This window comes from Streptomyces sp. NBC_00523, assembly GCF_036346615.1.
Classification (GTDB): Bacteria; Actinomycetota; Actinomycetes; order Streptomycetales; family Streptomycetaceae; genus Streptomyces.
This window is the reverse complement of the sequence record NZ_CP107836.1, coordinates 3528045-3585116: the sequence shown is the minus strand read 5'-3', so window position 1 is coordinate 3585116 and position 57072 is coordinate 3528045. Positions and strand designations below refer to the sequence as shown.

The 57072-nt window shown below is 73.2% G+C and carries 47 protein-coding genes (2 of these 47 running past the window's edge); 18 read left to right on the top strand and 29 right to left on the bottom strand.

Annotation, left to right across the window (positions count from 1 at the left end):
- A protein-coding gene (locus OHS17_RS16170) for an NHL domain-containing thioredoxin family protein (RefSeq protein WP_330312749.1) crosses the window boundary here: on the top strand, positions 1 to 1521 show its 3' portion. 285 nt of this gene lie to the left of the window's left edge; 1521 of the gene's 1806 nt are visible here — the last part of the coding sequence; the start codon falls outside the window, past its left edge; it ends in the stop codon at positions 1519 to 1521.
- 44 nt (positions 1522 to 1565) lie between these two features.
- On the opposite strand, the gene OHS17_RS16165 is transcribed toward OHS17_RS16170, so the two are convergent.
- The 4 genes from OHS17_RS16165 to OHS17_RS16150 all read right to left on the bottom strand — a co-directional run bounded on the left by OHS17_RS16165 (position 1566) and on the right by OHS17_RS16150 (position 8120).
- Entirely contained in the window at positions 1566 to 4412 is a 2847-nt protein-coding gene (locus OHS17_RS16165) for an AfsR/SARP family transcriptional regulator (RefSeq protein WP_330312748.1), read from the bottom strand.
- A gap of 111 nt (positions 4413 to 4523) precedes the next feature.
- Positions 4524 to 4742: a DUF6458 family protein gene (locus OHS17_RS16160; protein ID WP_018101993.1), complete on the bottom strand. Its 219-nt coding sequence runs from the start codon at positions 4740 to 4742 to the stop codon at positions 4524 to 4526.
- A gap of 123 nt (positions 4743 to 4865) precedes the next feature.
- The gene (locus OHS17_RS16155) at positions 4866 to 6164 is read right to left on the bottom strand and encodes a M18 family aminopeptidase (RefSeq protein ID WP_330312747.1); all 1299 of its coding nucleotides are present in this window, start codon (positions 6162 to 6164) and stop codon (positions 4866 to 4868) included.
- 129 nt (positions 6165 to 6293) lie between these two features.
- Positions 6294 to 8120: an acyl-CoA dehydrogenase gene (locus tag OHS17_RS16150; protein ID WP_330312746.1), complete on the bottom strand. Its 1827-nt coding sequence runs from the start codon at positions 8118 to 8120 to the stop codon at positions 6294 to 6296.
- Between the two features lie 148 nt (positions 8121 to 8268).
- Here OHS17_RS16150 and OHS17_RS16145 point away from each other — a divergent pair, with 148 nt between their 5' ends.
- The 3 genes from OHS17_RS16145 to OHS17_RS16135 all read left to right on the top strand — a co-directional run bounded on the left by OHS17_RS16145 (position 8269) and on the right by OHS17_RS16135 (position 10976).
- Entirely contained in the window at positions 8269 to 8709 is a 441-nt protein-coding gene (locus tag OHS17_RS16145) for an SseB family protein (RefSeq protein WP_018101996.1), read from the top strand.
- A 152-nt stretch (positions 8710 to 8861) separates the two neighbouring features.
- Positions 8862 to 9818 carry a pirin family protein gene (locus OHS17_RS16140; RefSeq protein ID WP_330312745.1) on the top strand — a complete coding sequence of 319 codons (957 nt, stop codon included), beginning with the start codon at positions 8862 to 8864 and terminating at the stop codon, positions 9816 to 9818.
- A gap of 96 nt (positions 9819 to 9914) precedes the next feature.
- Entirely contained in the window at positions 9915 to 10976 is a 1062-nt protein-coding gene (locus tag OHS17_RS16135; RefSeq protein ID WP_330312744.1) for an AI-2E family transporter, read from the top strand.
- Between the two features lie 13 nt (positions 10977 to 10989).
- Here OHS17_RS16135 and OHS17_RS16130 read toward each other — a convergent pair whose 3' ends face one another.
- Positions 10990 to 13104, bottom strand: a complete 2115-nt coding sequence (locus OHS17_RS16130; RefSeq protein ID WP_330312743.1) for an ATP-binding SpoIIE family protein phosphatase — start codon at positions 13102 to 13104, stop codon at positions 10990 to 10992.
- A gap of 151 nt (positions 13105 to 13255) precedes the next feature.
- Between OHS17_RS16130 and aspS the strand changes: the two genes are divergently transcribed.
- The 4 genes from aspS (at position 13256) to OHS17_RS16110 (ending at position 18064) form a co-directional block, all read left to right on the top strand.
- Positions 13256 to 15037, top strand: a complete 1782-nt coding sequence (gene aspS / locus OHS17_RS16125; RefSeq protein WP_330312742.1) for an aspartate--tRNA ligase — start codon at positions 13256 to 13258, stop codon at positions 15035 to 15037.
- A 202-nt stretch (positions 15038 to 15239) separates the two neighbouring features.
- Complete coding sequence (locus OHS17_RS16120; protein ID WP_330312741.1) at positions 15240 to 16118, top strand: L,D-transpeptidase family protein; 879 nt, start codon at positions 15240 to 15242, stop codon at positions 16116 to 16118.
- A gap of 99 nt (positions 16119 to 16217) precedes the next feature.
- The gene (locus tag OHS17_RS16115; protein WP_037785831.1) at positions 16218 to 16871 is read left to right on the top strand and encodes a response regulator transcription factor; all 654 of its coding nucleotides are present in this window, start codon (positions 16218 to 16220) and stop codon (positions 16869 to 16871) included.
- Complete coding sequence (locus tag OHS17_RS16110) at positions 16868 to 18064, top strand: sensor histidine kinase (protein WP_330312740.1); 1197 nt, start codon at positions 16868 to 16870, stop codon at positions 18062 to 18064. Before OHS17_RS16115 ends, OHS17_RS16110 begins: the two co-directional genes overlap by 4 nt.
- On the opposite strand, the gene OHS17_RS16105 is transcribed toward OHS17_RS16110, so the two are convergent.
- Positions 18013 to 19455, bottom strand: coding sequence for a VWA domain-containing protein (locus OHS17_RS16105; protein WP_330312739.1), 1443 nt, complete (start codon positions 19453 to 19455; stop codon positions 18013 to 18015). The genes OHS17_RS16110 and OHS17_RS16105 overlap by 52 nt on opposite strands.
- Before the next feature lie 267 nt (positions 19456 to 19722).
- Between OHS17_RS16105 and OHS17_RS16100 the strand changes: the two genes are divergently transcribed.
- Complete coding sequence (locus OHS17_RS16100) at positions 19723 to 20130, top strand: RNA-binding S4 domain-containing protein (RefSeq protein ID WP_330312738.1); 408 nt, start codon at positions 19723 to 19725, stop codon at positions 20128 to 20130.
- A 16-nt stretch (positions 20131 to 20146) separates the two neighbouring features.
- On the opposite strand, the gene OHS17_RS16095 is transcribed toward OHS17_RS16100, so the two are convergent.
- Both OHS17_RS16095 and OHS17_RS16090 read right to left on the bottom strand, forming a co-directional pair.
- Positions 20147 to 21112: an NADP-dependent oxidoreductase gene (locus tag OHS17_RS16095; RefSeq protein ID WP_330312737.1), complete on the bottom strand. Its 966-nt coding sequence runs from the start codon at positions 21110 to 21112 to the stop codon at positions 20147 to 20149.
- Positions 21113 to 21155: 43 nt separating this feature from the next.
- A complete protein-coding gene (locus OHS17_RS16090; RefSeq protein WP_330312736.1) occupies positions 21156 to 22046 on the bottom strand; it encodes a hypothetical protein in 891 nt (296 codons plus the stop codon).
- Positions 22047 to 22167: 121 nt separating this feature from the next.
- Between OHS17_RS16090 and OHS17_RS16085 the strand changes: the two genes are divergently transcribed.
- Positions 22168 to 22566 (top strand): hypothetical protein, encoded by a 399-nt coding sequence (locus OHS17_RS16085; RefSeq protein WP_026171379.1) that lies wholly within the window; start codon positions 22168 to 22170, stop codon positions 22564 to 22566.
- 92 nt (positions 22567 to 22658) lie between these two features.
- Positions 22659 to 23780 carry a MerR family transcriptional regulator gene (locus tag OHS17_RS16080; RefSeq protein WP_330312735.1) on the top strand — a complete coding sequence of 374 codons (1122 nt, stop codon included), beginning with the start codon at positions 22659 to 22661 and terminating at the stop codon, positions 23778 to 23780.
- A gap of 58 nt (positions 23781 to 23838) precedes the next feature.
- On the opposite strand, the gene OHS17_RS16075 is transcribed toward OHS17_RS16080, so the two are convergent.
- From OHS17_RS16075 to OHS17_RS16065, 3 genes are all read right to left on the bottom strand, one after another.
- A complete protein-coding gene (locus OHS17_RS16075) occupies positions 23839 to 24261 on the bottom strand; it encodes a universal stress protein (RefSeq protein WP_330312734.1) in 423 nt (140 codons plus the stop codon).
- Positions 24262 to 24357: 96 nt separating this feature from the next.
- Positions 24358 to 25011 carry an FMN reductase gene (locus OHS17_RS16070; RefSeq protein ID WP_330312733.1) on the bottom strand — a complete coding sequence of 218 codons (654 nt, stop codon included), beginning with the start codon at positions 25009 to 25011 and terminating at the stop codon, positions 24358 to 24360.
- A 2-nt stretch (positions 25012 to 25013) separates the two neighbouring features.
- Positions 25014 to 26093 (bottom strand): LLM class flavin-dependent oxidoreductase, encoded by a 1080-nt coding sequence (locus OHS17_RS16065; protein WP_330312732.1) that lies wholly within the window; start codon positions 26091 to 26093, stop codon positions 25014 to 25016.
- Between the two features lie 185 nt (positions 26094 to 26278).
- Between OHS17_RS16065 and OHS17_RS16060 the strand changes: the two genes are divergently transcribed.
- The gene (locus OHS17_RS16060) at positions 26279 to 26677 is read left to right on the top strand and encodes a VOC family protein (RefSeq protein WP_330312731.1); all 399 of its coding nucleotides are present in this window, start codon (positions 26279 to 26281) and stop codon (positions 26675 to 26677) included.
- A 30-nt stretch (positions 26678 to 26707) separates the two neighbouring features.
- Here the strand turns inward: OHS17_RS16060 and OHS17_RS16055 are convergent, their stop codons facing one another.
- The 4 genes from OHS17_RS16055 to OHS17_RS16040 all read right to left on the bottom strand — a co-directional run bounded on the left by OHS17_RS16055 (position 26708) and on the right by OHS17_RS16040 (position 36702).
- Entirely contained in the window at positions 26708 to 28645 is a 1938-nt protein-coding gene (locus tag OHS17_RS16055; RefSeq protein WP_330312730.1) for an NAD-binding protein, read from the bottom strand.
- 30 nt (positions 28646 to 28675) lie between these two features.
- Entirely contained in the window at positions 28676 to 33553 is a 4878-nt protein-coding gene (locus tag OHS17_RS16050) for a DNA repair ATPase (RefSeq protein ID WP_330312729.1), read from the bottom strand.
- A 272-nt stretch (positions 33554 to 33825) separates the two neighbouring features.
- Positions 33826 to 35940, bottom strand: coding sequence for a flotillin family protein (locus OHS17_RS16045; protein WP_330312728.1), 2115 nt, complete (start codon positions 35938 to 35940; stop codon positions 33826 to 33828).
- 117 nt (positions 35941 to 36057) lie between these two features.
- On the bottom strand, positions 36058 to 36702 hold the full coding sequence (locus OHS17_RS16040) for a hypothetical protein (RefSeq protein WP_161206942.1): 645 nt from the start codon (positions 36700 to 36702) through the stop codon (positions 36058 to 36060).
- Positions 36703 to 37008: 306 nt separating this feature from the next.
- Between OHS17_RS16040 and OHS17_RS16035 the strand changes: the two genes are divergently transcribed.
- Positions 37009 to 38094, top strand: a complete 1086-nt coding sequence (locus OHS17_RS16035; RefSeq protein WP_330312727.1) for a PucR family transcriptional regulator — start codon at positions 37009 to 37011, stop codon at positions 38092 to 38094.
- Between the two features lie 62 nt (positions 38095 to 38156).
- Here OHS17_RS16035 and OHS17_RS16030 read toward each other — a convergent pair whose 3' ends face one another.
- On the bottom strand, positions 38157 to 40376 hold the full coding sequence (locus OHS17_RS16030) for a DUF7507 domain-containing protein (protein WP_330312726.1): 2220 nt from the start codon (positions 40374 to 40376) through the stop codon (positions 38157 to 38159).
- A gap of 181 nt (positions 40377 to 40557) precedes the next feature.
- On the opposite strand from OHS17_RS16030, the gene OHS17_RS16025 reads away from it, so the two are divergent.
- Positions 40558 to 42054, top strand: a complete 1497-nt coding sequence (locus tag OHS17_RS16025; protein WP_330312725.1) for an MFS transporter — start codon at positions 40558 to 40560, stop codon at positions 42052 to 42054.
- Positions 42055 to 42058: 4 nt separating this feature from the next.
- On the opposite strand, the gene OHS17_RS16020 is transcribed toward OHS17_RS16025, so the two are convergent.
- The gene (locus OHS17_RS16020; protein WP_330312724.1) at positions 42059 to 42571 is read right to left on the bottom strand and encodes a nitroreductase family deazaflavin-dependent oxidoreductase; all 513 of its coding nucleotides are present in this window, start codon (positions 42569 to 42571) and stop codon (positions 42059 to 42061) included.
- Positions 42572 to 42702: 131 nt separating this feature from the next.
- Between OHS17_RS16020 and OHS17_RS16015 the strand changes: the two genes are divergently transcribed.
- Entirely contained in the window at positions 42703 to 43248 is a 546-nt protein-coding gene (locus OHS17_RS16015) for a MarR family winged helix-turn-helix transcriptional regulator (protein WP_330312723.1), read from the top strand.
- A gap of 58 nt (positions 43249 to 43306) precedes the next feature.
- On the opposite strand, the gene OHS17_RS16010 is transcribed toward OHS17_RS16015, so the two are convergent.
- From OHS17_RS16010 to OHS17_RS15985, 6 genes are all read right to left on the bottom strand, one after another.
- Positions 43307 to 44545 (bottom strand): cation:proton antiporter, encoded by a 1239-nt coding sequence (locus OHS17_RS16010; protein WP_330312722.1) that lies wholly within the window; start codon positions 44543 to 44545, stop codon positions 43307 to 43309.
- Positions 44546 to 44547: 2 nt separating this feature from the next.
- Positions 44548 to 45018 carry a cation:proton antiporter regulatory subunit gene (locus tag OHS17_RS16005; protein ID WP_018102023.1) on the bottom strand — a complete coding sequence of 157 codons (471 nt, stop codon included), beginning with the start codon at positions 45016 to 45018 and terminating at the stop codon, positions 44548 to 44550.
- 195 nt (positions 45019 to 45213) lie between these two features.
- Positions 45214 to 46656, bottom strand: a complete 1443-nt coding sequence (locus OHS17_RS16000) for a flotillin family protein (protein ID WP_330312721.1) — start codon at positions 46654 to 46656, stop codon at positions 45214 to 45216.
- Positions 46657 to 46725: 69 nt separating this feature from the next.
- Entirely contained in the window at positions 46726 to 47235 is a 510-nt protein-coding gene (locus OHS17_RS15995) for a hypothetical protein (protein WP_330312720.1), read from the bottom strand.
- A gap of 108 nt (positions 47236 to 47343) precedes the next feature.
- Entirely contained in the window at positions 47344 to 47829 is a 486-nt protein-coding gene (locus tag OHS17_RS15990) for a peroxiredoxin family protein (protein ID WP_330312719.1), read from the bottom strand.
- A gap of 82 nt (positions 47830 to 47911) precedes the next feature.
- Entirely contained in the window at positions 47912 to 49123 is a 1212-nt protein-coding gene (locus tag OHS17_RS15985) for an MFS transporter (RefSeq protein ID WP_330312718.1), read from the bottom strand.
- Between the two features lie 77 nt (positions 49124 to 49200).
- Between OHS17_RS15985 and OHS17_RS15980 the strand changes: the two genes are divergently transcribed.
- Both OHS17_RS15980 and OHS17_RS15975 read left to right on the top strand, forming a co-directional pair.
- Positions 49201 to 49953: an AraC family transcriptional regulator gene (locus OHS17_RS15980; protein WP_330312717.1), complete on the top strand. Its 753-nt coding sequence runs from the start codon at positions 49201 to 49203 to the stop codon at positions 49951 to 49953.
- 104 nt (positions 49954 to 50057) lie between these two features.
- The gene (locus OHS17_RS15975) at positions 50058 to 51767 is read left to right on the top strand and encodes a SpoIIE family protein phosphatase (protein WP_330312716.1); all 1710 of its coding nucleotides are present in this window, start codon (positions 50058 to 50060) and stop codon (positions 51765 to 51767) included.
- Positions 51768 to 51797: 30 nt separating this feature from the next.
- Here OHS17_RS15975 and OHS17_RS15970 read toward each other — a convergent pair whose 3' ends face one another.
- Genes OHS17_RS15970 through OHS17_RS15955 form a run of 4 tightly spaced genes read right to left on the bottom strand, consistent with a single transcriptional unit; the run spans position 51798 to position 54709 of the window.
- On the bottom strand, positions 51798 to 52406 hold the full coding sequence (locus OHS17_RS15970) for a hypothetical protein (RefSeq protein WP_330312715.1): 609 nt from the start codon (positions 52404 to 52406) through the stop codon (positions 51798 to 51800).
- Positions 52403 to 53650: an MAB_1171c family putative transporter gene (locus OHS17_RS15965; RefSeq protein ID WP_330312714.1), complete on the bottom strand. Its 1248-nt coding sequence runs from the start codon at positions 53648 to 53650 to the stop codon at positions 52403 to 52405. Before OHS17_RS15965 ends, OHS17_RS15970 begins: the two co-directional genes overlap by 4 nt.
- A 48-nt stretch (positions 53651 to 53698) precedes the next feature.
- Positions 53699 to 54259 carry a toxin gene (locus OHS17_RS15960; protein ID WP_073863943.1) on the bottom strand — a complete coding sequence of 187 codons (561 nt, stop codon included), beginning with the start codon at positions 54257 to 54259 and terminating at the stop codon, positions 53699 to 53701.
- Between the two features lie 3 nt (positions 54260 to 54262).
- Entirely contained in the window at positions 54263 to 54709 is a 447-nt protein-coding gene (locus tag OHS17_RS15955; RefSeq protein ID WP_161210275.1) for a hypothetical protein, read from the bottom strand.
- A gap of 478 nt (positions 54710 to 55187) precedes the next feature.
- Here OHS17_RS15955 and OHS17_RS15950 point away from each other — a divergent pair, with 478 nt between their 5' ends.
- A complete protein-coding gene (locus OHS17_RS15950) occupies positions 55188 to 56630 on the top strand; it encodes a DEAD/DEAH box helicase (protein ID WP_330312713.1) in 1443 nt (480 codons plus the stop codon).
- On the opposite strand, the gene crcB is transcribed toward OHS17_RS15950, so the two are convergent.
- Both crcB and OHS17_RS15940 read right to left on the bottom strand, forming a co-directional pair.
- Positions 56602 to 56976 (bottom strand): fluoride efflux transporter CrcB, encoded by a 375-nt coding sequence (gene crcB, locus OHS17_RS15945; RefSeq protein ID WP_330312712.1) that lies wholly within the window; start codon positions 56974 to 56976, stop codon positions 56602 to 56604. The two genes, OHS17_RS15950 and crcB, sit on opposite strands and share 29 nt — an antisense overlap.
- Positions 56973 to 57072, bottom strand: partial view of a DUF190 domain-containing protein gene (locus OHS17_RS15940; protein WP_330312711.1) — the final stretch only. Its footprint extends 254 nt past the window's final position; only the last 100 of its 354 coding nucleotides appear in the window; its start codon lies beyond the right edge, outside the window; the stop codon is at positions 56973 to 56975. Before OHS17_RS15940 ends, crcB begins: the two co-directional genes overlap by 4 nt.

Sequence of the window (57072 nt, the reverse complement as noted above, 5' to 3'; positions counted from 1 at the left end):
CACCCGGTTCTCGACGACCCCGAGCTCGCGACGTGGAAGCAGTACGCCGTACGCGCCTGGCCCACGCTCGTCGTCATCGACCCCGAGGGCTATGTCGTCGCCCAGCACGCCGGTGAGGGCCACGCCCACGCCATCGAGAAGCTGGTCGAGGAGCTGGAGGCGGAGCACGCGGCGAAGGGCACCCTGCGGCGCGGGGACGGGCCGTACGTCGCGCCGGAGCCGGTCGCCACGCATCTGCGGTTCCCCGGCAAGGCGCTACTCCTCGCGGACGGCGGCTTCCTGGTCTCCGACACCACCCGGCACCGGCTGGTCGAGCTGGACCCGGACGGCGAGACCGTGCGCCGGCACTTCGGGGCGGGCGAGCGCGGGTTCGCGGACGGCGGGCCCGACCAGGTCCGCTTCAGCGAGCCGCAGGGGCTCGCCCTGCTGCCCGACGGGCGGATCGCGGTCGCGGACACCGTCAACCACGCCGTCCGCGCCCTCGACCTCACGACCGGGGAGACGACCACCCTCGCCGGCACCGGCCGCCAGTGGTGGCAGGGGGCGCCCACCAGCGGCCCGGCCCGCGAGGTGGACCTCTCCTCGCCGTGGGACGTCGCCTGGTTCGACGGCCGGCTCTGGATCGCCATGGCCGGGGTGCACCAGCTGTGGACGTACGACCCCGAGGACAACGCCGTACGGGTCGCCGCCGGGACCACCAACGAGGGCCTGGTCGACGGGCCCGGCGCGGAGGCGTGGTTCGCCCAGCCGTCCGGGCTCGCGGCGACCGAGGAGCGGCTGTGGATCGCCGACTCGGAGACGTCCGCGCTCCGCTGGGTCGACCGCGAGGGCGCCGTGCACACCGCCGTCGGCACCGGCCTCTTCGACTTCGGCCACCGGGACGGCGCCGCCGACCAGGCCCTGCTCCAGCACCCCCTCGGCGTGACCGCCCTGCCCGACGGGTCCGTCGCCGTCTGCGACACGTACAACCACGCCCTGCGCCGGTACGACCCGGCGAGCGGTGAGGTCACCACCCTGGCCACGGACCTGCGGGAGCCCAGCGACGCCGTGCTGGTGGACGGCGACCTCGTCGTCGTGGAGTCCGCCCGGCACCGGCTGACCCGGCTGCGGCTGCCCGAGGAGGCGGTACGCGTCGCCGAACAGGCGCACCGCACCCAGCGGGCCGCCACCGAGGTCGCCCCCGGCGCGCTCCGGCTCGACGTCGTCTTCCAGGCCCCGGCCGGGCAGAAGCTGGACACCCGGTACGGTCCGTCGACCCGCCTGCTGGTCTCCTCGACCCCGCCCGGGCTGCTGGCCGAGGGCGAGGGCGCGGGTACCGACCTCTTCCGGGACCTCGTCCTCGCGGACGGTGTCACCGAGGGCGTCCTGCACGTCTCCGCGATGGCCGCGTCCTGCGACGACGACCCCGCCAACGAGTACCCGGCCTGCCACGTCCACCAGCAGGACTGGGGCGTCCCCGTCCGCGTCACGGAGGGCGGCGCGGCCCGGCTCCCGCTGGTCCTCGCGGGGATGGACGCCTAGGGCCTGTCGTCAGCCGTCAGCCGTCAGCCGTCAGCCGTCAGCCGTCAGCCGTCAGCCGTCAGGCGGCGGGTCGCCTCCGTGTGGCGGCGTACGTAGTCCGGGCTCGCTGTCACCCGGAGCAGTGCCTCCAGGGCCCGGACCGCGCCCTCGTCGTATCCGGCGCGCTCCGCCTCGGCGGCGGCCTCGTCCAGGAGGCGGATGCCCTCCTCCTCCGCGCCCAGGGCGAGGCGGGCCTCGCCGCTGACGGACAGCAGCAGCACCCGGCGGGCCGCCTCCTCGTGCTCGGGGCCCAGGTCGAAGGCGGTCCGGGCGGAGTCCAGGGCGTCCTGCGGGCGGCCCGCCGTGAGCTGCATCCGGGCGAGGTGCTGGAGCGCGAGCATCTCGGTGTGCGCGTCGGGCTCCTCGCGGGCCAGTCCGAGGGCCCGTTCGCAGCCCTCCAGCGCCACGTCGAGGCCGCCCTGCTCGGCCTGGACGATCGCCAGGTTGATGAGCGCCGTCGCCTCGCCGAGCCGGTCCCCCGCCTGCCGGGCGAGTCCGGGCGAGGGCTCCAGCATGGCGACGGCCTCGCCGGTCCTGCCCTCCTCCGTCAGCACCCAGCCGAGCAGATTGCGGACCCGGGACTCGGCGTACGGATCCTCGCGGGCGACGGCCGCCGCCAGGGCGAGATCCAGCATCGGGGTCCAGCCGTCCCGGACCCGCCACACCACGTGCGGCCACTGGAGCAGGATGATCCGCCACGCCCGGTCGTCGAGCCCGGCGGCCCGGGCCGCGGCGGCCGCCAGGGTCAGGTCCTCGCGTTCCGCGGCCAGCCAGCTCATCGCCTCCGCCCGGTCCGTGAAGTCCCGGGTCGCGGTGGGCGCGTGGAAGTCGTCGGGCAGCACGAAGCAGGGCTCGCCGCCCGGTTCCGCCGTGTCGGCGGCGGCGAGCGCGGTGGCGATGTAGTGGTCCAGCACCCCGATGAGCGCGTCCGGCGCCGCCGCCGGGTCGAGCCCTCGCGCGTACAGCCGCACCAGGTCGTGGAGTATCCAGCGGCCGGGGCCCGCCTCTGTGACCAGATGGGCGGCGGCCAGCCGTTCCAGCGCCGCCCCGGCGGTGACCGGGTCGCTGCCGGCGAGCGCGGCCGCGGTGTACGGGTCGAAGTGGCTGCCCGGGTGGTGGCCGAGGCGGCCGAGGTGGTGGACGGCGTCCGGCGGCAGCTGCTGCACGGTGAGCCGCAGGGCGGCGGACACTCCGGTGTCCTCCACGTCCAGATAGGACAGCCGGCTGCGCTCGTCCGCGAGTTCTTCGGCCATGGCGGCCAGCGTCCACTGCGGGCGCCCCGCCAGCCGGGCCGCCGTCACCCGCAGCGCGAGGGGCAGTCCGCCGCAGAGCTCGGCGAGCCGTCGGGCGGCCACCGGCTCCGCGAGGACCCGTTCCTCGCCGAGCACTCCGGCCAGCAGCGCGGTGCCGTCCGTCGGTTCGAGTATGTCCACCGGGACCGGGACGGCCGCGTCCGAGGCGATCAGCCCGTCGAGCCGGTGCCGGCTGGTGACCAGCGTGACGCAGTCCGCGCCGCCCGGCAGCAGCGGCCTGACCTGCGCGGAGTCCCGGGCGTTGTCCAGCACGACGAGGAGGCTGAGCCGGTCGGTGAGCGAGCGGAACAGGGCCGCCGCTCCGGCCATGGACTCCGGCACCCGGCGGGGCGCGACGCCGAGCGCGAGCAGGAACTCCCGCAGCACTTCGAGCGGGGTCGGCTCCGCGGTGTCCCCGAATCCGCGCAGGTCCGCGAAGAGCCGCCCGTCCGGGAAGGCGGCGGGGGTCCGCCGTGCCCAGTGCAGCGCCAGCGCCGTCTTCCCGACCCCGGCGGGACCGGTGACCAGGCACACCGGCGCCTCCCCGGCCGCGGCCCGCGAGAGCGCGGTCAGCTCGGCGCCCCGCCCGTGGAACCCGCGCGGCGCGCGCGGCAGCAGATCGGCGACGGGCGCGGGTGCGCCTCCGGCGGTGTACAGGGAGGGCGCGGCGTGCACCGGCGCGACGGCCGTCCGGGGCGCGATGACTTGCGTCCCGCCGGACGCATGCGGTGCGGCGGGGCCGCCGTGAGGAGAGGCGCCGGCGGGCACGGGCGGGCCCGCGGTCTTGGCGGTGCCCTCAGGAGCAGCGGGCCCACCGCCCCCCTCCCCGCGCAGAATGCGCGCATACGCGTCCGCCAGCTCGCGGCCCGGGTCGATGCCCAGTTCGTCCGCGAGCAGGCGGCGGGTGCGGTGGAAGCAGTCCAGGGCCTCGGACTGGCGGCCCGAGCGGTGGAGGGCGGTCATCAGGGCCGCCGCCAGGGACTCGCGCAGGGGGTGGGCGACGGCCTCCACGCGCAGGACCGCCGCCGCGCGGTGGTGCTCGCCCAGCTCCCCGTACGCGCGGGCCAGCTGCTCGACCGTCGAGAGGCGGGACTCCTCCAGGGCGTGCGCGGCCGCCTGGAGCGGGGCGCTCGCGAAGGTGCCGGTGAGGGCGGGGCCCTGCCAGAGCGACAGGGCCTCCTTCAGCATCAGCACCGTGTCGGCGGGATCCCGCTGCTCGCGGGCCAGCATCAGCAGTTCCTCGAACCGCTGGGAGTCCAGCAGGGTCTCCGGCGCCCGGAGGACGTACGCGTCGCCGAGCGTCGCCAGCTCGACCCCGTACGCCTGCGCGTCCGCGCCGACCAGCAGGGCGCGCAGCCGCGAGACATGGCCCTGGATGACCGTGCGGGCGTGGAGCGGAGGCTCCTCGTCCCACAGGCAGTCGGTCAGCCGCGCCATGGACACGGGGGTGTTGGCGTGCAGCAGCAGGGCCGCGAGCAGGCTGCGGCGCTTGGCGGGACCGAGGGGCAGCGGCCCGGTCAGCGTGTCGACGCAGACGGTGCCGAGCAGCCGGAACTCCACGAGCGGCTCCCCTTCGGGGTCTGACGCGCCCGGTTCCGGGTCACGGACAAGTGCCCAGAATATCGGGGATTCCGCCGTGGTGTTCCGAGGGTGTGGCCGGATCGCCCCCGGTCACAGGTGCCGTTCGTCGTCGGAGACGACCGTCGTGGTGGGCGGCACGACCATCCGGCGGCGCCGGATGACGCTCGCGTAGACGAAGACGCCGATGATGCCGACGATCATCATGATCCAGCCGACCAGGTCGACGTTGACGCTGTCCAGGTGCCAGTCGGTCGCGAAGGCGAGGATCGCCCCAGCGCCGATGAGGAGAATGCATCCGCCGAGTCCCATGAGTTCCGCCTCCCAGGCGGCCCGGGACCTCCGGGCCGTGTACGGAGCGCGTACCCGGGTCGGCAACGAGCATGCACGGGCGGGAGGTTGGGAAGCCTCCCGCCCCCGCCGGAAGCCCGGGCGTCAGCCGGCCAGGAAGGACGCCAGCGCGTTCGCGAGGAGGTACGGGTCGTCCGCGCCGCACAGCTCGCGGGCGCTGTGCATCGACAGGATGGCGACGCCGATGTCGACGGTCTTGATGCCGTGCCGGGCCGCGGTGATCGGGCCGATCGTCGTGCCGCAGGGCATCGCGTTGTTGGAGACGAACGTCTGCCACGGCACGCCCGCCTTCTCGCAGGCCGCGGCGAACACGGACCGGCCGCCGCCGTCGGTGGCGTACCGCATGTTGACGTTGACCTTGAGGATCGGTCCGCCGTTGACGACCGGGTGGTGCGTGGGGTCGTGGCGCTCCCCGTAGTTCGGGTGGATCGCGTGGCCGGTGTCCGAGGAGAGGCAGACCGTCCCGGCGAAGGCGCGGGCGCGGTCCTCGTAACCGCCGCCCCGGGCGAAGACCGAGCGCTCCAGGACCGTGCCGAGCAGCGGTCCGTCCGCGCCGGTGTCCGACTGCGAGCCGTTCTCCTCGTGGTCGAAGGCGGCCATCACCGGGATGTACGGCAGCTCGGAGTCGGGCTGCCCGGCGACGGCGGCCAGCGCGGCGGTCGCCGCGTGCACCGAGAGCAGGTTGTCCATGCGCGGCCCGGCCAGCAGCTCGCGGTCGCGGCCCAGGTAGGCCGGCGGCTCGACCGGGTGCGGCATCAGGTCCCAGCCGGTGATGTCCTCGGCGTCGACGCCCGCCTCCTCGGCGACGAACCGGATGAGGTCGCCCTCCTCGACGTCCCCGAGCCCCCAGATCGGCTGCATGTGCTTCTGCCGGTCCAGCTTGAGCCCGTCGGTGTTGGCCGACCGGTCCAGGTGCACGGCGAGCTGGGGTACGCGCAGCAGCGGGCGGTCGATCGAAACCAGCCGGTCCGTGCCGTCGCGGAGCGAGATCCGGCCGGCGAGACCGAGGTCGCGGTCCAGCCAGGTGTTGAGCAGGGTGCCCCCGTAGACCTCCACGGCGACCTGGCGCCAGCCGTACGCGCCGGTGTCCGGAATCGGCTTGACCCGCAGGTTCGGCGAATCGGTGTGCGCACCGGCGATCCGGAACGGGGTGTGCGCCCCGGCGCCCTCCGGCACGTACCAGGCGACGATCGCGCCACCGCGCAGGACGTACTTGCCGCCGGTGGTTCCGTCCCAGGCCGCGGTCTCCTCCACCTGCCGGAATCCGGCCTTCTCCAGCCGGGCGGCGGCGGTGGCCACGGCGTGGTACGGGGAGGGCGAGGCCATCAGGAAGGCCATCAGATCGTCGGTGTGCCCGCGGTCGAAGCGGAGGGAGGAACTCATGTTCTTCACTGTAGCCAGACGTGGCCGAAAGGATTCCCTGTCGCCCCCCGGCCCACCGTGCCCATCATGCGGCCGCCGCCCCCGGAAACGGATCCGGGGGCGGCGGGCGGCAGAGGTGCGGGGCGGCTCCTAGAAGGCGGCCTCGTCCAGCTCCATCAGGGAGTTGTCGACGGCCTCGGCGAGCGCGCGCTCGGCGCCGACGCCCGGGAGGACGTTCGCGGCGAAGAACTTCGCGGCGGCGATCTTGCCCTGGTAGAAGGGGACGTCCTTCGCGGAGGCCGTCGGCAGCTTCTCGGCGGCCACGGCCGCGCCCTTGAGGAGCAGGTAGCCGACGACGACATCGCCGGAGGCCAGCAGCAGGCGGGTGGTGTTGAGGCCCACCTTGTAGATGTTCTTCACGTCCTCGCCGGTCGCGGTGAGGTCGGTGATCATCGTGCCGACGATCGCCTCCAGGTCCACCGCGGCCTTCGCGAGGCTGTCCAGCGCACCGGACAGCTCCTCGTGGTCCTGGGCGCCCGCGAGGAACTTCTTGATCTCCTCGGAGAGCGCGTTGAGCGAGACGCCCTGGTCGCGGACGATCTTCCGGAAGAAGAAGTCCTGGCCCTGGATGGCCGTGGTGCCCTCGTACAGGGTGTCGATCTTGGCGTCGCGGATGTACTGCTCGACCGGGTACTCCTGGAGGTACCCGGAGCCGCCGAACGTCTGGAGCGACTGCGCCAGCTGCTCGTACGACTTCTCGGAGCCGTAGCCCTTGACGATCGGGAGGAGCAGGTCGTTGAGGCCGTGCAGCGCCTTGGCGTCCTCGCCCGCGGCCTCCTTCTCCTGGATCGCGTCCTGGACGGAGGCGGTGTAGAGGACGAGGGCGCGCATGCCCTCGGCGTACGCCTTCTGCGTCATCAGCGAGCGGCGCACGTCGGGGTGGTGCGTGATGGTGACCTTCGGCGCGGCCTTGTCCATGAACTGCGACAGGTCGGTGCCCTGGACGCGCTCCTTGGCGTACTCCAGCGCGTTCAGGTAGCCGGTGGAGAGCGTGGCGATGGCCTTCGTGCCGACCATCATGCGGGCGAACTCGATGATGCGGAACATCTGGCGGATGCCGTCGTGCTTGTCGCCGATGAGCCAGCCCTTGGCGGGGTGGCGGTCGCCGAACGTCATCTCGCAGGTGTTGGACGCCTTGAGGCCCATCTTGTGCTCGACGTTCGTCGCGTACACGCCGTTGCGCTCGCCCAGCTCGCCGGTGGTCCAGTCGAAGTGGTACTTCGGGACCAGGAAGAGGGAGAGGCCCTTGGTGCCCGGGCCCGCGCCCTCGGGGCGCGCCAGCACGTAGTGGAGGATGTTCTCCGACATGTCGTGCTCGCCCGAGGTGATGAAGCGCTTCACGCCCTCGATGTGCCAGGAGCCGTCCTCCTGCTCGACGGCCTTCGTGCGGCCCGCGCCGACGTCGGAGCCGGCGTCCGGCTCGGTCAGCACCATCGTCGAGCCCCACTGCTTCTCGACGGCGATCTCGGCGACCTTCTTCTGCGCCTCGTTGCCCTCCTCGAAGAGGATGCCGGCGAACGCCGGGCCCGAGGAGTACATCCAGACGGCCGGGTTCGAGCCGAGCAGCAGCTCCGCGTAGCCCCAGATCAGGGAGCGGGGCGAGGTGGTGCCGCCGATCTCCTCCGGCAGGCCCAGGCGCCAGTACTCGGAGTCCATGAACGCCTGGTACGACTTCTTGAACGTGTCGGGGACCGGCGCCGTGTTGGTCTCCGGGTCGAAGACCGGCGGGTTGCGGTCGGCGTCCGCGTAGGAGTCGGCGAGCTCGTTCTCGGCGAGGCGGGCGACCTCCTCGAGGATGCTCTTCGCGGTGTCGACGTCCATCTCCGCGAACGGTCCGGTGCCGTACAGCTTGTCGCGCCCGAGGACCTCGAAGAGGTTGAACTCGATGTCGCGGAGATTCGACTTGTAGTGCCCCATGGGAAGGCTCCGTAATCAATAGCAGTGGCGCGCAGCGCCCCGTGGAGGGGTGGCCCGGACCTATCAGGTGACCTCTACGATGATGCTACCCGTGAGTAATAAGACGCAACCCCCTGAGCCCCGGATGTGGCCGATTACTCTTTGTTCCATGTACGGCTACGACCAGAACCAGGGCGCTCAGCAGCCGATGGGGGGCGGCTACGGCGAGCAGCCGCTGTACCCCGAACCCTCGCCGCCGTCGCTGGGTGACGCGGTACGGGCCTTCACGACCGGCTCGCTGGCCGCCGAGGACTTCCAGCAGGTCTTCGCGACCTCGAAGGTCTACTGCCCGCGCGGCGACAACCCGGGCTTCCTCGCGCTGCACAACACCCAGCAGCCGGTGATCCCGATGTTCACCACGCTCAAGGAGCTGCGGCGGTACGCGGGCAAGGACTCCAAGTACTTCGTGATCACCGGTGCCGAGGTGATCGACCTGCTGCCCACCGGCTACGGCTTCGTCCTGGACATGGAGGGTGAGCACCGGATGGTCTTCGACGCCAAGGCCGTCGAACAGATGGTCGATTTCGCGATGCGCCGCATGTACGGCTGATCCGCCGCCCGAGGCTTCCGGAAGGGGCCCGTACCGCTCTCGGTACGGGCCCCTTCCGGCTGTCCGGGGGCGCGCGGGAATGCGGGGTGCCTTGCGGGATGTTCACTATTCAACTAAATTGATGGCAGTACCGTCCCCCGGAGGTGGCTCCCATGCCCGCAGTGACCGTCGAGAATCCGCTGACCCTGCCCAAGGTGGCCGCTTCCGGCGACGCCGCGGCCCGTCCCGTGCTCGCCGTGACCACGGCGCCGAGCGGCTTCGAGGGAGAGGGCTTCCCGGTCCGCCGCGCCTTCGCGGGGATCAACTACAAGTACCTCGACCCGTTCATCATGATGGACCAGATGGGTGAGGTGGAGTACGCGGCGGGCGAGCCGAAGGGCACGCCCTGGCACCCGCACCGCGGCTTCGAGACCGTGACCTACCTGATCGACGGCAGCTTCATCCACCAGGACTCCCACGGTGGCGGCGGCACCATCGGCAACGGCGACACCCAGTGGATGACCGCCGGGTCCGGGCTCCTCCACATCGAGGCGCCGCCGGAGTCCCTGGTCATGACGGGCGGCCTCTTCCACGGCCTCCAGCTCTGGGTGAACCTGCCGAAGGCCGACAAGATGATGGCCCCGCGCTACCAGGACATCCGCGGCGGCCAGGTCCAGCTGCTCGCGTCCCCGGACGGCGGCGCGCTGCTCCGCGTGATCGCCGGTGAGCTGGACGGCCACGAGGGCCCCGGCATCACGCACACCCCGATCACGATGATCCACGCCACCGTGCGCCCCGGCGCCGAGGTGACGCTGCCCTGGCGCGAGGACTTCAACGGCCTCGCGTACGTGCTCGCCGGGCGCGGCACCGCCGGTGCGGAGCGCCGCCCGGTCCACATGGGCCAGACCGCCGTCTTCGGCGCCGGCTCCTCGCTGACCGTGCGCGCGGACGAGAAGCAGGACGGGCACACCCCGGACCTGGAGGTCGTCCTGCTCGGCGGCCGCCCCATCCGCGAGCCGATGGCGCACTACGGCCCGTTCGTGATGAACAGCCAGGCCGAACTGAAGCAGGCCTTCGAGGACTTCCAGGCCGGCCGCCTCGGCACCGTGCCCGCCGTCCACGGCATGTGAGCCGCGCTCCTGCCCGGGCCGCCAGCGTGTGACGCCCCGTCACTCGTACGGCGGCGCGGGCGGGACACCGCTGCCGGGCCGTGATCGGCTGGCAGGGTGCAGACCCCGAAGCCACTCCTGCCCGAGGGCGCCCGGCGGACCGCCGCCTGGTGCGGTGTCGTCCTGCTGGTCACCGGTGTCGCCGCCGTCGCCGTCTGGCTGTGCATCATCTTCAAGACCGCCGTCACGCCCGTGCTGCTCGCCCTGCTCGGTACGGCGCTGCTCGGCCCCGTCCACCGCCGGATGACCACCCACGGGGTGAACCGCTCGCTGGCCGCCGCGGTCACCTGCGCGGTGCTGATCGCCGTGGTCGGCGGCGCCGGCTACATCGTCGTCGCCGCGCTGGTCGAGACCGGCGACCAGATCGTCCAGTCGCTGAAGGACGCCGGGCAGTGGGTCGTCGACCACTTCCAGGTCGCGGACGACATCGACGTGAACGACCTGGAGGCCAGTGGCCGCAAGCTGGTCGAGAAGTTCGGCGCGACCGCCGCGGGCGGGCTCCTCACGGGCCTCAGCCTCCTCGGCTCGCTCATCGCGACCAGCGTTCTTGCCCTGCTGCTGACCTTCTTCTTCCTCCGTGACGCGGACCGGGCCGCGGGCCTCGCCCACTCCCTGGCCCCGCGCGGCACCGGCGACATGGTCGAGGCGATGGGCCGGCGGGCCTTCGAGGCCGTCCAGGGCTTCATGCGCGGGACGACGCTCATCGCCCTGATCGACGCCGTCTGCATCACGGTCGGGCTGCTGATCCTGCGGGTGCCGGGCGCGGTGGGGCTCGGCGCGCTGGTGCTGGTCGGCGCCTACATCCCGTACCTCGGCGCGTTCATCTCCGGGGCCGTGGCCGTGCTGGTGGCCCTCGCGGACCGGGGGTTCGCGATCGCGCTCTGGGCACTCGGGGTGGTCCTCGCCGTCCAGGTGCTGGAGGGCCACATCCTCCAGCCGATGATCCAGAGCCGTACGGTCCAGATGCACCCCGCGATGATCCTCATCGCCCTGACGGCGGGCGCGAGCGTCGCGGGCATCCTCGGGATGCTGCTCGCGGTCCCGCTCTGCGCGGCGGCCTTCGGCATCATCGGCGAACTGCGCAAGGGCGGGCGGACCGCGCCGGAAGAGGGCTCCTAGTGCCGGACGGGTCCTAGTCCAGGTCCAGGTCCGGGAAGGCCGGTTCCGGGTGCTCGGCCTCGTTCAGCTCGAACCAGATCGACTTGCCCGCACCCCGCGGATCGACGCCCCACTTGTGCGCGAGCATCTCCATCAGCACCAGGCCCCGGCCGCTGGACGCCATCTCGCCGGGCCGCCGCTTGTGCGGCAGCTCGTCGCTGCCGTCGGACACGTCGACCCGCAGACACCGTTCCCCCGGCGACCCGGTCGCCTGGGCGACCATCAGCGCGTCCCCGTCCGTGTGCACCAGCACGTTCGTGGCGACCTCGGAGAGCAGCAGCACCGCCGCGTCGACCTGGTCGGGGTCCGCCCAGTCGTGCAGCAGCTCCCGCAGCAGCTGCCGGGCCGTCGAGATCCGCTCCGGTTCCGCCTGGGCGATGGACAGCGCGGTCCGCCGGGGCGCGGGCGGGGACGTGACGGAGCCCTCGCGCCGCAGCAGCAGCACCGCCACGTCGTCCTCGCGCCGGTCCGCGAGCGGCCCGGTCGTGTAGTGCGAGCCCGGCCCGTGCACCGCCTGCACCAGCGCGTCCGCGAGCTTCTCCAGGTCGCCGGTGTGCCGTTCCAGGATCGGCCGGAGCCGGACCCAGCCGGTGGCGAGGTCGTGGCCGCCCGTCTCGATCAGCCCGTCCGTGCAGAGCATGATCGTTTCCCCGGCCTGCAGCACGACCCGGGTCGTCGGATAGCCCGCGTCCGCCTCGATGCCCAGCGGCAGCCCGCCCTCGGTCTGTCGGATGACGGCGGTGCCGTCGGCGGTCATCACCACCGGGTCCGGGTGGCCGGCCCGCGCGATGTCCAGCACGCCGGTCTCCGGGTCGGCCTCCGCGTACAGGCAGGTCGCGAAGCGCGCGGCCGTGGAGTCGTCGTCCTCGCCGGGGTCGGTGAGGCCGGAGAGGAAGCGCGAGGCGCGCGCCAGCACCGCGTCCGGGCGGTGCCCCTCGGAGGCGTACGCACGCAGGGCGATCCGGAGCTGGCCCATGAGGCCCGCCGCCCGCACGTCATGGCCCTGGACGTCACCGATCACGAGCGCGATGCGGCCGCTGGGCAGCGGGATCAGGTCGTACCAGTCGCCGCCGACCTGGAGGCCGCCGCCCGTCGGCACATAGCGCGCCGCCACGGTCATCCCCGGGATGTCCGGGCCGAGCGAGGGCATCATCGTGCGCTGGAGGCCCAGCGACAGCTCCCGCTCGGTGTCGGCGGCGCCCGCCCGGTCCAGCGCCTGGGCGAGCATCCGGGCCACGGTCGTCAGCACCGACCGCTCGTCCGGCGAGAAGGCCACCGGGTGCCGGAAGCCGGCCATCCAGGTCCCCATCGTGCGCCCGGACACGATCAGCGGCAGAAAGGCCCAGGAGCGGCGCCCGAACCGCCGGGCCATCGGCCAGGTGGCCGGGTAGCGGTCCCGGTACTCCTCCGGCGTCGGCAGATAGATCGCCCGGCCCGTCCGCACGACCTCCGTGGCCGGGTAGTCCGTGTCCAGCGGCATGTCGGTGAAGGGCCCCTCGTCGCTGAGGGAGTGCCCGTGCTGCCCGACGACCGTCAGCCGCTCGCCCTCGACGCCGAAGACCGCCAGGCCGTCCGGCGAGAACCCGGGCATGGAGAGCGAGTAGGCGACCCGCAGCACCTCCGTGGTGGACCCGGCCTCTGCCAGGGCCCGCCCCGCGTCCAGCAGGAACGCCTCGCGGGAGCGCCGCCAGTCGCCGGTGATCGCGGTGTGCGTCCCGACGGTGCCCGGCGGGGGCTCGGCGACCTCCTGGAGCGTGCCGACGAGCACGTAGTCCCGGCGGCACTCACCGGCCGGGACCGGCTTGGAGCGGCTGCGCACCGTGCGCAGGACCCGGCCGCTGCCGTCCACGATGCGCAGCCGGGCCTCGGCCAGGGTGCCCTCGGCCACGGCAAGGCTGACCACCCCGGCGATCTCGTTCCAGTCGACGGGGTGGAAGCGGGAGCGGACCTCCGATTCGCGGAAGACGCCGGGCTCGGCGGGCAGCTCAAGGAGTCGGGCGGCCTCCGCGTCGAGCGTGACCGTCCCGGCTCCGTTGTCCCAGCGCCACAGCCCGGTCGCGGTCGCGGCCAGCACATCCTCGGTGCGCATTGCCCCACTTTAAACCGGCATGCGCGGCAAGGGCACGGGTGCGGTCCCCCGGACGATCTTGGCTCGGACAATGACAATGAAACGCTCCGGTCGCGGGCGGTAGCCTGGGAGGGCTGAATTTCCCCCAACCGCGAAGACTGGATGAACGACGATGCATCGGTACAGGTCCCACACCTGCGGCGAGCTCCGCGCCTCTGACGTCGGCACCGACGTCCGGCTGAGCGGCTGGCTGCACAATCGCCGAGACCTGGGCGGCATCCTCTTCATCGATCTGCGCGACCACTACGGTCTCGTGCAGCTCGTCGCCCGCCCCGGCACGCCGGGCAACGAGGCCCTGGCGAAGCTCACCAAGGAGACCGTCGTCCGGATCGACGGCAAGGTCTCCGCGCGCGGCACCGAGAACGTCAACCCGGACCTGCCGACCGGCGAGATCGAGATCGAGGTCTCCGAGGTCGAGGTGCTGGGCGAGGCCGGCCCGCTGCCCTTCACGATCAACGCCGACGACGGCGTGAACGAGGAGCGGCGCCTGGAGTACCGCTTCCTGGACCTGCGCCGCGAGCGCATGCACCGCAACATCATGCTGCGCTCCGCCGTGATCGCCTCGATCCGCTCCAAGATGGTCGCCCTCGGCTTCAACGAGATGGCGACGCCGATCCTCACCGCGACCTCCCCCGAGGGCGCCCGTGACTTCGTCGTCCCGTCCCGGCTGAACCCCGGCAAGTTCTACGCGCTGCCGCAGGCCCCGCAGCAGTTCAAGCAACTGCTGATGATCTCGGGCTTCGACCGCTACTTCCAGATCGCGCCCTGCTTCCGCGACGAGGACGCCCGCGCCGACCGCTCGCCCGGCGAGTTCTACCAGCTCGACGTCGAGATGTCCTTCGTGGAGCAGGAGGACGTCTTCCGGCCGATCGAGAAGCTGATGACCGAGCTCTTCGAGGAGTTCGGCAACGGCCGCCACGTCACCTCGCCGTTCCCGCGCATTCCGTTCCGCGAGTCGATGCTGAAGTACGGCAACGACAAGCCGGACCTGCGCGCCAAGCTGGAACTGGTCGACATCTCCGACGTCTTCGCGGACTCGGAGTTCAAGGCGTTCGCCGGCAAGCACGTCCGTGCCCTTCCGGTCCCGGACACGGCGGGCCAGTCCCGTAAGTTCTTCGACGGCCTCGGCGAGTACGCCGTGGAGCACGGCGCCAAGGGCCTCGCCTGGGTGCGCGTCGGCGAGGACGGCACGCTGGCCGGGCCGATCGCCAAGTTCCTCACCGAGAGCGACGTCAAGACGCTCACCGAGCGGCTCTCGCTCGTCCCGGGTCACGCCGTCTTCTTCGGCGCGGGCGAGTTCGAAGAGGTCTCCAAGATCATGTCCGCCGTTCGCGTCGAGGCCGCCAAGCGGGCCGGCCACTTCGAGGAGGGCGTCTTCCGGTTCTGCTGGGTCGTCGACTTCCCGATGTACGAGAAGGACGAGGAGACCGGAAAGATCGACTTCTCCCACAACCCCTTCTCGATGCCCCAGGGCGGCCTGAAGGACCTGGAGGAGAAGGACCCGCTGGACATTCTCGCCTGGCAGTACGACATCGTCTGCAACGGCATCGAGCTGTCCTCCGGCGCCATCCGGAACCACGAGCCCGAGCTGATGATCAAGGCGTTCGAGATCGCCGGCTACGACCGCGAGACCGTGGAGCGCGAGTTCGCGGGCATGCTCAAGGCGTTCCGCCTCGGCGCCCCGCCGCACGGCGGCATCGCCCCGGGCGTCGACCGCATCGTGATGCTGCTCGCCGACGAGCCGAACATCCGCGAGACGATCGCCTTCCCGCTCAACGGCAACGCGCAGGACCTGATGATGGGCGCGCCCACCGTCCTGGAGGAGACCCGCCTCCGCGAGCTCAACATCCAGCTCCGCAAGCCGGCCGCGCCGGCGAAGGACGCGCAGAAGTAGTTCCACCTGTTTCACGTGAAACAGCCCCCGGCCGCCACTGGCCGGGGGCTGTTCGCGTGAGAGGCACGCAGCGGTTCCGATTAAGCACAGGAATCACCTGAACGGTTACGGCCGGATGGGCTCCGCCCCGGATTGGGCGGTGACGCGGGCGGCAATGACTGGCTGGGCCGACATCGGCGCATCCACTGCTGAGGAGCCCTCCGTGCCCGTGCCCCGTTCGCACGCACCCCTGCGCCTGCCGCACGTCGTCTGCTCCCTCATCCTGCTCATCCTGCTCATCCTGCTCGTGCTGCTCGCCGGCTGCGGGGCGGGCGGCTTCGCCGGTACGGAGATGAGCGGGGCCGCCACGGAGCCGGCGCGGATCAAGGGCGTACCGGGGCCGCCCGGGGCCGCGGCGTCCGCAGGGGCCTCCGCTGCGGTCTCCGCCGGGGCGCCGCGAGGGTGGTCGTCCTTGCCGTCGGCCCCGGCGGCCTCGCCGCAGCCCGCGGAGCTCCCCGGCCTCGGGCCGAAGACCCGGGCGGCGGTCCCGGCCACGGCCCGGCAGGCGTTCGTGGTGACCGGGGACTCGGTGGACTCCAACCGGTCGACCGCCGTCCTCTACACCCGCGACGGGCCCGCCGGGCCGGGCTGGCGGGCCACGCTGGGCCCCTGGCCCGCCCACAACGCCCTCAACGGCTGGACCGGCGAGCACTGGGAGGGCGATCTGCGCTCACCGATCGGGGTCTTCACGCTGACCGCGGCGGGCGGCCGCCTCGTGCCCCCGGACACGGCCCTCCCGTACGACCTGAGCCCGGACTTCCGCGTGACGGGCGAGGGGTTCCACGGGGAGCCGCTGGAGGGCTCCTTCGACTACGTCGTCGCCATCGACTACAACCGCCTCCCCGGCACCTCCCCGCTCGACCACACCCGCCCCCTGGGCGAGGAGCGCGGCGGCGGGATCTGGGTGCACGTGGACCACGGGGGGCCGACCCAGGGCTGTGTCTCGGTCACCGAGGACCGGATGAAGCAACTCCTGGGCGCCCTCGACCCGGCCATGAAGCCCGTCATCGTGATGGGGGACGCGGAGGCGCTGGGCCGCTGAACCACCTCGGCCGGAGAGCTTTGCGAAACCTCTCTTCCCGTATCAAGGACGCATCCTGGGAGGGAGTGGACACGCATGCACGAGGCGAGGGACATCACGATGCGGGTACTGGTCGCCGAGGACGAGGAAATCCTCGCGGAGCTGGTCGCCACCGGGCTGCGGCGGGCGGGCTTCGCCGTCGACACGGTGTACAGCGGTGATGCCGCCCAGGCGTACCTGGGGCTGCACGACTACGACGTGGTCGTCCTGGACCGCGATCTGCCCCGGGTGCACGGCGACGACGTGGCGCGCGGGCTCGTCGCCTCCGGCTCCCGGACCCGGATCCTGATGCTGACGGCCGCCGGGTCGATGGAGGACCGGGTCGCCGGGCTCGACCTGGGCGCCGACGACTACTTGGGCAAGCCGTTCGAGTTTCCCGAGTTGATTTCCCGCGTACGCGCCCTGCGGCGGCGCAGCGCCCGCCCCGTACCGCCGCAGCTGGAGCGGTACGGCATCCGGCTCGACGCCGTACGGCGGTCGGCGACGCGGGACGGACGGGACCTGGACCTGTCGCCGAAGGAGTTCACCGTGCTCCAGCTGCTCCTGGAGGCGGACGGCGCGACGGTCAGCGCGGAGGAGCTGCTGGAACGGGCCTGGGACGCCAACGCCGACCCCTTCACCGGGGCCGTCCGGGTCTGCATGAGCAAGCTGCGGAGCAAGCTCGGTGAACCGGCCGTGATCCGTACCGTCCAGGGCGTGGGGTACGCGCTGTGAAGCGATGGGCCCGGCTGTCGCACGCCACGATCAGAACCCGCATCGCCCTCGTCTACGGCGGGGTCTTCCTGGTCCTCGGCACGGCTCTGCTGGCCACGGTGAACCTGGCCTCCCGCGCCGGTACGGACTCGCAGGCGCGTGCCATCGCGGACACCGCCGTCGTGGTCCAGCCCGGCTACGCGGTCAACGGGCCGCTCGTCAGCCACCGCAGACTCGGCCCGCCGACGGTCTACGACCTCACCGACCACGTCAGCGACGCGGCCGGCCACCAGCTGCTCATCTGGTCCACCGCCGCGCTGCTGGTGATGACGGCCTGCGCGGTGGGCGTCGGCTGGTGGACGGCGGGCCGGGTCCTGCGGCCCGTCCACGCCATGACCGCCAAGGCGCGCAAGCTCTCCGCGCACACGCTCCACGAGCGGATCGCCTCCAGCGGGCCGGACGACGAGCTGAAGGAGCTGGGCGACACGCTCGACGCGCTGCTCGCCCGGCTGGAGCGGGCCTTCGACAGCCAGCGGCGGTTCATCGCCAACGCCTCGCACGAGCTGCGCACCCCGCTGGCCACCCAGCGCGCGGCGATCCAGGTCGGTCTGGACGATCCGACGCCGGAGGACCTCGTCCGGACGCGGCAGACGCTCCTGGACAACAACCGGCGCAGCGAACGGCTCATCGACGGACTGCTCGTCCTGGCCCGCAGCGAGCGGGGGCTCGACAAGAGCGAGCGGGAACCGGTGGACCTGGCCCGGGTGGTGGCCGAGGAGGCGGCCCGGCACCCGGACGTCCGGCTCGACACCCGGCCGTGCCCGGTGCGGGGGAACCGGCTGCTGCTGGCCCAGCTGGTGGCGAACCTGCTGGCCAACGCGGTGACGTACAACGTGTCCGGCGGAAGCGTCGACGTATCGGTGGTCCCGGCCGGTGCCGGGGTCCTGCTGGAGGTCCGCAACACCGGACCGGTGGTGGACGCGGCGGACATCCCCGGCTTGTTCGAGCCGTTCCGGCGGGGCGAGGGCAAGGACCGGATGGGGCCGGGCTCGGGGCTCGGCCTGTCGATCGTGCGGTCCATCGCGCTGGCCCACGGCGGTACGGTCACGGCGGTGCCGGGCCCCGGGGGCGGGCTCGCCGTGACCGTACGCCTCCCGGCGTCTCAGGAACGCGTGGCCACCCACGCGGGGAGTGCGGCCAGCAGCTCGCGGTAGAACGTGGCGTCCGGGACCTCGCGGGGCGCGGGGCCCGCGTGGAAGAAGCCGGTGTTCGGGGCGTCCAGCTTCCGCAGGAAGTCGAAGCCCTTGCCGTCCGTCTCGCCGAACGCGACGAACTGGAAGAACAGCGGCAGCCGGGCCGCCGCGTCGATCGCCTGGCGGGCGGCCTGCCGGACGTCCGGGGGCCCGTCCGTCTGGAAGACCACCAGCGCGGGGCCGGTCGCCCCGGACTTCTCGTAGTGCGCGACGACCTCCTCGACCGCGTGGTGGTAGTTCGTCCGGCCGAGGCGGCCGAGGCCCGCGTTGAGCGCGTCGATCCGGCCCTCGTGGCCGTCCAGCTCGACCGTGCCGGTGCCGTCGATGTCGGTCGAGAAGAACACGACCTGCACGGTGGCGCTCTCGTCCAGGTGCGCGGCGAGCGCGAGCGTGCGGTCGCCCAGGTGCTGGGCGCTGCCGTCCTTGTAGAACGGGCGCATGGAGCCGGAGCGGTCCAGGACCAGATAGACGGTGGCGCGCAGCCCGGTCAGCCCGTGCGCCTTCAGCCCGGCCTGCGCCGCCTTGTACGCCCCCGCCAGCTCGGGCGCCCGCGCCTTGACCTTGGCGAGGGTGAGCGCGGGCTTGCCGCTGGCGGCCGGAGCCGCCGGGGCCGCCTCGGGCTCAGGCTCGGGGTCCATGTCGATGACGATCGGCGCGGGGGCGGCGGCCTCCGGCTCGGGGGTCGCTACGGGGGCCGGTTCGGCGGCGGCCTTCGGCTCGGGCTCCGCGACGGGCGCGGGCTCGGCCACGGGCTCCGGCTGCGGGGTCTCGCTCGCGATGACCGGCTCGGGCTCGGGGGTCTCCGAGGCCACGACGGGCTCGGGCTCCGCGATGGCCTCGGCGGCCGGCTTCGGGGCCTCGGCCTCCGGCGCCTCCGGCTCCGCCACGGGGGCGTCGGTCTCCGCGACCGGCTCCGGCTCGGCGACGGGCTCGGGCGCCTCGGCCACGGCGACGGGCTCGGGCGCCTCGGTCTCCGCGACCGGCTCAGGGGCCTCCGGCTCGGCGGCCGTCACCGGGGCCTCGGCCACAGCGGCCGGCTCGGGCGACTCCACCTCGGCGGTCTCCGTAACCGGCTCCGCAGGAGCCACCGCGTCCGGGCCCTTGCCCTGGGCCGGGACCGTGGGTGCGGCCGGGTTGTCGAAGGCCGCGGCCACCAGGTCCGACGCCTTGGCGTCCTCGTCCTCCTCGGACGACGCGGGGGCCGGCACCGAGATCGTGACGGGTGCCTCGTCCGGCTCCGAGGCCGTGGCGCTCGTGTGCTCGCCCTGGGGCGGGACCGTGGCCGTCGTCGGGTCGTCCTGGTCCGTGCGGTCACGGCCGAACACCTTGCGCAGCAAGCTCCGAATGCCCATGGGCGAGCCTTTCGCGTGAGTTGGGTGCGATGAATGTCCGTACTGCGGGAATTGATCCCTGGCCAGGGCGGATACGTAAGGTTAGCGGCCGGATAAGGCCGTTCGATGGCACGGCCCGCATGTGGGACAACCGAGAGCGAACCGAGCCCGGACCGAGTCCTGAGGCCCTGTACGGGCGTTCACGTCGCCCCCATGTCACCTGCACCGCACAGGCGTCGAGTTGACGCGGGAACGTGCCGCCCCGGGCCACCGCTTACAGTCGGACGCATGGTTTCGGGTGAGGCTCCGCAGACGGAGGGCAGTGTCCGGGTCGATGTCTGGATCTGGTCGGTCCGGCTCACAAAGACCCGGGCGCAGGCCGCTGCCGCCTGCCGCGCGGGTCATGTGAAGGTCGCGGGCGAACGGGCCAAGCCCGCACAGCCGGTGCGCGTCGGTGACGAGGTGCGGCTCCGGCACGCGGGCCGGGACCGGGTCGTCGTCGTGTCGAAGCTGGTGAAGAAGAGGGTGGGCCCGCCCGTGGCCGCCGAGTGCTTCATCGACAACAGCCCGCCTCCGCCGCCGCGCGAGGCCGCGATCGAGGTCCCGGTACGCGACCGGGGCGCGGGAAGGCCGACGAAGCGGGACCGCCGCGAGATGGACCGGCTGCGCGGAATGGGCCCCGGCCCGACGGACTAGCGCGGAAGCCCCGGCCTCAGCGGTGACCGGACGCGTGCACCACGATCACGGTCTTGCCGCGCGCCCCGCCCGCCCGGTTGCGGGCCAGGGCCAGCGGCGCGTCCTCCAACGGCAGTTCGGCGTCGACGGGCACGCGCAGGATGCCGTCCGCCGCGCCTGCCGCCAGCACGTCGAGCAGGACCGGGCTCGGGTCGAGGCGGAAGTCGACGCCCCTGACGCCCCCGGGCAGCCGGGCCCCGGCGGCGGCGCCCCGGGCCGAGAGCGCGATGCCGCCCGGCCGGACCGCCGCCGCGTGCGCCGCGAACGCGTCCGGGTCCGCCGACGCCAGGTCGGCCAGCGCGTCGATGCCGTCCGGGCAGGCCCTGCGCAGCGCCTCGGCGGGCGGGCCGTCCGTCAGGTCCACCGAGGCGGCCGCGCCCAACGACCCCATCCTGGAACGCTCGTCACCGCGTACCGCCGCGATCACCCGGACGTCCCGCGCCCGGGCGAGCTGGGTCAGACAGCAGCCGACGCCGCCCGCCGCCCCGACGACCAGCAGGGTCTCGTGGCCGCGCAGCGCGACCGCCTCCAGGATCTGGGCGGCGGCCATCCCGGCGGACGGGAGCGCGGCGGCGGCCCGGGCGTCGAGGCCGCGCGGGACGAGGGCGATGGCGGAGTCCTGCTCCACGCACAGGTAGTCCCCGTACGAGCCGCACGCCTCCGCGACGGCCGCCCGCCCGAAGACCGGGTCGCCCACCCGGAAACGGTTCTCGCCACCGCCGATCATGTCGACGCGGCCCGCGTAGTCGACGCCGAGGACGAACGGGAAGGACCGGGGCGCCGGGGCGAGTTCACCGGCGGAGCCGTCCGCGACCTGCCAGTCCAGCGGGTTGAGCGAGGCGTATTCGACGCGTACCCGGACCTCGCCGGGCCGGGGCTCCGGCTTGGGCAGCTCGACCAGCACCGGGTCGGCCCGCAGCGCGCTGACGGCGATGGCTCGCATCCGTACACCTCCCAGTCGGGCAGCTCCGGCGGGAGCGGCCGCGTCAATCCGCCGGTGCCGGCAGTACCCGCTGGGCCCAGATCCGGGCCGCCGCCGCGCACACCGCGACGGCCAGGCCCAGGCCGAAGACGACCCACACCGTGGTGCGCAGCGACGAGGTCAGCGCGTCGTAGACGGCCGCCGCGGCGCCGGTGTCGCTGTCCGGGACCTCGTCGAGGACCCGGTCGCGGGCCAGCGCCAGCAGCCCGCGCAGCACCAGCGCGCCGAGCGCGAAGCCCGCGCCCGCCACGGCGGTGCCGGCCAGCGCGGCCATGGCCCGGGCGCGGCGGCCGGGCCCGCCGCGCGTCCAGGCGAGCACGAGGGCGAGCAGCGCGAAGACGAGCGTGCCGACGGCCGGCCACACGCTCGCGTTCCGCAGCCACCGGAAGCTCTGCCGCAGCTGGTCCGCGCGGTCGGCGGAGACCAGCTGGATGTCGGTGTGCTGGACGGGGATCTGATCGGCGAACGGCACCCCGTTGTCGATCAGGTTCTGCCTCACCTGCTCCGTGACGGGCGCCAGGTCGATCGTGACGCTCTCGCCGCTCTGCCCGTCCAGCGCGGCGGTGACCGTCTCGTGCGCGGTGCGGTTGGCGGCGGTCCAGGCGTCCTGGAAGGCCTCCGTGGTGGTGAAGGACTGCACGGCCTGGTGCAGGAACTCGCGCACGGTGCTCTGGAGCGGGCCGACGTCGATCTGCTTCATCGCGCCGTCGGTGATCAGGTCCGCGACGGTGCTCCGGACCGCGGGGTCGTCGGCGAGCGGGGAGACGGCGGCCACGTAACGGTCCGTGTCGTCGATCTCCAGGTCGACCCAGGCGGACAGCGCGCTCAGCGGCACCAGGACGGCCAGCAGCACCAGCAGTACCGCCGACAGGGCCACCGAGAAATACGTCCGCACCCCTCCAGGGAATCCCGGATGGTGCCGGCGCGCCCCGGGCCATGGGCCATCCGAGTTGCCGGGCGGCCCGACCAGGTGTGCTCTGGAGGGAAAGCGGGGGCGACGGAAGGAGCTCTCTGCCATGGCCGCACAAGCTTCGGTGCCGGCACGCGGGAGGCACGCGATGCCCACCCGGCACCGCCCGGTCCTCAGCTGGGCGATCCCGGTCACGCTGGGCGTGATCATGGGCTGCTACGCGACCGCCATCGTCCGCGGCGGCGGGGTCCTCACGGGCACCCGGCTGGCCCTCGGGCTCGTCTCCGGCGCCGCGCTCGCGGTGCTCTGCTTCGGGCTCGGCCGCATCCAGAACCGGCTGCCGCGCGAGCTGCGGGCCGCCGCGTACGGGGTGCTGACCGGCGGTTCGATCGGCTTCCTCTACAGCCTGTCCGGCGCGAGCATCCTGTCCGCTTCGGTGCTCGGACTGATCCTCGGGGCCGGCGGACTGCTCGCCTCGTACTACTACTTCTACACGCGGGAGTGACGCCCGCGCCCACCCGCACGTCAGCGATCCTTGACCTTCTCCCCGGGGGAAGGCCAAGGATCGAGTGTGCCGGGGCGGGGAGTCCGCCCGGTATGAGGAGGCGTGCGGTGACGGAGTACGGGCAGGGGCGGGGCCCCGGCGCGGAGCTGGTGACGATCGGGGCGTTCGCCCGGCTGTCCCGGCTCTCCGCGAAGGCGCTGCGCCGCTACGACGAGCTCGGTCTGCTCCCGCCGGCCCTGGTCGACCCGGTGAACGGCTACCGGTACTACGACCCGGCGCAGGTGCGGGCGGCCCGGCTGGTGGCCTGGCTGCGCCGGATCGGGATGCCGCTCGCCCGGATCAGGGAGGTGATCGCGCTGGACTCCGGCGCGGCCGCCGCGGCGATCCGGGCGTACTGGGCACGCGTCGAGGCGGAGACGGCGGCGCGCCGTGACCTCGCGGCCTTCCTCATCGACCAGCTGTCGACGGAGGACGTCATGACATCGGTGGGCACGCTCGGAATCCGCTACGCGGCCCGCACCGACACGGGTGCGGTGCGTGAGACCAACCAGGACGCGGTCTACGCCGGAGCCCGGCTGCTCGCGGTCGCCGACGGGTTCGGCGCGGGCGGGGCGGGGGCCAGCACGGCCGCGATCGAGGCCCTGAAGCCGGTCGCGCCGGGCGCGGTGCCGGCGGCGGAGCTGCTGAACCTCCTGCACGACGCGGCGGAGCGGGCGGCGCTCGCGGTGCGGGACGCGGTGGCGGGGAGCGCGGCGCCGGAGGAGTCCGGCACGACGCTGACGGCGATGATGTGGACGGGCTCGCGGCTGGGGCTCGTGCACATCGGGGACTCGCGGGCCTATCTGCTGCGCGGGGGCGAGCTGTTCCGGATCACGCACGATCACAGCCTGGTCCAGTCGATGGTCGACGACGGTTCGCTGACGGAGGAGGAGGCGTTCTCCCACCCGCAGCGGGCGATGCTCCTCAAGGTGCTGTCCGGGGACGGCCCGTACGGCTCCGGGCCCGATGTGGACGTCCGGGACGCGCTGCCCGGCGACCGCTACCTCCTCTGCTCGGACGGGCTCTCGGCGGTCGTGGACGGCGGGGAGCTGGCGCGGGTGCTGGCGGGGGCGGACGGGCCGTCCACCGCCGTGGGCGCGCTGATCGGGCTCGCGGAGGCGGCCGGTGCGCCGGACAACGTGGCGTGTGCGGTGGCGGACGTCGTGGAGCTGTGAGTACGCGGGAGGGCCCCGCACCACGCGTGGTGCGGGGCCCTCCCTTGCGTACGGCGGATCAGTTGCGGACGACGGTCACCGGGCAGGCGGCGTGCTGGGTGACGTGCAGGCTGACCGAGCCGAGCAGGGTCGCCTTGAAGCCGCTGTAGCCGCGGGCGCCCACGACCAGCAGGTTCGCGCCCTCGGCCCGGTCGAGCAGGGCCTGCGCCGGGTTGCCGATCACGACGACCTTGCTGACGGCGGCGGCGCCCTGGGCGCCCAGCGCCTCCTCCAGGGTCTCGGTGAGGGACACCGTGGCCATGGCCTGGGGGTCGAAGTCCTCCGGGAGGCCCGGCATCATCGAGGCCCAGCTGGTAGCGGGGTACTCCCAGCTGTTTACGGCCTCCACCGTGTCACCGGTCAGCTCCGCCTGGCGTACGGCCCAGTGCAGTGCCTTGACCGACGACTCGGAGCCGTCGACGCCCACCACGATCCTGCCCATCTCTGCCTCCAGCTCGGTTCTGCGGTTGTGCTTGGATCACGCGTTCCCGTACGACTCTAGTCAAAACGGGCGAAACGGCGATCTCCGTGGGTCCGGTCAGGCCGGGCGCAGGGCCGCGAGCTGCTGCTCGAAGGGGATCACCTCGTCGTCCGGGCCGGGCGTCCTGGCCGCGCCGGAGACCGCGTGTCCGCCCGTGACGGCGTCCGCCAGCTCGCCGCCCGCGCGCCGGATGCGGGCGGGCAGGCCCTCGGCGTACTCGTCGCCGGACGCGCCCCAGTCCTCCGACGCCGCGTAGACCGAGGTCGGCAGCGTGACGGCGCGCAGGTAGGCGAAGAGCGGGCGCATCGCGTGCTCCAGGACCAGCGAGTGCCGGGCGGTGCCGCCGGTGGCGGCGACGAGCACGGGCTTGCCGGTCAGGGCGGTGTTCTCGACCAGGTCGAAGAACGACTTGAACAGTCCGCTGTACGAGGCGGTGAACACCGGGGTGACCGCGATCAGGCCGTCGGCCTCCGTCACCGCCGCGAGCGCGTCCGCCAGGGCGGGCGGCGGGAAGCCGGACACCAGGTGGCTCGCGATGTCCGCGGCCAGGTCGCGGAGCTCGATCACCCGGACGTCGACCGGGCGGTCCTGCCCGGCCTCCAGCCGCTCGCGGGTGGCGGCGGCCAGCCGGTCGGTCAGCAGCCGGGTCGAGGACGGGTTGCTGAGGCCGGCCGATACGGCGACGATCCTCACGGGTGCGGTGGCGAACACGGTCAGCTCTCCTTCGTGGCGGCGTAGGCGGGGTGCAGCGGCGCGGTCTCGGGGACACCGGCCGGGCGCAGCGCGGCGAACTCCTTGCGCAGCACGGGGACGACCTCCTCGCCGAGGATGTCCAGCTGCTCCAGAACCGTCTTCAGCGGCAGGCCCGCGTGGTCCATCAGGAACAGCTGGCGCTGGTAGTCGCCGACCGCGTCGCGGAAGGTCAGCGTCCGCTCGATGACCTCCTGGGGGGAGCCCACGGTCAGCGGCGTCTGCTGGGTGAAGTCCTCCATCGAGGGCCCGTGGCCGTAGACCGGCGCGTTGTCGAAGTACGGGCGGAACTCGCGTACCGCGTCCTGCGAGTTCTTCCGCATGAACACCTGGCCGCCGAGGCCGACGATCGCCTGCTCGGCGGTGCCGTGCCCGTAGTGCGCGTACCGCTGGCGGTACAGCCGCACCATCTTCTTCGTGTGCTCCATGGGCCAGAAGATGTTGTTGTGGAAGAAGCCGTCGCCGTAGTACGCGGCCTGCTCGGCGATCTCCGGCGAGCGGATGGAGCCGTGCCAGACGAACGGCGGCACGCCGTCCAGGGGACGCGGGGTCGCGGTGAACGACTGGAGCGGCGTACGGAACTTGCCCTCCCAGTCCACGACGTCCTCCCGCCACAGCTTGTGCAGCAGGGCGTAGTTCTCGATGGCGAGCGGGATGCCCTGGCGGATGTCCTTGCCGAACCACGGGTACACCGGGCCGGTGTTGCCGCGCCCCATCATCAGGTCCACGCGGCCGTCCGCGAGGTGCTGGAGCGTCGCGTAGTCCTCGGCGATCTTCACCGGGTCGTTGGTGGTGATCAGCGTGGTCGAGGTCGACAGGACGATGTTCTTCGTCTGCGCCGCGATGTAGCCGAGCGTGGTGGTCGGTGACGAGGGGACGAACGGCGGGTTGTGGTGCTCACCGGTCGCGAAGACGTCGAGCCCGACCTCCTCGGCCTTCCGCGCGATGGCGACGGTGGCCTTGATCCGCTCGTGCTCGCTCGGCGTCGTACCGGTGGTGGGGTCGGTGGTGACGTCCCCGACGGTGAAGATCCCGAACTGCATGGCGCCCGCCTCCTGATCGCTGTTTGTTGAACCTTGAACTATCTGAACGCCTCGTACAACGGGGGGAGGGGGCGGCGTATTCCTTCCCGGGGACCAGGACCGATGGCCGATGTGCGCGGGCCGGACCGCCTCATACGCTGCCGCTTCGTGCGCGGCCGCGCGTGCCGCCCGACGAAGGGACGCCCGTGTCATTCACCGCCGAGACGCATGTCCGCCTCGCCCGGCCCTCCCGTGATCTCGCCGCCGCCGAGCGGTTCTGGGTGGCGGGGCTGGGGCTGACGGTCCTCTTCCGCGCCGCCGCGGAACGGGAGCCGGGGACGCATGACCTTCTTATGGTGGGGCACCCCGGTGCCTCCTGGCATCTGGAGCTCACGCGGGGGCCGGTCGAGCCCCGGCCCACCGAGGAGGACCTGCTCGTCCTGTACCTGGACGGGCCGGTCCCGGACGACCTGGTGGACCGGCTGCTCGCCTGCGGCGGTACGAGGGTCGGCTCGCCGAACCCGTACTGGAACGAGTGGGGGGTGACGGTGGAGGACCCGGACGGATACCGCGTCGTCCTGTGTCGCCGGGGCTGGCGCCCGTAGATGAGCGCGCGCCCCGGTCCGGGGCGCCCCTCAGCGTCGCGTGAGTGCCCGGCGGCCCAGGAGCTCCGCCAGGCCGCGGCGTGTGGCGGCGATGATCACGCGGTCCGTCGGGCGGAGTACGTAGCCGGGGTGGAGGTTCCAGACGAGGGCGCCCTCGGGGGCGCCGTTGGGGGCCACGTCCAGGGCCAGCACGCGCCACGCGCCCTCGCGGAACGCCTGGTCCACCGTGCGGCCCTCCAGCTGGGGGTGGCCGCCAACCTCCACCGCCGCGAACAGGAGCACCTTGCGTTCGACCGGGATTGCGCCCAGGATCTGCCGGCCCATCATCGCGACCGCGAAGGACGGGCCCGCCAGATGGGAGACCGAGCGGGAGCGGGTGATCGCCTGCGGGTGCGCCGTGCGCAGCGTGCGGTAGACCGCCGTGGCGAACTCGTCGTCGAAGAGCCGGACCGTCACCCGCAGGCTGGGCTTGAGGGACCTGGCATACAGCGCTGCCTCCAGGTTCGTCGTGTCGATGCTCGTCAGCGCGAGGAGCCCGCGGGAGCGGCCGATCTTGGCCGCTTCGAGCACCCCCTCGTCCGTGACGTCACCGAGTACCACCGGCACGTGCAGCCGCCGGGCGAGGGGGATGCCCCGCGCGTCCGGGTCCTCCTCCACGCAGACCACCGGGATGCCCAGCTCCCGCAGGTGCACCAGGACCCGGGTGCCGATCTTGCCGAGCCCGAGCAGCACCACGTGCCCGGACAGCCCGCGCGGCGGCCGCCGCAGCGAGGACGCGCTGCGCAGCGAGCCGAACGCCTCCAAGACCCCCGCCACCAGCAGCGGCAGGAGCATCAGGCCCGCGATGCCGGAGAGGATCTGGATGATCTGGCGGGCGGCGGGGTCCCCGATGGCCGGGTCGCCCATCGCGAACAGGTCGAGCAGGGTGAGGTACGTGGCGTGCAGGGGGTTGTCGTCCGTGGTGAACGTGGAGGCCGCCGCGAGCCCGAGCACCGCGAGCCCGACGCCCAGCGCCGACCACCGCAGCCGCCGCGAGAAGAACTGGCTCAGCGGCGCGCTCCGGCCGCTCATCCGGACCTTCGGCGCGGCCGGACCGGACTGCGTGACGGCCTCCAGGACGACCGTGCCGCGCCCGGTCGCGGCGGCGATCTCCGCGGGCCCGGGCAGCAGCTGCGGCCCCTCCGCCCCGCTGCTGTCGGAGCCCTCCGCGCCCGCCGGGTCGTGGGTGGTGGAGGAGAGCAGCGCCAGGGTGCACAGGCCCGGGTTCGCGACCTGGCCGCCCGGCGGCGGGGTGCGCTCGGCGGCCCGCAGGAACAGGCCCTCGGCCCGGATCACCCGCGTCGACCCGGCGAGCGCGGTGGCCGCCAGGGCCGGCGCGGCGGTGTCCGCGTCGGACAGCACCGTGGTGGAGGCGTCGATCGCGGCCGGGTCGAGCCCGGGGGACGCGACGGCCGCCGCCTGGTCGAGCAGGGTCTCCAGATGCTGGCCCAGCTTCCGGTTGTAGAGCCGGATCACCAGCCGCACACGGGGGTTGAGCCGGCGCGCGGTCAGCGCGGCCCGGATGTTGCGCTCGTCGTCGTCGTAGACGAGGGCGACCGCCGAGGCCCGGGTGATGCCCGCCTCCGCCAAGGACTCGTCGGACGGCTCGGCCGCCTGGAGGATGCGCACCGGCTCGACGCCCGCGAGGGAGTCCCCGTCCGAACCGTGCGGCAGCCCGCCGCCGTTGCGGTTCATCGCGGACGCCATCCGCCCGAACAGCGCGGCGGCCCGCCCGCGCCCGCTCAGCGGCTCGTCCGGCCTGACCGTGCCCGGCTCGGGCGGCACGACGAGGGTGACCCGTTCCCCGTACACGTAACGCAGCTCCACGGCGAGCCGCTGGGCGAGCGCGTCGTCCCCGCAGACGACCATGTGGCCGGAGAACGGGGAGGGTTGGGGTTGCTGGGGGAATGAGGACACGTGTCCCAGCATGCCTTGCTCCGTTCCGTTGATCGAGGACGGTCAGCGGTCTTCGGGGTGTCTGGCCAGTAGATGGCGCGGGTCGGCGGCGCGCCCGATCGCCGTCTCGACGGCCGCGATCCGGTCCGCGAGCAGCCCCAACGCCGCGACCGCGCGGGTCATCGGATCGCCCTCGGGCCCGCCGAGTGCCTGGGTGCGGACGTACGAGGAACAGAGCGCCGCCCACCGCTCGGCCTGCGCGGGCGTGAGCGTGCCCCGCAGTGCGGCGAGCTTCAGGAGCGCGGCCTCGGCGCCGCTGGTGAGGGTCTGTGCCTCGCCCGCGTAGTGGTCGGCCACGACGGCGGACAGTTCCGCGTCGTTCATCACGGGCGCGATCCGCTCCGCGATCCGGTTCATGTTGCGGTACGAACCCTGGAGCCGGAACGGGGGTTCGGTGCGGGTGGCGTCGGTCTGCGCGGCGGACGCGATGTACGCGGCGTTGACCGCGAGCACCGTGTCCCGGGCCCGCAGCAGATGCCGCAGCACGGCGGTGATCCGGTCCACCTCGGCGGGAGCGTAGGGGTGTTCGAGCAGCTCCGGACGCGCCGTGGGGTCCTCGGCGGCGAGCCGCAGCAGCAGCGCCAGGTCGTCGCGGGAGCGGCCGGCGAGCGGGGCGAGGACCGGGTTGGCGGTCAGCGCGTTCTCCACGAAGCTCAGCGCGAAGGTGTCCTCGCGGCCGGACAGCACCTCGCCCAGATTCCACACGTCCGCCCGGTTGGCGAGCATGTCGGGCACCTGGAAGCGCGCCCCGGACTCGGTGTACGGGTTGCCCGCCATGCACACCGCGAACCGCTTGCCCCGCAGGTCGTACGTGCGCGGCTCGCCGTCCCGTACGCCCTCGATGCGGCGCGTGGCGTCGCAGAGCGGGATGAACTTCTGGAGGAGTTCCGGCGAGGTGTGCTGGATGTCGTCCAGGTAGAGCAGCGTGTTGTTGCCCGCCTCAAGCGCGAAGTTGATCTTCTCGATCTCCTGGCGCGCGGTGGCACTGCCCGCCTGCGCGGGGTCGAGCGAGGTCACGTCGTGGCCCAGGTTCGGGCCGCTGATCTTGACGAGGACGAGCCCGAGCCGGTCGGCGACGTACTCCATGAGCGTCGTCTTGCCGTAGCCGGGCGGCGATACGAGCAGCAGCAGGCCCTGTGAGTCGGTGCGGCGGTCGGCGTCGGCGGTGGAGAGCTGCTTGGCGAGGCTGTCCCCGATGAGCGGCAGGTAGACCTCGTCGAGGAGCTGGTTGCGGACGAACGCCGACATGACGCGCGGGCGGTGGTCGTCGAGCCGCAGCCGGGTTCGCTCGGCGGCGACCAGGGCGGTGCGGCGGCGCTGGTAGGCGCGGAATCCCGGGACGACGGCGGTACGGAACTCCTCGGTCCGGGCGAGGAGTTCATCGATGCGGACGGTGAGCCGGCCGCGCTCGATGCGCGGGTGGACGCCGAGGAGCCCGTCGACGGTCTCGGTGAGCGGCGCGTCCGCTTCGTAACGGCCGAGCAGGCCCTCGGGGCACAGCTCCACGGCGACGGCCTCCGCGAGGTCGCCCGGGTCGAGGTCCGTGCCGCTCGCCTCGGCGTACGAGGTGAGCCAGCCCTCCACGAGCTGGCGCCGGGCGGGCAGGTCGTCCGCGAGGGCGGCGAGGTCGTCGTCGTACGCCGAGGTGCCGGTGGCGTGGCGGAACTTGTCCAGGAACGCCCGGACGGAGGCGCCCGTCGCGAAGCCCTCGGGCCCGCCGGTCAGCTCCTCGAAGAGGTACGCGGCGACGGTCCGGGGGCTCTCGCCGCCGATCACCGACGCCCACTCCTCCTGGAGCGCGGCGACCGCCGGGGCGAGCCCGAAGGTCTCCCTGGCCCGGGCCAGCGAGCGGGCGCGGCGCGTCCAGGAGGTGCGGCGGGTCTCGTCCGTCCCATGGGCCCAGAACAGCTGGGCGGCGGCCCGGACGGCGGCCGGGAAGCGCAGCAGCCCGGCGCCCGCGTGCAGCCGCAGCAGCGCGCCCAGGATCGCGGTCGCGTCCTCGTCGTGGACCCCGCGCTGGTAGCCCTCGTCGTACGCGGCGGAGGCGGACTCGCGCACGAGCGCGGCGAGTTCGCCGTCGTCCAGGGAGGCCAGCCGGTCCGCGCCGTGCTCATCGAGGAGGCGGGCCGCCAGGTGCTCGCCCCGGTAGACCGCCGGGGATTCGGAGGGCAGCGTCTGGTCCCAGTACGGGCGGGTCGCGGCGAACTCCGGGTCGGTCACCGGCATCCGGTAGTCGGTCCCGGTGACGGCGAACGCGAGCGTGCCGTCCTGCGGTACGAGGGTCAGCTCGAACGGCTGGGTGTTCACCGCGAACCGGTGCCGGCCGAGGCGGATCACGGACCCGCCGTCCGCGTACAGCTCGTCCCGGTCGCGCAGCGCCCGGCCCGCCTCCTGGCGGGCGGCGAGCAGCTGCCCGTCCAGCTCCTCCGCGCGCACGGTGTCACCGAGCGCCCGCAGCTCCTCGGCGGTCCGGCGGACCTTGGCGACCATCGGGTCGGAGGCGAAGTAGGTGTGGACGGCGTCCGCGTCGGGCAGCGCGGCGCTGCGCCGGGCGACCGTCTCCAGGACGCGCGCCGCGGAGTCCGCGAGGCGTCCGGTGCGGCGGGCCAGCTCGTCCTGGAGGCCCTGCCGGCGGGCCGAGAACGCTTCGTACACCTCCGTCCGGCGCTCGCCCAGCTCCGCGAGGAAGTCGTCGTACTCCGCGAACCGCGCCTCCAGGTTCTCCAGCTGGAGCAGCAGCCTCGCCAGCTGCTCGTCGCAGGACTCCGGTGTGCCGGCGGCGGCCAGCGCGGCCGTGACGGCCTGCCCGAGCAGCGCGGACTCGGCGGCGAACTCGGCCCGGCCCTCGTGGTCCGCCAGGGCGCGGCGGCGGGCGTCGAGCGTGGCGCGGGCCCGGTTGACGGCGCCCAGGACTTCCGCGATGCGTTCCAGGATCGACGTACGGACCACTCCGTCGCCGATGTCGAGACCGGCGACGACGTCCGTGACGGTGCTCAGGCCGTCCGTCATGGCGGCCAGCCGGTCCCCGAGCGCGGCCGCGTCGGTGACCGTGGCGAGCTCGGCGGCCTCCTCGGTGAGGCGGGCGATGTCCTCGTGGTACCCGGCGAACGCGTCGTCCCTGGCCAGGAAGGCGACCGCGCGGCGGGCGGCCGCCTCGATGTCCTCGGCGGTGGTGGCGGTGAGCTCAGCGATGCGCTCGGTGTCCGCGTACCGCATCTCGGCGAGGGTCGCCAAGTGGCCGTGCGCGCCGCGCAGCTCGGTGAGGCGCTCGACCCACTCGGCGGCGGTGCGCGGGGCCTCGCCGCGGACCCGGCGGACCAGGGCGGTGATGCGGTCGGCGGTCTCGGTGAGCGCGTCGGCGGCCTGCCGGGTGAGGGCCTGGACCGCCTCGAACTCCGCGACGACCTGGCGCGCGGTCTCCCGCAGCTCGCCCAAGGGCTCGGCGAGTCCGCCGAGTTCGGTGTCGTCCAGCCAGTGGTAGCGGTCCCCCGCCCGTACGCAGTCGGCGACCAGCCGGTCGTACACGGCGGCCGTCGGCGCCGTCTCGGACGCGGCGTGCGCGAGGGCCAGGCAGTCGGAGATCCCGCGCACGAGGTCGGCGTTGCCGACCCGGGCCAGGGGGCCTTCGCCCGCCGGGCGGGACGCGGCGTACGTGTCGGAGACGTACGGCGTCTGCCAGCGCTGCAACGGGTGGACACGTGCGGCGCCGCCCTCCACCGGGTCGCGCAGGACGACGAGCGTGCCGTCGTCCAGCAGCGCGTGGCCCCGGCCCTGGAGCGGGGTCGCGACCTCCTGGCGAATGACGTTGTACGGAAGGAGCAGGCTGCGGCCGTCCTGGCGGGACCGGAAGACGTACAGCACGTCCTCGCCGTTCGGCGAGCGGACGGCCTCCTCGAAGACCGGGTCGGTGAGCGGCTGCGCGATGTCGAAGGTCCGGGCCTCGCCCGTCGTCAGGTAGAAGCCGCCGGGGAAGATGATCCCCTGGTCCTCCGGGAGCCGCTGGCAGGCCGGGCCGATGCCGTCGAGGCGGGTGACGGTCCCCAGGAGCGCGTTGAAGACGAGGTAGCGCCGCGCCTCCTCCTTGTACGGGCGTACGCGCAGCAGAACGAGCGGGCCCAGCTCCGCGTACTCGACCTCGGCGTCCGCGAGGGACTGGAGGGGTTCGGTGACGGGCTCCTCGTAGATCCCCTCCGGGGTCTCCGTGTCGTTGACGGTCTTCACGGTGAGCGTGCCGCCCAGCGTGTCCACGTACAGCTCGGCCTCGCAGCCGAGGGCGATGTGCGGGTGGCGGCCCGCGACGTGGGCCTCGCGGCCCGCGGTGGTCCAGGTGAAGTCGTGCGACGGCGGGAAGACGTGGTCGCGCTCGCCGCGCGCGTCGAGGAACGCGCCGGGGGAGCCGTCGGGGTTGAGTGCCCAGCGCAGGACCCGGATGTCCTTCGCGGTGTCGCCGGTACGGAAGACCGCCAGCAGGCGGCCCTCGGTCCGGCGCAGCCGCAGCAGGCGGGCGGCGCGGAAGTAGCGGTGCAGGCCGTCGAATTCGCGGACGAAGGAGGCGTCGGTGAGCGGGGTGCCGGTGCCGGGGGTGAGGTCGGCGGCGTACAGGGCGAGCACGTCGTCCACGGCGGGTGAGTCCTGCGCGCCCGGGCCGCGTTCGAAGCCGAACAGCAGCTCGCCGCCGAGTGCGACGAGGTCGCGGGGGGTGGAGGGGCGGTGCGTCCGGATCTGCTCGCTGCCGAGCAGCTGGAGGCCGGTGGCGCCGAACGCCTCGGTGCGGCGGGCGTTGAGGGCGGTGGCCCTGCGGGCGAGCTCGGTGGCGTGCGTCCGGAGGCGGCGCCGCAGGACGTCGTAGTCCCCGGCGGCGGGGGCGGTCACGGTGTCCATGGGATGCGGTCTCCTTGCGGTGCGGCTTGCGGCGGTGCCTTCAATCGCCGGACGGGTTTGGACTTGCCGTCCGGGTGTCCTCAAACGCCGGACGGGCTTCGTTTGATCCGCGGGCCGGATCGGGCGTGCTGTTCAGGCGTCCTCAAACGCCGGACGGGCTTGGGAGGTCGCCGGGTGGACTGGAAGTGACCGTCGGGCGGGGGCTTGAAAACCCCGCCCGGCCCCAACCAGCCCGTCCGGCGTTTGAGGACGGACGGGGCTGGGTGGGGCGTTCAGGCCACGGATCCCTCAGGCACCGGCGTACCGTTCAGGCCCGCCGGGGCCAAGGCGCTGAGCGGGACGTCCGCCAGGCCCAGCGACTTCGCGTGGTCCAGCAGCGCGCGGACCTGGTCCGCACCGACCCCGGCCCCCGGCGCGGCCATCAGCCGCATCAGCAGCGCCGACACCGTCAGGTTCTGGACGTCGCCCGTGGAGACCGAGGACAGCACCCGTGTCAGGTCCTCCGTGAACGAGGACTCGCCGTTCAGCCACGGACCGGCCAGCGCCTTCGCCGTGTCGGAGTTCCCCACGAAGCCGTCCAGGCTCTTGCCCATCGAGATGGACGAGACCAGCCGGTCGAAGAAGACCGACTCGCCGCCGACGATGTCGATGTCGGCGTTCTCCAGGCCCGTGGCCAGGACCGTCGCCTGCGCCTCGGCGACCTGCCGCTGCACGTCCAGACCGGCGAGCCGGATCTCCTTCTCGGCGGCCAGCCGCAGCCGGTACTCCTCGTGCCCCCGCGACGCGTCGTCCAGCGCCGCCATCGCGGCCGCCTTCTCCGTGAGGCCCGCGGCCTCCGCCTTCAGCTTCTCGCCGATCATCGCCGCGTCGGCCGACGCCTGCGCCTGCGTACCCTCCGCGTCCGCGAGGGCCTTGAGACGGGCACCCTCGGCCTCCGCCTTGAGCCGCGCGGACGTGGCCTCGGCCTCGGCGAGCCCCGTCTTCTCGATCACCTCCGCCTCCGCGTCCCGCACCTGGACGTCCGCGAGGCCGGGCGCCGCCGACTCCGCCTGGATGCCCTCGGCGAGCCGCAGCTTGGCCTGCGCGTCGAGGTCGGCGGTCTTCAGCCGGGCCTCGGCGAGCGTCAGCTGCTCCGCGGCGCGGTGGGTGGCCGCGGCCTCCGCCGCCTCGGCCGCCTTGATGTCCTTGACCAGCCGCTCCTGCGCCTCCGCCTCGGCGGCGATGATGACCGACTTGCGGGTGCGCTCGGACTCCTCGACGGACCGCAGCGTCTTGATGGACTCCTCCTGCTCGGCGACCGTACGGTCCACCGCGATGCGCTCGCGGATGACGTCGGCGACCTCGCGGCGCTCCGCCTCGACCTCCTTCGTCGCGGCGATGCGGTTCAGCTCGGTCTCGCGCTCGCGCCCGATGACCTCCAGCATCCGGTCCTTCTCGATGCGCTCGTTCTCCACGGCGATGACCCGCTCGCGGTTCTTCTGCGCGACGGCGATCTCCCGGGCCTGGTTCTCCCGCTGGATGCCCAGCTGCTCCTCGGTCTTGATGAACGCGGCCTGGGCGCCCAGGCGTTCCTCCTCCTGGACCCGGGCGGTCGCCGCCTCCTCGCGGGCCCGCAGCGTCTCGACCTCGCGACGCTGCTTGATCTCCGCCTCGGCCTGCCGGCGCTCCAGCTCCAGGATGGTCTCCCGGGCGTCGACGTCCTGCCGGGTGATCTCCTTCTGCTCGGTGCGCTGGAACTCGTTGGTGCGGACGTGCTCGATCGCGGTCAGCTCGGTGATCTTCCGGATGCCCTGGGCATCCAGGATGTTGGCGCCGTCGAGCTGCGCCATCGGGGTCTGCTCCAGGAAGTCGATCGCCGCGTCGTCCAGGTGGTAGCCGTTCAGGTCGGTACCGATGACCCGGATGATCCGGTCGCGGAACTCCTCGCGCTTCGTGTACAGGTCCACGAAGTCCAGCTGCTTGCCGACGGTCTTCAGTGCCTCGGAGAACTTCGCGGCGAAGAACTCCTGGATGGCGGCCTTGTCGCTGGCGCGCACGGTGCCGATGGACTGGGCGACCTTCTTGACGTCCTCGACGGTCTTGTTGACCCGCACGAAGAACGTGATGTGGATGTCGGCGCGGATGTTGTCCTGGCAGATCAGGCCCTCACGCCCGGTGCGCCGGATCTCGATGGTCTTGACCGAGATGTCCATGGACTCGGCCTTGTGCAGCACCGGCAGGACGACGGCACCGGTGAAGGTCACGTCGACCTTCTTGGTCTTGGAGATGATCAGGGCCTTGCCCTGCTCCACCTTGCGGAAGAGCCGGGTGATGATCAGCAGAACGGCTACGGCGATGAGGAGGACCACGGCGACGAGCAGGCCGAGGCCCAAGGAGATGGCATCCATGACAGTCCTTGGCGGCAGGTGGTGCGGAAATGAGCGGTTTCACGTGAAACACGGCGCGGCGGCACGCGGCGTCCGGGCAGCCCGGACGGGCACACCGCGCCGAGCGGGAGCGGTGGCTCAGACGGCGGGGCCGGAGGCCGTACGGCCGTGCGGCGGACCCGGGTCGAGCGCCTTGTCGTAGGCCGAGACCCAGAAGAACTCCCCGGCCTCGTCGTACGCGTACAGCAGTCCGGCGCAGCCGGAGGTCAGCTCCGCGTCGACGGGCTCCAGTTGGCGCACCTGGACGGTGGCGGTGGTCCCGTCGTCGGCGGTGACCTCGGCCTGGCCGAAGTCCGTGGAGACCGAGCCGGTACGGATCGTGCAGACGCGGCCCAGGAAGTCCTGGCGCGATGGCGGAGGCTGGTCCGGGAAGACGCGCCGGAAGTGGTGGACGAGCAGCCGTACCGCGCCCCAGGCGAGCAGCAGCGCCCCGGCGAGCACCGCGCAGGCCAGCACGGCGCGCAGCGGTCCGGCGGCGCCCGAGCGGTGCACCAGGACCGAACCGGTCAGGGCGGAGAACCAGCCGACGGCGATCATCAGGGACACCGAGACGGTGACCGGGACGCCTCCGACGCCCGCGAGATCGGTGTCCAGGTCGGCGTCGAAGGAGTGGTGGTCGGCCGCGCCGACCAGGACGAGCAGCCAGAAGGCGATGACGACGACCAGCGCGGCGGCGAAGAGTACGGCCGGGAAGGACAGCGTCGCGTCCAGGAATTCCCGCATCGGTACCGACCCCCTGCCGTTCCGCCGGCGGTGTCGCCGGCGCCTGCGCGGACCGGTCGGGGACCACGGCGCCGCGGTGTCACCCTCGACGACACCACGGCGGCCGGGTCTTCCCCCGATCCCCCGTGCACCCCCGTGTTTCCCCCGTTGGTCCCCCGGTTGGTGCTGACAGGATCGTGTCATCCTGGGCGGCCCGATCGCATTGCCGGAACACGGCAACGTTTGCCGCGCCCCGGTGCCGGGCACCGGCACCGGCTCCCGTGCGTTGGGCTGGTGACGGTACGGAATGGAAACGGAGGCGGACGCGTGGCGGAACCGGTGATTCCCGACAGTTTTCTGGAGGGTTACGCACAGATACTGGGGGAGGTGGCCGTCTCGGGCCGGCGGCTCACCCGCGAGGAGCTGGACTCCCGCCGCATGCTGGGCAGGGAGGCCGCCGAGGCCGGCCACCAGCTCCGCGCCCTGGTCCGCATGCACCTCGCCGAGACCCGCGCCGCCTGGCCCGCCCCCGCCCCCGGTGCGACTCCGGCTGCCGTGGCCGCCGCCACGGACAGCGTGCTGGCCGCCATGGAGCAGGCGGTCGACGCCTTCGCGGACGGCTTCGAGCGCGCCCAGCGCCTCACCGTGCGCCGCGAGGAGGCCGCCAGACGGGAGTTCATCGACGACCTGCTGTACGGGCGCAGCGATCTCGGCCGGCTCGCCGAGCGGGCCACCCGTTTCGGGCTGCGCCTCTCGCGCGCCCACGCCGTGGCGGTCGCGACGGGCCCGGAGGCGTACACCGAGACGGAGGCGGTGCCCCGGCACGTGGAGTCGGCGATGCTGGCCCGGTTCGGCGGGCGCAAGATCCTGCTCACCACGAAGGACGGCCGCATGGTGTGCGTCGCGCCCGGCAGCCAGCCCGACGTCCTGCGCTACTTCGCGAAGCAGGCGCACGCGGCGACGGACGGCGGCCGGGTCGCCGTCGGCCGCGCCCACCGGGGCCCCGGCGGCGTCGTCCAGTCGTACGACGAGGCGCTCGACGCGCTGGACCTGGCGGACCGGATGGACCTGGACGACCCCGTGCTGTTCGCTGCCGACCTGCTGGTCTACCCGGTGCTGACCCGGGACCGGCAGGCCATGGCCGATCTCGTACGCAGCGAGCTCGGCCCGCTCCAGAAGGCCAGGGGCGGTGCCGAACCGCTCCTCAAGACGCTGTCGGTGTACTTCGACGCGGGCTGTGTCGCCGCCGAGACCGCCCGCCGCCTCTCGCTGAGCGTCCGGGCCCTCACGTACCGGCTGGAACGCATCCACCAGCTGACCGGCTCCGACCCGGCGGACCCCCAGCACCGCTACACGCTCCAGACCGCGGTGATCGGCGCCCGGCTGCTCGACTGGCCCACCAAGGACGTCTAGGACCGGCACAGGGAACGACGCCGCCCCGGGAGGGGGCGGCGCCTGTCGGGGCGCGGGGCGCGTCAGCCGCCGCTGTGGTGCTTCTTCTCGTGCTTGTGACACCCGCACTTCCTGGGCTTGACCGTGACGGTGACCGTGGCCGAGGCGGTGTCGCTCGCGATCTCCTCACCCTGCGGGTCGGTGGCGCCGGCCTGGGCCACGTTGTTGATCCGGCATGTGACGGTGTCCTTGCCACCGCCGCCGCGGGTGCCGCTCTTCCGGCAGAGGTCGATGTCGGCCGGGGTGATCCGATAGGTTCCGCGGCAGGTGGTGCTCGCCCCGGGCGCCAGCGTGGTCGCGTCGCAGACCACCGCGGCGACACGGTTGTCCGTCACGTGCACGTCGTGCAGCCGGGTGCTGCCGGTGTTGGTCACCGTGTACGCGTAGCGGACGTCGGACCCGACCTGGAACGGGCCGTCGGAGACGACCCTCTTGTGCAGCGTCAGATGGGGCTGCCCGACGGGGAGGGTCTGATACGTCTCCGGCGAGGTGACGGTCTCCCCGTCCGCCGTACCGATCGCCGTGGCGGTGTTGGTCACGGAACCGGTCGTGCCGTCGGCCTCGGTGATCGTGTAGGTGCCGGTGCACGTGGTGCTGTCACCGGCCTCCTCCGCCGGGGCGAGCGTGGTCGACGCACAGGTGATGTCCGTGACGTGGTCGTCCCGCACGGCGACGTCGGTCAGCTCCGCCCCGCCGGTGTTGCGGACGGTGTAGGCGTAGGTGACCGTCTGCCCGACCGCGTAGGGGCCGGGGGTCTCGACCCGCTTCTCGACCGAGATGCCCGGGGCCCGCTCGATCGGGACCGTCTCCGACGAGGGCGGGGAGGTGACCGTCTCACCGCCCGATGTCCCGGTCGCCGTGGCCGTGTTGTCGATCGAGCCGTTGGCGACGTCGGCGGGCGTCACCGTGTACGTCGCCGTACAGGTGACCGTCTCACCGGGGGCGAGGCTCGTCACCGGGCAGGCGACCGGGCCGGTCTTCGGGTCGTCGACGGCGAGGTCGTCAATGGTCGTGCCTCCCGCGTTGGTGACCACGAACTCGTACGGCACCTGCGTGCCGGCCGTGAGGTCACCGGGCAGCGGCTGCACGACCTGCTTCACGAGATTCAGCCGGGGCAGCGGCCGTTCGGTGCGCACGGTCACATTGCGGATGAGGTGGGTGTCCGTGAACAGACCGGTGGAGGCCGCGAATCCGAACTTGTAGGTCGCCGGTACGGGGGCCGGAGCGTCGGTCTGGAGGACCTGCCGGGAGCCGTTGCCGTCGTTGAAGTCGATGGACACGGTGACCTGCGGGTCCGGCGCCGGGGTGATCACCACGTGCACGCGGCGGCGCGAGGGTTCGAGGTCCTGCTCGGCCTGGACGGGATCCCCCGACACCTCGGTGGTCGGCCCGTGCAGTTGGCCGGGGAGGGTCGACGGCCAGGGGCCGGTGGTGGAGAAGTTGCTGGTGGTGGCGGTGAGGAAGCAGTAGCCCTCGATGCCGTCGCCGGGGCCGCGCAGCGTGACCATGTTCGGCCCGGGTGCGGGCACGTGGAACGCCGTGCCCGCGGGCGAGCGCCGGTTCGGCGGGCAGCCGTTGCCCCGGTGCTCCCAGTCGCCGAAGTAGTTGCCGAGGACGTCGAGCCCGACTCCCAGATAGCCGCGGTCCACCCCGGGGAGAAAGTCGGCGTTCGGATCGTCGTCGGGCAGCTTCTGCGCGTATCCGAGGCTGCCGCCGAACGCACCGGGGTGGGTCAGCTCCGCCTCCCCGTCGACCAGGAAGAACGAGATGCCGTCGGCCGGGGCGATGGCGCCCGTGGTGGTGCCGTACTGCCACTGGTCGAAGGTGACGTCCAGGCCGTCGTCGGCGGGCAGCGCGTGGTTGTAGAGGACGGCACCGGACTGGTCGTTGGAGGAGTCCGTCAGCCGCAGATAGCCGCGCGGGGCGGCGTCGTTGGGCGGTTCGGGGCCGACGCCCACCGTGCAGCCCGCAAGGGGGTGGTTGCCGGGTCCCGGCAGGGCGTCGGCCCCGGGCGCTCCGGTGAGGCAGGCAGAACCGACCCCGGTGAACTCCGGGGCCGTGGCCTGGGTGAAGGTCTCATCGAGCAGGGTGGAGCCGCCTTGGCGCGGCTGCGCGTGGGCGAGTTCCCCGGTGGAGGCCAGGGGGCCGGCCAGGCCGAGGGCGAGGGCCAGCGCCGCGACGGAGGCGAACCGTGGGGCCCGTACGGGTCCGCCCAGCGGTGACGAGCGTGGTTTGCGGGTCATGGACAGCACAGATAACAGTCACTATGTGTGATGAACTGATTGCGGGTCCTGTGTCCGCCGCGAGCACCCGGCCAGCCGTACCCGCCCGTCCGAACGGCTCCACATGCGGGAGCGCCGGGCTCCGCCTAGCGTGATCATCCGGGGGATTCCGGCGGTGTGCGCAGCGAGGGAGATCCGCCCCATGGCCCGTGAAGCAGGTCCCCGAGAAGCAGGAACCCGCAGGGCGAACCCCCGCGAGGACCACCCGGCGCACCGCTGGTGGGTGCTCGGGGTGATCGGCCTCGCCCAGCTGATGGTGGTGCTCGACGCGACGATCGTGAACATCGCGCTGCCCTCCGCCCAGCAGGACCTCGGCTTCAGCGACGGCAACCGGCAGTGGATCGTCACGGCGTACGCCCTCGCCTTCGGTTCGCTGCTGCTGCTCGGCGGACGCATCGCCGACCTGGTGGGCCGCCGGGTGGTCTTCCTGACCGGCCTCGTCGGCTTCGCGGTCGCCTCCGCGATCGGCGGCGCCGCTCCGAGCTTCGAGGTGCTGGTGCTGGCCCGCGCCCTGCAGGGCCTGTTCGGCGCGCTGCTGGCCCCGGCGGCGCTGTCGCTGCTCACCACGACGTTCACCGTGCCCAAGGAGCGGGCCAAGGCGTTCGGGATCTACGGCGCCATCGCGGGTGCGGGCGGTGCGGTGGGGCTGCTGCTCGGCGGGGTGCTCACCGAGTACCTGGACTGGCGCTGGTGCCTCTACGTCAACCTGCTCTTCGCGTTCCTGGCCTTCGTCGGCGGCTGGCGGCTGCTGACCGCGGGGGCGCCGACGGACCGGCCCCGGCTCGACATCCCGGGGACGCTGCTGGTCTCGGCCGGTCTCTTCTGCATCGTCTACGGCTTCTCGGAGGCCGAGTCGCACGCCTGGAGTTCGCCGCTGACCTGGGGGTTCCTGGTGGCGGGCGCGGTGCTGGTGGCGGCGTTCGCGTGGTGGCAGACCAGGGCGGCGCATCCGCTGCTGCCGATGCGGGTGGTGCTGGACCGGGACCGGGCGGCGTCGTTCCTCGCGATGTTCATCTCCGGCGGCGGGATGTTCGGCGTCTTCCTCTTCCTCACGTACTACTTGCAGAAGGGCCTGGGCTATTCGCCGGTCGCCACCGGGCTCGCCTTCATCCCGATGGTCGCCTGCATGATCGCCTCGTCGGTGACGACGACGAATGTGCTGCTGCTGCGGTTCGGCGCGAAACCGATCGTCCCGACCGGGATGGGCATCGCGGCCGCCGCGATGGTGTGGCTGACCGCCCTGGACCTGAACAGCAGCTACGCCGCCCATGTGCTGCCGCCGCTGCTCTGCCTGGGCATCGGCCTCGGCGCCGTCTTCGCCACGGCGATGAACCTGGCCACCGCGGGGGTCGGGCCGCGGGACGCCGGGGTGGCCTCGGCGATGGTCAACACCAGCCAGCAGGTCGGCGGCTCCATCGGCACGGCCCTGCTGAACACCCTCGCGACCACCGCCGCCACGAACTACCTGGTGGGCCGCAGGCCGACCCCGCCCGTCGTCGCCCAGGCCCAGCTGGAGAGCTACTCCACCGCCTACTGGTGGTCCGCGGGCTTCTTCGCCCTCGGGCTCGTCGTCACCCTGTTCCTCTACCGGCCCGGCGCACCCCGCCCGCACCTCGCGGAGGAACCGGCGCGGGCGTGAGGGGTCAGCGCCGCGCGCCCTCCGTGAGCCGGACGAACGGGATCGACTCGCCCACCCGCCGGTAGTCCTCCGTACCGCCGTCCACCTCGAAGCCCATGTACGCGCAGAGCCGGCGGGCGACCCTGGGGTGGCGGGGTGCGTACCGCGCCATCAGCTCGCCGCCCTCCTCGGGGGTCAGCACCTGGGCGGTGACCGCGTGGAAGCGGCGGCCGACCTGGACCGTGGCGTGCGGGGTGCGCTCCAGGTTGCGGAACCAGTCGGCGCCGGGGCCGAAGCCCGAGGCGACGGTCCAGCAGGCCCGGCCCTCGTGGGTGCCCGCCTCCACGACCTCGACGGCCGTCCGGCGGGGGAGGCCCGAGACGCGGCCGGTGTGGACGAGCAGCAGCAGCCGGCCCCGGAAGAGCGGCCCGAGCCCCATGCGGAACAGGTGGACGGGCAGCCGGAAGGCGGTGCGCCGCCAGCCGGTCGGCGGGTCCGGGCGCCGGGGAGCGGGCGAAGCCGCGGATTCGTGCGTCACTATGCAAACGTTGCACAATCCAAAGGTTGGTGCCAGCGCGTGCCGCTGTCGGTCCGGTACCGGTTGGGCGGCGTTTGCGTATCGGATGACCGCCGGTTCGAGTAAGCGGCCGGGGCGCGGTAAAAAGGGGCATGGCCGCGCACGGACAGGCACCGGATGACCCCCCGACCGCACCGGACCGGGACGATGTCGACGCGGTGACGCGCGCGGTGCTGACCGCGTCGAGACTGCTGGTCGCGGTGTCTGCCCGGTCGCTCGCGGCGGTCGAGGACCGGGTGACGCTGCCCCAGTTCCGGCTGCTCGTGGTGCTCTCCACGCACGGGGAGGCCAAGCTCGTCACCCTCGCCGAGCGCCTTGGAGTGAATCCCTCGACCGCGATGCGGATGCTCGACCGGCTGATCGCGGCGGGCCTCGCGGAGCGTCAGGTCAACCCGGCCAACCGCCGCGAGACGGTGCTGCGGGTGACGCCCGAGGGCCACCGCCTGGTGGAGGAGGTCACGGCCGGGCGCCGCCGGGAGGTCGCCTCGATCGTGGAGCGCATCGCGCCCGCGCAGCGCGCCGCGCTGATCGACGCGCTGCGGGCGTTCACCGACGCGGGCGGCGAGGCAGCGGCCCCCGCGGAGGGCACCGACGCCTACCCGCTGGGCTGGACGCCGGACCTGCCGGCGGGGGCGTAACCGGCCCGGCGGCCGGGGCGGGCACGGGCACCGGACCCGCCGCCCGCACGCCTCGCGGTCACTCCGTCGACGCCGAGACCTCTTCCCGGGCCGCCGGGACCGCTTCACCGCTCGCCGCGGCCGGCGCCGGTGCCGTGTCCTTGCCGCGCCACTTCTGGACGCGCTCGACCACCGGCTGGGTCCAGCGCGCGGTGAGCGGGCCGACGATGACCAGGATCAGGACGTACGCGGTGGCGATGGGGCCGATGCGGGGCTCGGTCGCCACGGCCAGGCCCGCGATGACGATGGAGAACTCGCCGCGCGCGACGAGCGTGCCGCCCGCCCGCCAGCGCCCGCGCGGTCCGATGCCGGCGCGCCGGGCCGCGTACCAGCCGGTCCCGATCTTCGTGAAGACGGTGACGATCGCGAGCAGCGCGGCCGGCAGCAGCACCGGCGGGATCTCGGCCGGGTTGGTGGAGAGTCCGAAGAACACGAAGAAGACGGCGGCGAACAGGTCCCGCAGCGGGGTCAGCAGCTTGCGCGCACCCTCCGCGACCTCGCCGGAGAGCGCGATGCCGACGAGGAACGCGCCGACGGCGGCCGACACCTGGAGCTGCTGGGCCACCCCGGCGACCAGGACGGTCAGGCCGAGCACGACGAGCAGCAGCATCTCCGGATTGTCCGAGGAGACCGCGCGGCTGATGAGGCGGCCGTGCCGCAGCGCCAGATAGAGCACGAAGCCGACCGTGCCGAGCGCGATCAGCAGGGCGACGCTGCCGCCCGCGAGGCCGACGCCCGCGAGCATCGCGGTGAGCAGCGGCAGGTAGACCGCCATCGACAGGTCCTCGATGACGAGCACCCCGAGGATGACCGGTGTCTCCCGGTTGCCGAGGCGCCCCAGGTCCGCGAGGACCTTCGCGATCACGCCGGACGAGGAGATCCAGGTGACCCCGGCGAGCGCGACGGCCCCGACCGGGCCCCAGCCGAGCAGCAGCGCGGCGACCGCGCCCGGGGTCGCGTTGAGCACGAAGTCCACGGCGCCGGACGGGTACTGCGTCTTCAGGCTGGTGACCAGCTCGGAGGCGCTGTATTCGAGGCCGAGCAGGAGCAGCAGCAGGATGACGCCGATCTCGGCGCCGACGGCGGTGAACTCCTCGCTGGCCCCGAGCGGCAGCAGTCCGCCGTCGCCGAAGGCCAGTCCGGCCAGCAGGTAGAGGGGGATCGGCGAGAGTCCTATCCGGCCGGCGAACCGCCCGATGATGCCGAGTCCCAGGATGACGGAGCCGAGCTCCATGAGCAGTGCGGTCGTGTCGTGCACGGTCAGCCCTCCGCGATGATCTCGGAGAGCGTGTCGACGCCCTCGCGTGTTCCGACGGCGATGAGCGTGTCGCCGATGGCCAGCCGGAAGTCCGGCCCGGGTGACGGGTGCGCGCTGTGGGTGCGCAGCACCGCCACGATCGAGGCGCCGGTCCGGGTCCGCGCCTTGGTGTCGCCGAGCAGCCGGCCGCCGTACGGCGAGCGGGTGCCGAGCGGGATGTGCTCGGTGACCAGGTCGATGCCCTCGGTCCGTACGGCGTCGATGGGCGCCGCGTCGATGAGGTGCGCGAGCCCCGTCGCCTCCTGTGGGGTCAGGGGAACGGAGAGCCGGCACGAATCAGGGTCGTCCTGGTCGTAGAAGCCGATGAACCGCCGCCCGTCGTGGTGGACCACCACGGAGATGTGCTGCCCCGACTCGGTCGTGTAGTCGTACTGGACGCCGACTCCGGGCAGCGTGGTGCGGTGGGTTCCCATGGCTTCCTCCCGAGGGGCGCGGTACGCGCGAGGCACTTGGTGATCTCTTTAGACCCGCATTACCTTATCCGGAGGTATGCGGCACCCCCGAGGGGCGACTTCCGGCCACCGGCCCGTCGTGCCCCGGGACCCGGCACACGAATGCCCGGCCGGTTGCGCAACCGGCCGGGCACGCGGGTCTGTTCGTACGGGGGATCAGTCGCCGATCTCGATCTTCCCGTTCTTCTCCGGCGAGGCCGCCGGGACCGGCTCGGCGGCGGCCGGCTTCGGCACCGCGCCCTTGAGGTTCTGGAGCAGCGCGGCGAGGTCGACCCCGGTGGTGGAGCTCAGCAGCTCCATGCCCTGGGCGACGTTGTCCGTGACCGTACGGGACAGCCGGCTCGCCCCGTCCGTGGAGATGACGGTCATCTTGTCGATCGCGCTCAACGGCTCGGCGGCCTTGGCGACGACCTGGGGCAGCACCTCGACGAGCATCTGGAGCACGGCCGCGTCGCCGTACTGCGCGAAGGCGTCGGCCTTCTTCTGCATGGCCTCGGCCTCGGCCGAACCGCGCGCCGCGATGGCGGCGGCCTCCGCCTCACCCTCGATGCGCACCGCCTCGGCGAGCGCGGAGCGGTGCAGCTTCTCGCCCTCACCGGTGAGCCGGGCGCGCTCGGCGGCCGCCTCGGCCTCCTTGACCTGGGCGATGCGGCGGGCCTCCGCCTCCTGCTCGGCCTGGTAGCGGGCGGCGTCGGCGGGCTTGCGGACCTTGGTGTCGAGCTCGCGGTCGGTCAGGGCGGCCTGGCGCTCGGCGACCTTCTCCTGCTCGGTCAGGATCTCCTGGCGGCGCGCGGCCTCGGCGAGCGGGCCCGCGGCGTCGGCCTGGGCGGCGGCCGCCTCGGTCTCCGCCTTGATCTCGGCCTGCTTCAGGTAGAAGGTCCGCTCGGCGATGGCGATCTCCTCGGCGGCCTTCAGGCGGGCCTGCTCCGAGGCGCGGCGGGCGATGGCCTCCGCGATGTCGGCCTCCTGCTTGGCGCGGGCGGCCTCGGGGCGGCCCAGGTCCTCCAGGTAGGAGCCCTCGGTGGTGATGTCCTGGATCTGGAAGGCGTCCAGGATCAGGCCCTGGCCGGACAGGCTGGCCTCGGCCTCCTCCGCCACCTGGCTCGCGAAGGCGGCGCGGTCGCGGATGATGTCCTCGACGGACATCCGGCCGACGATGGCGCGCAGCGCGCCGGAGAGCACTTCCTGGGTGAAGCCGACGATGCCGTCCTGCTGGCGCAGGAAGCGCTGGGCGGCGGCCCGGATGGAGTCCTCGCTGCCGCCGACCTTGACGATCGCGACGCCTTCGAGGTGGGCCTTGACGCCGCGCAGGGTGACGGCGCCGCGCACGGCGACCGGGATGTGCCGGCTGGACAGGTCCAGGGTGAACTTCTGCTGGACGAACGGCACGACGAAGACGCCGCCGCCGACGACGACCTTCTGGCCGCTGTTGTCGATGCTGGTCCGGCCGGTCACCGGGTCGACGGACTTCTTGCCGCGGCGGCCGGTGATGATGAACGCCTGGCTGGGGCCGGCCACCTTGTAACGGGTGATCACGGCGAGGGCGAGCAGGAAGAGGAGTACGACGACTCCGACGATCGCGATCATTACGGGACTCATGCGGTTTCCCCCTCTGCCTCCTGACGGGGGCAGTCGTGAGACGAGCGGTGATGGTGCCGGGCGTACCGGTCAGCGTTCGACGGGACGGACCGACACCGACGTGCTGGAGAGCGACGCCTCGACCCATACCTCGGCGCCGCGCGCGACGGGCACCGTGCTCCTCGCGGACAGCTTCACGAGGTGGCCGCCGAGGCGGAGCAGGACCTCGCCGTAGCCGTCGGCCGGGATCGCGGTGACCACCGAGCCCGACGTGCCGACCAGGTCCTCGCCGCGCGGGGTCGAGTCGGTCTGGTCCCGCATCAGGGCGCGGCTGAACTTCCAGGTCAACAGGGCTGCGGCGACTCCGGCCGCGGCCCCCGCCACGGTGGCGACGAGGGTGCCCGCGCCGGTCGTGCCGAGCACGATGGCGCCGCCGAAGCCGAGCATCGACAGGAAGCCCGCGATCACCGGAAGGGAGACGAGCCCGCTGAACAGGCCCTCCAGCAGGCCTCCGAAAAGGCCCTCCAGGATCCCGTCGAAGACCAGCGACAGGGCGAGCAGGGCGACCCCCGCGATGCCGAGGCCGAGAAACACGGTCATCCGATCACCCCTCCCGGCCCCGTTGATCCCTGTGCTGCTTTTCCGTCGAACTGGCTGGATGGTCCCATACGCACCCCCCGGACGACATTGCCGGAACCCGGCAATCTTTTACTTGCTGTTGATGCCGGACAACTGGTCGGAGAGGGTGTCCAGGGACTGGAACGTCGCCCCCAGCAGCGCCACGTGCTTCCACCGCAGCACCCCCTCCGCGTCGATCAGGAAGACGGCGCGCCGCACCCCGATCCCGGGCGCCGCGACGCCGAAGGCCCGGGCGGTCTCCCGGCCCGGGTCCGCCAGCAGCGGCATGCGCAGCCCATGGGCGCGGGCGAACGACTCGTGGCTGTCCACACCCTGGGGACTGATCCCCCACACCTCCGCGTCCAGCTTCTCGAAGGTCTCCATGCCCGAGGAGTACGCGCACAACTGCTTCGTGCACACGGTGGTGTTGTCGCCCGGGTAGAAGGCGAGGACCAGGGCCCGGCCGCGCGCCTCCGCGAGCGCGTAGTCGCGCCGCTCGAAGGCGTCCCCGGCGAGCACACCACCGGGGAGCGTGAAGTCCGGTACGGCCGATCCCAGTTGCGGTGACGATCCCATGGCGTGCCCTTCGGTGTGCTGCGCCCGGGCGGCGGTGGTGCCGCCCGTGTCGCGTACAGCATGCCTCCGTCACAGGGGACGGTCAGCCACCCGGGGACGGTTCCGGTTCGGTGAGGAACAACCCGAGGAGCACGGCCGGTACGGGGATGGCGCACAGGATCGTGAACACGCCCTGCGGCCCGTACGTCTGCGCCGCCGCGCCCAGCGCCGGGGCGATCAGCCCCCCGATGCTGACGGCGAGGCCCAGCGTGACCCCGGCCGCCGTGCCCGGGCGCCCCGGCAGGTAGTCCTGACCCAGCTTCACCAGGACGGCGAACGGCACGTTGAGCGCCAGCCCCGCCAGGACCGCGAAGACCAGCGGCAGCAGGGTGCCGGGGGTCAGCCGCAGCGCGACCAGGGCCGGCACGGCGGCGAGACCGCCCAGCTGCACCGTACGGACCATGCCGACGCGGTCCGCGATCCGGCCGCCGAGCAGCGTGCCGGCGACCCCGCCGACCAGGAAGCAGGCGAGCGCGACCCCGGCGACGCCCCGGCCCGAATGGAGATGGCGGATCCAGAACAGCTCGATGAAGGTGATCGCGCCGAAGAACGCCACCGAGCGCACCACCTCGATCCCGGTGAGGAAGAAGAACGGCCGCCACCGGTCCCGCCCCGCCCGTCCGGCCCTGCGCGCGGGGGCGGCGGCCGGGCGGTGCCGGAGCAGGACGAACGCCATCAGCACGGCGGGCGGGATGAACAGCGCCGTCGCCCCGACCCCCATCGCGACCAGCGCCGGGGTCGCGAGCACCGGGGCCAGGAAGAAGCCGACGCTGCCGCCCGCCGCGAAGACGCTCATCGCGGACGCGCTGTCGCCCGCCGCCTCCCGGGCCGCCTTGCCCGCCGCCGGGTGGAACATCGCCACGCCGAGCCCGGAGAGCAGGATCAGCAGCCAGACGGCGGCGTACGGCCGCACCAGGCCGGACAGGCCGAGCCCGATCCCGGCGACGGCGAGCCCGGCGGGCGCCAGCCGGGGCAGCCGGTAGCGGTCCACCGCGAGGCCGATGAACGGCTGCGGCACCGAACTGCCGAGGGCCGCCGCGAGGGTCAGCCCGGAGGCGGCGACATAGCTGTAGCCCCGGTCGAGCACGAAGTACGGGACGCAGGCGGGCACGAGGCCCTGGTAGAGGTCGTCCACGGCGTGCGCGGCGCCCCACATGCGCATCCGCCGCCAGGCGGACACGGGTGCGGCGGCGGACCCGGCGGGCGCGGCGTCGGCGGGCGGGGCCCCGGCCCGCGCGGCGTTGTCGGTGGTCATGAAGGTGCTCCTCCTCGAAGGTCCCTTCGAGGATTCCGGGCGGCCCGGGCAGCGGGCTAGCGATAATCTGCCTGGTTATGTCGCCAACCGGCCGCACGCTGCACGGCCCCGCCCGGGTTCCGCTCGCGCACCAGGAGCGCATCGGGAGCCACCATCACCTGGAGCACCAGCTCATCTGCCCCTCGCGCGGGGTGCTCGAAGTCGCCACCCCGCTCGGTGTCTGGGCCGTGCCCCCGCACCGGGCGGTCTGGATCCCGGCGGGCGTCGTCCACGCGCACCTCGCGTACGGGCCGACCGAGCTGCGGGCGCTCAGCTTCGCCCCGGCCGACAATCCGCTCCGGCTCGACCGGCCGACCGTCCTCGCCGTCACCCCGCTGCTGCGCGAGGTCGTGGCCTGCCTGACCGACGACACGGAGCTCGCCGGCGACGCGCGCCGCCGGCGCAACCTGGAGCGCGTCGCACTCGACCAGCTGCGCCGGGTCGAACCGCTCGGCGTCTGCCTGCCCACCCCGGCCGACGCCCGGCTGCGCGACATCGCCCGCATCCTCCAGGACGACCCGGCGGACGGGCGGACCCTCACCGAGCTGGGCGCGGCCGTCGGCGCGGCGCCCCGCACCCTGAGCCGGCTCTTCCGCGTGGAGACCGGGATGTCGTTCCCGCAGTGGCGCACCCAGCTCCGCCTGCACCACGCGCTGACCCTGCTCGCCTCGGGCGGCTCGGTCACCTCGGTGGCGGTGGCCTGCGGCTACAGCGGCCCCAGCGCCTTCATCCAGTCCTTCCGCCACGCCTTCGGCACCACCCCGGGCTCGTACGCGGCAAGCACGAGCTAGTACCTGCCGCCACCCGGCGGTCTGCGGATGCGGGAGCGCGCGGGGCGACCGAGGATGAAGGGCCGGGCAGCAGGCGGCCCGCGCCCTGCCCCAGGAGGTTCGTCTTGCCGGTGCACGCCCACCATCCGCCGTCCATCGACGTCACGGCGCTCGCCGCCGTGCTCGACGGCACGACGGCGGGCGTGGCCGTGTTCGACACCGAGCTGCGCTATCTGTACGTCAATCCGTCCCTCGTACGGCACAACGGCATCCCGCCCGCCGCCCACATCGGCCGCCGCCCCAGCGAGGTGCTGCCCGACATCGACGCCCGCGAGGACCTGATGCGCGCCGTGCTCGCTGACGGCCGGGCCCGCGAGGTCACCTCCAGCGGCCGGCTGCCCGCCGAGTCCGGGACCGCCCGGGTCTACTGGCACGGGGCCTACCACCGCCTGGAGGCGGACGGCCGGGTCGTCGGCGTCGTCGGGATCGTGCTGGAGGTCATGGCCGACGACGAACAGCGCCGGTTCGCCCAGGCCCAGCGCCACCTCTCCCTCCTCGACAGCGCGAACACCCGCATCGGCACCACCCTCGACATGGACACCACCTGCGCCGAGCTGGCCGACCTCGTCGTGCCGGGGCTCGCCGACGTCGCCACCGTCGAGGTCTTCCCGCCGGACGTCGCCCCGCCGGTGCGCCCGGCGCCGCCCGACGTGGTCCGGCTGCGCCGGGCGGCCATGTCGGCGGTACGCGGACTGAGCCGGGGCGTCGCCCGCTTCGGGGTGGCCGGCGACTACATCGACTACCAGGAGGAGGCCGCCGTACCGCGCTGCCTGGCCACCAACCAGCCCGTGGTCGAGGACCTCACCGACGCCGAGCGGCTGAGCCGCGTGGCGCCCAACCCGGAGCGCGTCGCCGCCTACGGGGAGCTCGGGCTGCACTCGGCGGTCGCCGTGCCGATCTCGGTGCGCGGCGCCCCGATCGGCGTGCTCGGCCTGCTCCGGGCCGGCGGCTCGCCCGTCTTCTCGGACGACGACGTGGTGGTGGCGCGGGAGCTCGCCGGGCGGGCGGCCGTCCATCTCGACCACGCCCGCCGCTTCACCCACGAGCACACCATCGCCCTGGAGCTCCAGCGCTCCCTGCTCTCCGAGCCCCGGCCGCCCCACCCGCACATCGAGGTCGCCACCCGCTATCTGCCGGCCGACCGCAGCGTCCTGGTGGGCGGCGACTGGTTCGACGTCATCCCGCTGCCCGACGGGCGGCACCTCAAGGCGATGGGCGACGTCATGGGGCACGGCGTGGAGGCGGCCGTCGCGATGAGCCACTACCGCTCGCTGCTGCGCCTCCTCGCCGACGAGGAACTGCCCCCGCACCGCATCCTGGAACAGCTGGACCGCATGGTGGAGCGCTCCGGGATAGACCGGGCGGCGACCTGCCTGCTCGCCGTGGTGAACGCGGACGGCGGGCTGTGCGAGGTGGCGAGCGCGGGCCACCTGCCGCCGGTCTTCCTCGACCCCGGCCCGGCGGGCACCCGGATCTGCGACGTACCGGCGGCCCCGCCGCTCGGCACCGGGTTCGGCGGCTACCGGTCGACGGTGATGGAGTGCGGCCCGGGCACGGTGCTGTTCATGTACACCGACGGGCTCGTGGAGCGGCGGGGCGAGGACATCGACGCGAGCGTCGCCCGGCTGGGGGAACTGGCCCTGCCGGACAACGGCGATCTGGAGACCTTCCTGGACCGGGTGCTCGAACGCTTCGGGCCCGGTGCCGAGGACGACATCGCGGTCATGGCCTCGCGGACCCGGGAGGAGCCGGAGGCCACGGTCCTGGAGGCCTGAGCGGGGCACGCCGCCCGGGCTCCGGCGTCGTCACACGAACAGGAACGCCGTCGCCGTCGCCGCGCCCAGCGCCGTACCCGCCGTGACCTGGCCGACCGTGTGGTAGCCGAGCGCCACCCGCGACCAGGAGACCGCGGCCGCCATCGCGTACGCGCAGAGCCACCACGGCGAGTGGACGGCGGCCAGCAGGGCGACCACCGCCGAGGCCACGGAGGCGTCCACGGAGATCTTCCACACCGTGTTGACCGCCAGCAGCACGACCGTCATCGCCCACAGCGCGAGCATCGCGGCCAGGATGCCGGTGGGCGCCCCGCCCAGCACCATGACCGCCGAACCGGCGCCGATGGAACCCAGGATCACGAAGAAGATGGGCGCCCGCTTGGTGCGGTCCACGACGTGGCGGTCGCCCCAGGTGCCGCGCCCGCGCTCCCACTCGATGTACCCGGCGGGCACGATCCCCGCGCACAGCGCGCCGAGCAGCCCCCAGAGCAGCCCGGTCCACTCCCCGGCCGCCGCGAGGCCGATGGCGAGCATGCCGACGAGCAGCACGTTGCGGGGCTGGAGGACGTCGGTCACCCGCCGCGCGAGGGCGTGGTCGGGGGAGGCCGCCGTGCTGTCGGTGGCGTCGGTGGTGGTCATGCCGGCTGCTCCTTGCCCGCGGTGTCACAGGTGTCGAGGATCTGACGGGCCCGCTCCGGGGTCACCGTCCGGTAGGCCGCCGCGACCCGGACCAGCCAGGCGACCTCACCGTCCTGGTCGGTGGCGTGCTGGGCGGAGAAGGCCGCCGCCTCCCCGGCCGGCGCCCCGGCGTCCCGCGCGATCAGCGCCGCCTTGATCCAGTAGGCGTCGGCGAGCGGCGAGCCGGAACCGGTCCCGGCGGCGGCCTCGGCGGCGGGCAGCAGGGTGTCCGGCGCGTAGTGGCGCAGCTTCTCGACCGCGTCCGCGATGTCCGCCGTCCAGCGGTCGACGCGCAGGTCGGCCGGGGTGTCGAAGCGCGTGAGCTCCCGCAGCAGCGGGCGCGGCGGCTCGAAGGGCTGGTCCGGGAAGGCGGTCATCAGCGCGTACCAGAGGCCGTGCAGCCGGGCCTGCGCCCGCCAGAGCTTGGCCCGGCGGCGGACGTTGCTCAGGGCCGGGATGGAGGCGCCGACCGCGAAGAAGAGGAAGAGGACGACCTGGGCGGCCTCGGTGACCTCGTCGAAGTCCAGCGCGAAGGACTCGCTCGGCCGGTCCACGACGCTGACCCAGAGGAACAGCGTCCGGCTGACGGTGTAGCCGACGCCGATGAACATCGCGAATGTCATCATCCCGAGCCCGACGCGCAGATGGCGCATCCGGGCGCTCCCGGTGGCCAGCGCCCACTGGTACGCGCAGACGGCGGACGCGGCGCCGAGGTAGAGGTAGAACACGCTCATGTAGAGCGTGGCGCCCCACTGCCCGGCGTGGTCCGCGACGAAGCGGTCCGAGGGCGTGGAGCGGTCGACCACGGTGAAGAACAGCACGGTGAGCAGCACCAGGGTGGCGACCGACGCCTTGGCCGCGACCTGCTGGATGAGCCGGGCGAACCGCACGTGCCGGGGGATGCCGCCCTCGTCCTCGTACCGGCCGTAGATCGCCACGATGTAGCTGAGAATGGCCAGAATCGCGATGGTCGCGGTGTAGTGCTTGATGAGGACCGACAGGTCGGTCACCGGGCTGTCGTTGAGTCCGACGCGCACGAACCGGGTCTTCGTCCAGAGCGCCAGCGCGAATCCCGCGTAACACCCCCACAGCGCCCGGCGGCGCCGGTCCTCCTCGTCCCCCCACAGGGCGGCCGGCATGCGCCACAGGGCGACGGCTGTCATCAGGCCGGCTATGAGATAGCCGGCGAGGTCGAGCGGGGTCACGGCGGACGTCCTCGGGGGTGGGGGGAGTGCGGTCGGGCGGTACGGATCCTACGTACGCCGGAACAGGCCGCCGCGGCGGTGGGCGACCGGGCGCGAGAGCGAGTTGGCGAGCCGCCCCACCATGTCATCGCTCGTGACGTCCCGGGCCATCCGGGGGATCAGCGAGGCACCGAATTCGGCCATGCGTTCGTCGTGGGTGTCGTACTGCGCGCGCGCCTGCACGGCGTCCGGGGTGAGCACCGCGTCCGGGCCGACCATCCGGGAGATGAGCGAGGTGTCGAAGACGGGCAGCAGCCGCCGGAGCTGTTCCGCGTCGAGCGAGGTGCCGTGGTCGAACCACTCGTGGCACAGCTCGTGCAGGATGACGTGCTGGGTCTGGTACGCGGTGGGGCGCCGGCGGTACAGCACGAAGCTGGTGTCCCCGCTCTTCAGACGCAGCCCGCAGGCGGCGTTGACGCGCGCCAGCCGGTCGGGCATCTCGTGCAGCACGATGGTCCGACCCCGGGCCGCCTCCATGTTGGCGACCAGGCCGGGTATGGAGAACGGCGAGGGCAGCGGCAGTTCCGCGAGCCCCTCCTCGCATTCCCGCCGCAGCTTCCGCAGGGACATGGCTCAGCCCTGCTGTCCGCCGCCGGCCGGGGGCGTGCGCTCCTCGGCGTCCCGCAGCAGGGACATCGCGAACTGCAGCAGCTCCGGCGGCAGCCCCTCCTCGTCGAGCCCGCGCCCGGCGAGCCCGCTGATCTCGCCCGTCCGCCGCTTGGCGAGGAACTGGAGCCCGGCCACGACGTCGTCCACGACCTCCGACTCCTCCTTGAAGAACCGCCAGTCCACGCCGAAGCCCAGGCCGAGCGCCTTCAGGATCTCCTCGGACGGCTGGGTCACCTTGCCGGCCAGGATGTTGGAGAAGTAGCTGTGGGAGAGCGATCCGCCGCGCTCCCTGACCAGGTCGGCGAAGAACCGGCCCGAGATCTTCCGGCCGGGGAAGGTCTTCTCGACCATGTACTCGACCTTCTGGCGCAGCGTCCGCAGATCCGGCGCGCGCTCTACGCCGTTGTCCATCCGGCCCCCACGTTCACGTCCGCCGCGGACCCCTGTCCGGCTCCGGGCGGCGCTCGATTCGGTCAACGGGCTCGTACTGTAACGAACCCCCGACCACGCTCCCGGGGGCGGGCGACCGGAGGTGGCGTGAAGCGGAGCATTCTCATCCGGTGTCCGGAGCGGGCTTGCGCAAACACTCTACGTCACTGTTAACTCGAAAAAACATGGGCAGGGGGCCACGAGGGGAGTCCCTTGCCCGTGAAGACGCCGGTGCGCGCCGCCGCCGCGCGCGCCCACAAAGGGGTGTAGCCCTTCACGACGGGGGATGCGTGAAGGGCTACCCGAACATTATGGCCCCTGCCCGGTCCGGCATCAACTGACCGGCCGGTCAGTGTCCTTGTTCAGGGCGTCTTTTTCGGGCCCCGCGCTCCGCACCCGCCCCGGTTACCATCGGAAAGAGCCGCGGGACGCCGCGCATCTCCCGACGAAAAGGTTCCGCTTGAGCCGCGACCGCACCCCCCGCCCGCACGACCGTTCCTCCCGCTCCCGTGGCCAGGGTGCCCCGGGAGCCCGAGCGGGCGGCGGCTTCCGCACCCGGGGCGCCGGCCGCTCCGGGGCCCCCGACCGCCGCTTCGGCGGGAAGGGCCGCAAGCCCGTGGCGCGGCAGGGCGAGTACGAGCTGCCGCGGACCGAGACCCCGGCGCTGCCCCCCGTCGCGTCCTTCGTCGAACTGGACCTGCCCGACGCCGTGCTGGCGGCGCTGACCGAGCAGGGCGTCACCGAGCCGTTCCCGATCCAGGCGGCCACCCTGCCGAACTCGCTGGCCGGGCGCGATGTGCTGGGCCGGGGCCGCACCGGTTCCGGGAAGACCCTCGCCTTCGGCCTGGCGGTGCTCGCCCGCACGGCCGGGCACCGCGCGGAGGCCCGGCATCCGCGCGCCCTGATCCTGGTCCCCACCCGCGAGCTGGCCCAGCAGGTGACCGCCGCGCTGACCCCGTACGCGAAGCCGCTGCGGGTGCGCCTGGCGACCGTCGTCGGCGGGATGTCGATCGGCCGCCAGACGGCGTCGCTGCGCGGGGGCACCGACGTCGTCGTCGCCACGCCGGGCCGCCTCAAGGACCTCATCGAGCGCGGCGACTGCGTGCTGGACCGGGTCGAGGTGACGGTGCTGGACGAGGCGGACCAGATGGCCGACCTGGGGTTCATGCCCCAGGTCACCCAGCTGCTCAACCAGATCCCGCTGGGCGGCCAGCGCATGCTGTTCTCGGCGACCCTGGACCGGGACGTCGACCTGCTCGTCCGGCGCTATCTGAACGACCCGGTCGTCCACTCGGTGGACCCGGCCGCGGGCGCCGTGACGACGATGGAGCACCACGTGCTCCACGTACGGCCCTCCGACAAGTTCGCCGTCACGACGGAGATCGCGGCGCGCGACGGCCGGGTGCTCATGTTCCTGGACACCAAGCAGGCGGTGGACGAGCTGACGGCCCATCTCCTCAACAGCGGGGTCCGGGCGGCCGCCCTGCACGGCGGGAAGGCGCAGCCGGAGCGCAACCGCACCCTGGAGCGCTTCAAGACCGGGCACGTCTCGGTCCTGGTCGCGACCAACGTCGCGGCGCGCGGCATCCACATCGACAACCTGGACCTCGTCGTCAACGTCGATCCGCCCGCCGACCACAAGGACTACCTGCACCGGGGCGGCCGCACCGCCCGGGCGGGGGAGTCCGGCAGCGTCGTCACGCTGGTGCTGCCCAGCCAGCGCCGCGACATGACCCGGCTGATGGCCGACGCGGGCATCACCCCGCAGATCGCGGAGGTCCGCTCCGGCGGCGAGGAGCTGAGCCGGATCACCGGCGCGCAGGCCCCGTCCGGCGTGCCCGTCACCATCACCGCGCCGCCCTCCGAGCGCCGGGTCAGGCCCAGACCGCCCCGGCGAGCCTGACGCCCGCGAAGGCGGCGCCGAGGCCCATGACGACGCTGACCACGACGTTGGCCGCCGCGTAGAACCTGGCCCCGTCCTCCGCGAGCCGCAGCGTCTCGTAGCTGAACGTGGAGTACGTGGTCAGCGCCCCGCACAGTCCGGTCCCGAGCAGCAGCTGAAGGTGCGAGGAGGCCGCCCCGGCCGCCACCGCGCCGGTCAGCGTGCCCAGGATCAGGCAGCCGGCCATGTTGACGGTGAACGTCCCCCACGGGAAGACCGTGTCGTGGCGGGACTGCACGGCCCGGTCGGTGAGATAGCGCACCGGGGCGCCGACCGCCGCCCCGGCGATCACGAGCAGCCAGTTCACTCCTGATCCCCCTGTATCCCGGGGTTCCGCACGATCTCGCAGGCGTCCAGCGTGACCGGGCAGCCGTTGGTCAGCTCGGCGATCTCCGGCAGGAAG

Bases quoted from the DNA above. Each gene is read 5' to 3' on its own strand.
- OHS17_RS16150 (WP_330312746.1), bottom strand. From the start codon at position 8,120: ATGGGGCACTACAAGTCGAATCTCCGCGACATCGAGTTCAACCTCTTC.
- OHS17_RS16075 (WP_330312734.1), bottom strand. From the start codon at position 24,261: ATGGGCAGGATCGTGGTGGGCGTCGACGGCTCCGAGTCGTCGGTCAAG.
- OHS17_RS16015 (WP_330312723.1), top strand. From the start codon at position 42,703: ATGGCCGCGCACGGACAGGCACCGGATGACCCCCCGACCGCACCGGAC.
- OHS17_RS16115 (WP_037785831.1), top strand. From the start codon at position 16,218: ATGCGGGTACTGGTCGCCGAGGACGAGGAAATCCTCGCGGAGCTGGTC.
- OHS17_RS16080 (WP_330312735.1), top strand. From the start codon at position 22,659: ATGAGGAGGCGTGCGGTGACGGAGTACGGGCAGGGGCGGGGCCCCGGC.
- OHS17_RS15990 (WP_330312719.1), bottom strand. From the start codon at position 47,829: ATGGGATCGTCACCGCAACTGGGATCGGCCGTACCGGACTTCACGCTC.
- OHS17_RS16130 (WP_330312743.1), bottom strand. From the start codon at position 13,104: ATGCGCACCGAGGATGTGCTGGCCGCGACCGCGACCGGGCTGTGGCGC.
- OHS17_RS16145 (WP_018101996.1), top strand. From the start codon at position 8,269: ATGTACGGCTACGACCAGAACCAGGGCGCTCAGCAGCCGATGGGGGGC.
- OHS17_RS16155 (WP_330312747.1), bottom strand. From the start codon at position 6,164: ATGAGTTCCTCCCTCCGCTTCGACCGCGGGCACACCGACGATCTGATG.
- OHS17_RS16055 (WP_330312730.1), bottom strand. From the start codon at position 28,645: ATGCTGGGACACGTGTCCTCATTCCCCCAGCAACCCCAACCCTCCCCG.
- OHS17_RS15970 (WP_330312715.1), bottom strand. From the start codon at position 52,406: ATGACCACCACCGACGCCACCGACAGCACGGCGGCCTCCCCCGACCAC.
- OHS17_RS15960 (WP_073863943.1), bottom strand. From the start codon at position 54,259: ATGTCCCTGCGGAAGCTGCGGCGGGAATGCGAGGAGGGGCTCGCGGAA.
- OHS17_RS16050 (WP_330312729.1), bottom strand. From the start codon at position 33,553: ATGGACACCGTGACCGCCCCCGCCGCCGGGGACTACGACGTCCTGCGG.
- OHS17_RS16140 (WP_330312745.1), top strand. From the start codon at position 8,862: ATGCCCGCAGTGACCGTCGAGAATCCGCTGACCCTGCCCAAGGTGGCC.
- OHS17_RS15995 (WP_330312720.1), bottom strand. From the start codon at position 47,235: ATGACCGTGTTTCTCGGCCTCGGCATCGCGGGGGTCGCCCTGCTCGCC.
- OHS17_RS16045 (WP_330312728.1), bottom strand. From the start codon at position 35,940: ATGGATGCCATCTCCTTGGGCCTCGGCCTGCTCGTCGCCGTGGTCCTC.
- OHS17_RS15980 (WP_330312717.1), top strand. From the start codon at position 49,201: ATGTCGCCAACCGGCCGCACGCTGCACGGCCCCGCCCGGGTTCCGCTC.
- OHS17_RS15985 (WP_330312718.1), bottom strand. From the start codon at position 49,123: ATGACCACCGACAACGCCGCGCGGGCCGGGGCCCCGCCCGCCGACGCC.
- OHS17_RS16085 (WP_026171379.1), top strand. From the start codon at position 22,168: ATGGCCGCACAAGCTTCGGTGCCGGCACGCGGGAGGCACGCGATGCCC.
- OHS17_RS16000 (WP_330312721.1), bottom strand. From the start codon at position 46,656: ATGAGTCCCGTAATGATCGCGATCGTCGGAGTCGTCGTACTCCTCTTC.
- OHS17_RS16095 (WP_330312737.1), bottom strand. From the start codon at position 21,112: ATGCGAGCCATCGCCGTCAGCGCGCTGCGGGCCGACCCGGTGCTGGTC.
- OHS17_RS16040 (WP_161206942.1), bottom strand. From the start codon at position 36,702: ATGCGGGAATTCCTGGACGCGACGCTGTCCTTCCCGGCCGTACTCTTC.
- OHS17_RS15955 (WP_161210275.1), bottom strand. From the start codon at position 54,709: ATGGACAACGGCGTAGAGCGCGCGCCGGATCTGCGGACGCTGCGCCAG.
- OHS17_RS16065 (WP_330312732.1), bottom strand. From the start codon at position 26,093: ATGCAGTTCGGGATCTTCACCGTCGGGGACGTCACCACCGACCCCACC.
- OHS17_RS16025 (WP_330312725.1), top strand. From the start codon at position 40,558: ATGGCCCGTGAAGCAGGTCCCCGAGAAGCAGGAACCCGCAGGGCGAAC.
- aspS (WP_330312742.1), top strand. From the start codon at position 13,256: ATGCATCGGTACAGGTCCCACACCTGCGGCGAGCTCCGCGCCTCTGAC.
- OHS17_RS16105 (WP_330312739.1), bottom strand. From the start codon at position 19,455: ATGGGCATTCGGAGCTTGCTGCGCAAGGTGTTCGGCCGTGACCGCACG.
- OHS17_RS16030 (WP_330312726.1), bottom strand. From the start codon at position 40,376: ATGACCCGCAAACCACGCTCGTCACCGCTGGGCGGACCCGTACGGGCC.
- OHS17_RS16160 (WP_018101993.1), bottom strand. From the start codon at position 4,742: ATGGGACTCGGCGGATGCATTCTCCTCATCGGCGCTGGGGCGATCCTC.
- OHS17_RS16100 (WP_330312738.1), top strand. From the start codon at position 19,723: ATGGTTTCGGGTGAGGCTCCGCAGACGGAGGGCAGTGTCCGGGTCGAT.
- OHS17_RS16005 (WP_018102023.1), bottom strand. From the start codon at position 45,018: ATGGGAACCCACCGCACCACGCTGCCCGGAGTCGGCGTCCAGTACGAC.